51 protein-coding genes, 2 pseudogenes and 1 riboswitch (1 of these 54 cut by a window edge) are annotated in these 55549 nt (G+C 68.9%); of the genes and pseudogenes, 20 read left to right on the top strand and 33 right to left on the bottom strand.

Annotated features, from left to right (window positions below; translation table 11 throughout):
- Positions 1–887, top strand: partial view of a D-hexose-6-phosphate mutarotase gene (locus tag RMP09_RS11205; protein ID WP_310566060.1) — the 3' portion only. Its footprint begins 31 nt before the window's first position; 887 of the gene's 918 nt are visible here — the last part of the coding sequence; its start codon lies beyond the left edge, outside the window; the stop codon is at positions 885–887.
- Here RMP09_RS11205 and RMP09_RS11200 read toward each other — a convergent pair.
- From RMP09_RS11200 to RMP09_RS11180, 5 genes are all read right to left on the bottom strand, one after another.
- On the bottom strand, positions 881–1093 hold the full coding sequence (locus RMP09_RS11200) for a hypothetical protein (RefSeq protein ID WP_310566059.1): 213 nt from the start codon (positions 1091–1093) through the stop codon (positions 881–883). The genes RMP09_RS11205 and RMP09_RS11200 overlap by 7 nt on opposite strands.
- A gap of 676 nt (positions 1094–1769) precedes the next feature.
- Complete coding sequence (locus tag RMP09_RS11195) at positions 1770–2267, bottom strand: glycine zipper 2TM domain-containing protein (protein WP_310566058.1); 498 nt, start codon at positions 2265–2267, stop codon at positions 1770–1772.
- Positions 2268–2430: 163 nt separating this feature from the next.
- Complete coding sequence (gene metH / locus RMP09_RS11190; RefSeq protein ID WP_310566057.1) at positions 2431–5169, bottom strand: methionine synthase; 2739 nt, start codon at positions 5167–5169, stop codon at positions 2431–2433.
- Between the two features lie 27 nt (positions 5170–5196).
- A riboswitch (S-adenosyl-L-homocysteine riboswitch) is annotated at positions 5197–5305 on the bottom strand.
- Positions 5306–5412: 107 nt separating this feature from the next.
- Complete coding sequence (locus tag RMP09_RS11185) at positions 5413–6453, bottom strand: RNA methyltransferase (RefSeq protein WP_310566056.1); 1041 nt, start codon at positions 6451–6453, stop codon at positions 5413–5415.
- A gap of 29 nt (positions 6454–6482) precedes the next feature.
- Complete coding sequence (locus RMP09_RS11180; protein WP_310566055.1) at positions 6483–7388, bottom strand: LysR family transcriptional regulator; 906 nt, start codon at positions 7386–7388, stop codon at positions 6483–6485.
- 86 nt (positions 7389–7474) lie between these two features.
- On the opposite strand from RMP09_RS11180, the gene RMP09_RS11175 reads away from it, so the two are divergent.
- From RMP09_RS11175 to RMP09_RS11165, 3 genes are all read left to right on the top strand, one after another.
- A complete protein-coding gene (locus RMP09_RS11175; protein WP_310566054.1) occupies positions 7475–8347 on the top strand; it encodes a pirin family protein in 873 nt (290 codons plus the stop codon).
- Between the two features lie 105 nt (positions 8348–8452).
- Positions 8453–9319 (top strand): pirin family protein, encoded by an 867-nt coding sequence (locus RMP09_RS11170; RefSeq protein WP_310566053.1) that lies wholly within the window; start codon positions 8453–8455, stop codon positions 9317–9319.
- Positions 9320–9489: 170 nt separating this feature from the next.
- A complete protein-coding gene (locus RMP09_RS11165; RefSeq protein ID WP_310566052.1) occupies positions 9490–10116 on the top strand; it encodes a cyclic nucleotide-binding domain-containing protein in 627 nt (208 codons plus the stop codon).
- Positions 10117–10282: 166 nt separating this feature from the next.
- Here RMP09_RS11165 and RMP09_RS11160 read toward each other — a convergent pair whose 3' ends face one another.
- A complete protein-coding gene (locus RMP09_RS11160; protein WP_310566051.1) occupies positions 10283–11233 on the bottom strand; it encodes a TerC family protein in 951 nt (316 codons plus the stop codon).
- 351 nt (positions 11234–11584) lie between these two features.
- On the opposite strand from RMP09_RS11160, the gene RMP09_RS11155 reads away from it, so the two are divergent.
- Positions 11585–12334, top strand: a complete 750-nt coding sequence (locus RMP09_RS11155; RefSeq protein ID WP_310566050.1) for a hypothetical protein — start codon at positions 11585–11587, stop codon at positions 12332–12334.
- Positions 12335–12355: 21 nt separating this feature from the next.
- Here RMP09_RS11155 and RMP09_RS11150 read toward each other — a convergent pair whose 3' ends face one another.
- Together RMP09_RS11150 and RMP09_RS11145 are read right to left on the bottom strand one after the other, a co-directional pair.
- Positions 12356–12646, bottom strand: coding sequence for a hypothetical protein (locus tag RMP09_RS11150; RefSeq protein ID WP_310566049.1), 291 nt, complete (start codon positions 12644–12646; stop codon positions 12356–12358).
- A gap of 176 nt (positions 12647–12822) precedes the next feature.
- Positions 12823–13869, bottom strand: a complete 1047-nt coding sequence (locus RMP09_RS11145; RefSeq protein WP_310566048.1) for a homocysteine S-methyltransferase family protein — start codon at positions 13867–13869, stop codon at positions 12823–12825.
- An 81-nt stretch (positions 13870–13950) separates the two neighbouring features.
- On the opposite strand from RMP09_RS11145, the gene RMP09_RS11140 reads away from it, so the two are divergent.
- From RMP09_RS11140 to RMP09_RS11125, 4 genes are all read left to right on the top strand, one after another.
- A complete protein-coding gene (locus RMP09_RS11140) occupies positions 13951–14370 on the top strand; it encodes a rhodanese-like domain-containing protein (protein WP_310566047.1) in 420 nt (139 codons plus the stop codon).
- A complete protein-coding gene (gene recQ / locus RMP09_RS11135; RefSeq protein ID WP_310566046.1) occupies positions 14367–16268 on the top strand; it encodes a DNA helicase RecQ in 1902 nt (633 codons plus the stop codon). The genes RMP09_RS11140 and recQ overlap by 4 nt, the downstream gene beginning before the upstream one ends.
- 191 nt (positions 16269–16459) lie before the next feature.
- Positions 16460–16804, top strand: a complete 345-nt coding sequence (locus RMP09_RS11130; protein ID WP_310566045.1) for a hypothetical protein — start codon at positions 16460–16462, stop codon at positions 16802–16804.
- 198 nt (positions 16805–17002) lie between these two features.
- On the top strand, positions 17003–17737 hold the full coding sequence (locus RMP09_RS11125) for a glutamine amidotransferase (protein WP_310566044.1): 735 nt from the start codon (positions 17003–17005) through the stop codon (positions 17735–17737).
- Here RMP09_RS11125 and RMP09_RS11120 read toward each other — a convergent pair.
- Positions 17721–20111 carry an ATP-binding protein gene (locus RMP09_RS11120; RefSeq protein ID WP_310566043.1) on the bottom strand — a complete coding sequence of 797 codons (2391 nt, stop codon included), beginning with the start codon at positions 20109–20111 and terminating at the stop codon, positions 17721–17723. The two genes, RMP09_RS11125 and RMP09_RS11120, sit on opposite strands and share 17 nt — an antisense overlap.
- A 161-nt stretch (positions 20112–20272) precedes the next feature.
- Between RMP09_RS11120 and RMP09_RS11115 the strand changes: the two genes are divergently transcribed.
- The 4 genes from RMP09_RS11115 to RMP09_RS11100 all read left to right on the top strand — a co-directional run bounded on the left by RMP09_RS11115 (position 20273) and on the right by RMP09_RS11100 (position 24384).
- Positions 20273–21472 (top strand): threonine ammonia-lyase, encoded by a 1200-nt coding sequence (locus RMP09_RS11115; protein WP_310566042.1) that lies wholly within the window; start codon positions 20273–20275, stop codon positions 21470–21472.
- A gap of 4 nt (positions 21473–21476) precedes the next feature.
- Positions 21477–21908 (top strand): PaaI family thioesterase, encoded by a 432-nt coding sequence (locus RMP09_RS11110; RefSeq protein ID WP_310566041.1) that lies wholly within the window; start codon positions 21477–21479, stop codon positions 21906–21908.
- Between the two features lie 91 nt (positions 21909–21999).
- On the top strand, positions 22000–22143 hold the full coding sequence (locus tag RMP09_RS11105; RefSeq protein WP_310566040.1) for a hypothetical protein: 144 nt from the start codon (positions 22000–22002) through the stop codon (positions 22141–22143).
- A 366-nt stretch (positions 22144–22509) separates the two neighbouring features.
- Entirely contained in the window at positions 22510–24384 is a 1875-nt protein-coding gene (locus tag RMP09_RS11100; RefSeq protein ID WP_310566039.1) for a phosphoenolpyruvate carboxykinase (GTP), read from the top strand.
- A 127-nt stretch (positions 24385–24511) separates the two neighbouring features.
- On the opposite strand, the gene RMP09_RS11095 is transcribed toward RMP09_RS11100, so the two are convergent.
- Both RMP09_RS11095 and RMP09_RS11090 read right to left on the bottom strand, forming a co-directional pair.
- Positions 24512–25006 carry a hypothetical protein gene (locus RMP09_RS11095; RefSeq protein ID WP_310566038.1) on the bottom strand — a complete coding sequence of 165 codons (495 nt, stop codon included), beginning with the start codon at positions 25004–25006 and terminating at the stop codon, positions 24512–24514.
- Positions 25007–25042: 36 nt separating this feature from the next.
- Positions 25043–25594 (bottom strand): hypothetical protein, encoded by a 552-nt coding sequence (locus RMP09_RS11090; RefSeq protein WP_310566037.1) that lies wholly within the window; start codon positions 25592–25594, stop codon positions 25043–25045.
- 106 nt (positions 25595–25700) lie between these two features.
- On the opposite strand from RMP09_RS11090, the gene RMP09_RS11085 reads away from it, so the two are divergent.
- The 3 genes from RMP09_RS11085 to RMP09_RS11075 are packed head-to-tail and all read left to right on the top strand — an operon-like array spanning position 25701 to position 28002.
- Positions 25701–26693, top strand: a complete 993-nt coding sequence (locus RMP09_RS11085) for a LysR family transcriptional regulator (RefSeq protein ID WP_310566036.1) — start codon at positions 25701–25703, stop codon at positions 26691–26693.
- Positions 26690–27523: a metallophosphoesterase gene (locus tag RMP09_RS11080; protein ID WP_310566035.1), complete on the top strand. Its 834-nt coding sequence runs from the start codon at positions 26690–26692 to the stop codon at positions 27521–27523. Before RMP09_RS11085 ends, RMP09_RS11080 begins: the two co-directional genes overlap by 4 nt.
- A gap of 56 nt (positions 27524–27579) precedes the next feature.
- The gene (locus tag RMP09_RS11075; RefSeq protein WP_310566034.1) at positions 27580–28002 is read left to right on the top strand and encodes a universal stress protein; all 423 of its coding nucleotides are present in this window, start codon (positions 27580–27582) and stop codon (positions 28000–28002) included.
- 36 nt (positions 28003–28038) lie between these two features.
- Here RMP09_RS11075 and RMP09_RS11070 read toward each other — a convergent pair whose 3' ends face one another.
- A complete protein-coding gene (locus tag RMP09_RS11070) occupies positions 28039–28953 on the bottom strand; it encodes a LysR family transcriptional regulator ArgP (protein ID WP_310566033.1) in 915 nt (304 codons plus the stop codon).
- A gap of 114 nt (positions 28954–29067) precedes the next feature.
- On the opposite strand from RMP09_RS11070, the gene RMP09_RS11065 reads away from it, so the two are divergent.
- Positions 29068–30396 carry a D-amino acid dehydrogenase gene (locus RMP09_RS11065; RefSeq protein WP_310566032.1) on the top strand — a complete coding sequence of 443 codons (1329 nt, stop codon included), beginning with the start codon at positions 29068–29070 and terminating at the stop codon, positions 30394–30396.
- A 33-nt stretch (positions 30397–30429) separates the two neighbouring features.
- On the opposite strand, the gene RMP09_RS11060 is transcribed toward RMP09_RS11065, so the two are convergent.
- From RMP09_RS11060 to RMP09_RS11045, 4 genes are all read right to left on the bottom strand, one after another.
- Positions 30430–31374 (bottom strand): M14 family zinc carboxypeptidase, encoded by a 945-nt coding sequence (locus RMP09_RS11060; protein WP_310566031.1) that lies wholly within the window; start codon positions 31372–31374, stop codon positions 30430–30432.
- A 147-nt stretch (positions 31375–31521) separates the two neighbouring features.
- Positions 31522–32805 (bottom strand): acyl-CoA dehydrogenase family protein, encoded by a 1284-nt coding sequence (locus RMP09_RS11055; RefSeq protein WP_310566030.1) that lies wholly within the window; start codon positions 32803–32805, stop codon positions 31522–31524.
- Between the two features lie 30 nt (positions 32806–32835).
- Entirely contained in the window at positions 32836–33651 is an 816-nt protein-coding gene (locus RMP09_RS11050; RefSeq protein WP_310566029.1) for an alpha/beta hydrolase, read from the bottom strand.
- A gap of 85 nt (positions 33652–33736) precedes the next feature.
- Positions 33737–34789, bottom strand: a complete 1053-nt coding sequence (locus RMP09_RS11045) for a peptidase M29 (RefSeq protein WP_310566028.1) — start codon at positions 34787–34789, stop codon at positions 33737–33739.
- Positions 34790–34876: 87 nt separating this feature from the next.
- Between RMP09_RS11045 and RMP09_RS11040 the strand changes: the two are divergent.
- Positions 34877–35395: pseudogene (locus RMP09_RS11040) on the top strand (flavin reductase family protein); the annotation flags it as partial.
- A 581-nt stretch (positions 35396–35976) separates the two neighbouring features.
- A complete protein-coding gene (locus tag RMP09_RS11030) occupies positions 35977–36876 on the top strand; it encodes a DMT family transporter (RefSeq protein WP_310566027.1) in 900 nt (299 codons plus the stop codon).
- A 7-nt stretch (positions 36877–36883) separates the two neighbouring features.
- Here the strand turns inward: RMP09_RS11030 and RMP09_RS11025 are convergent, their stop codons facing one another.
- From RMP09_RS11025 to RMP09_RS10965, 13 genes and pseudogenes are all read right to left on the bottom strand, one after another.
- On the bottom strand, positions 36884–37414 hold the full coding sequence (locus tag RMP09_RS11025; protein ID WP_310566026.1) for a hypothetical protein: 531 nt from the start codon (positions 37412–37414) through the stop codon (positions 36884–36886).
- A gap of 95 nt (positions 37415–37509) precedes the next feature.
- Positions 37510–39306 (bottom strand): NAD(P)/FAD-dependent oxidoreductase, encoded by a 1797-nt coding sequence (locus tag RMP09_RS11020; protein ID WP_310566025.1) that lies wholly within the window; start codon positions 39304–39306, stop codon positions 37510–37512.
- A 266-nt stretch (positions 39307–39572) separates the two neighbouring features.
- Positions 39573–41501, bottom strand: coding sequence for a sigma-54-dependent Fis family transcriptional regulator (locus tag RMP09_RS11015; protein ID WP_409559718.1), 1929 nt, complete (start codon positions 41499–41501; stop codon positions 39573–39575).
- Between the two features lie 112 nt (positions 41502–41613).
- Positions 41614–41955 (bottom strand): transcription initiation protein, encoded by a 342-nt coding sequence (locus RMP09_RS11010; protein WP_310566024.1) that lies wholly within the window; start codon positions 41953–41955, stop codon positions 41614–41616.
- Between the two features lie 30 nt (positions 41956–41985).
- Positions 41986–42162, bottom strand: coding sequence for a lipocalin family protein (locus RMP09_RS11005; RefSeq protein WP_310566082.1), 177 nt, complete (start codon positions 42160–42162; stop codon positions 41986–41988).
- 23 nt (positions 42163–42185) lie between these two features.
- Positions 42186–42767, bottom strand: a complete 582-nt coding sequence (locus RMP09_RS11000; RefSeq protein WP_310566023.1) for a uracil-DNA glycosylase family protein — start codon at positions 42765–42767, stop codon at positions 42186–42188.
- 15 nt (positions 42768–42782) lie between these two features.
- Entirely contained in the window at positions 42783–43781 is a 999-nt protein-coding gene (locus RMP09_RS10995; protein ID WP_310566022.1) for a tripartite tricarboxylate transporter substrate binding protein, read from the bottom strand.
- A 122-nt stretch (positions 43782–43903) separates the two neighbouring features.
- A pseudogene (locus RMP09_RS10990) lies at positions 43904–45585 on the bottom strand (long-chain-fatty-acid--CoA ligase).
- A 94-nt stretch (positions 45586–45679) separates the two neighbouring features.
- Positions 45680–45832: a hypothetical protein gene (locus tag RMP09_RS10985; RefSeq protein WP_310566021.1), complete on the bottom strand. Its 153-nt coding sequence runs from the start codon at positions 45830–45832 to the stop codon at positions 45680–45682.
- Between the two features lie 99 nt (positions 45833–45931).
- Entirely contained in the window at positions 45932–48013 is a 2082-nt protein-coding gene (locus RMP09_RS10980) for an NADPH-dependent 2,4-dienoyl-CoA reductase (protein ID WP_310566020.1), read from the bottom strand.
- A gap of 20 nt (positions 48014–48033) precedes the next feature.
- Positions 48034–49242: an iron-containing alcohol dehydrogenase gene (locus RMP09_RS10975; protein WP_310566019.1), complete on the bottom strand. Its 1209-nt coding sequence runs from the start codon at positions 49240–49242 to the stop codon at positions 48034–48036.
- A gap of 134 nt (positions 49243–49376) precedes the next feature.
- On the bottom strand, positions 49377–50858 hold the full coding sequence (locus RMP09_RS10970) for a hypothetical protein (protein WP_310566018.1): 1482 nt from the start codon (positions 50856–50858) through the stop codon (positions 49377–49379).
- A 35-nt stretch (positions 50859–50893) separates the two neighbouring features.
- Positions 50894–52306 carry a coniferyl aldehyde dehydrogenase gene (locus tag RMP09_RS10965; RefSeq protein ID WP_310566017.1) on the bottom strand — a complete coding sequence of 471 codons (1413 nt, stop codon included), beginning with the start codon at positions 52304–52306 and terminating at the stop codon, positions 50894–50896.
- Between the two features lie 118 nt (positions 52307–52424).
- Here RMP09_RS10965 and RMP09_RS10960 point away from each other — a divergent pair, with 118 nt between their 5' ends.
- A complete protein-coding gene (locus RMP09_RS10960; RefSeq protein ID WP_310566016.1) occupies positions 52425–53177 on the top strand; it encodes a Crp/Fnr family transcriptional regulator in 753 nt (250 codons plus the stop codon).
- Between the two features lie 12 nt (positions 53178–53189).
- Here RMP09_RS10960 and RMP09_RS10955 read toward each other — a convergent pair whose 3' ends face one another.
- The 4 genes from RMP09_RS10955 to RMP09_RS10940 all read right to left on the bottom strand — a co-directional run.
- On the bottom strand, positions 53190–54185 hold the full coding sequence (locus RMP09_RS10955; RefSeq protein ID WP_310566015.1) for a tripartite tricarboxylate transporter substrate binding protein: 996 nt from the start codon (positions 54183–54185) through the stop codon (positions 53190–53192).
- Positions 54186–54219: 34 nt separating this feature from the next.
- A complete protein-coding gene (locus RMP09_RS10950) occupies positions 54220–54735 on the bottom strand; it encodes a DUF1993 domain-containing protein (RefSeq protein ID WP_310566014.1) in 516 nt (171 codons plus the stop codon).
- Positions 54736–54812: 77 nt separating this feature from the next.
- Positions 54813–54989, bottom strand: coding sequence for a hypothetical protein (locus RMP09_RS10945; RefSeq protein WP_310566013.1), 177 nt, complete (start codon positions 54987–54989; stop codon positions 54813–54815).
- A 150-nt stretch (positions 54990–55139) separates the two neighbouring features.
- The coding region (locus RMP09_RS10940) for an AMP-binding enzyme (RefSeq protein ID WP_409559717.1) at positions 55140–55549 on the bottom strand (410 nt) is incomplete at its 5' end.

Below are 55549 nucleotides of genomic sequence, written 5' to 3'. Positions count from 1 at the left end.
CCATGCCCGGGCGACTCGACCTGGTCGAGGGACCGGGAGGCCTGCCCTTCATCCGCGTGCGCAACGACCACGCCCAAGCGCTGGTGTCGGTGCACGGCGGGCAGGTGCTGTCATTCCAGCCCACAGGGGCGGGCGCCGACCTGCTGTTCGTGAGCGAGCAGGCGCTCTTCCAGCCCGGCAAGGCCATCCGGGGTGGTGTGCCGATTTGCTGGCCCTGGTTCGGGCCGGACCCGCAGGGCCAGGGGCGGCCGGCGCACGGCTTCGTGCGCACCCGCCGGTGGGACCTGCGCCAGACCAGCGCCCTGCCCAACGGCGAGACCCAGGTGGTGCTGGGCCTGAACGACACGGCCGACACGCGCGCGCTCTGGCCGCACGCCTTCGACCTGTCGCTGACCCTCACCATCGGCTCCACGCTGCGGCTGGCGCTGACCACGCGCAACACCGGCGACACGGCATTCGAAGTCACGCAGGCGCTGCACAGCTATTTCACGGTGGGTGACATCGCACAGGTGCGCGTGCAGGGGCTGGACGGTTGCGCCTACATCGACAAGGCCGCCGGTGCGGGCGGTGCGGTCCGGTTGCAAAACGGCGACCTGACCGTGACCGCCGAGGTGGACCGCGTCTACACCCACGCGCCGGCGCCGGCGCCGCTGAGCATCGTGGACGGTGCGCTGAAGCGCCGCGTGCGCATCGCCTGCGAAGGCAGCCGCACCGCCGTGGTGTGGAACCCCTGGGCCACCATCGCCGCCGGCATGGCCGACCTGAAGGACGACGCGTACCGGCGCTTCGTCTGCGTGGAAACCGCCAACGCGGCGGACGAGGTGATCACGCTCGCGCCGGGCGCCGCGCACACGCTGGTGGCGCAGATCGCCGCCGGCGCTCACTGATCCATCCGGCGGCGGCTGGCGGCCTCCATCTCGCGAAAGCGCACGCACACCGGATCCCCCGCCACGGCGGGGTTGCGGCAGGCGCGCACGCGACAGAAGTCGCGCGACAGGAAGTTGCTGCTGCCGGCGCAGGTCTGGTCCACCGTCAGTGCCGGCGATGGGGCGGGTGCGGCTGCGGCCGCCGGCACCGCAGCGGCCGCGTTCACGGCGGGTTGCGCCGGGCGCGCCGCTCCGCGCGACGGCGACGGGGCGGATGCCGAAGCCTTGTGCGGACGAGGGGGCTGCACCCGCACGGGCGGAGCCGGCGCCCGCGGCTCGCGTGCCAGAGCGGCCGTGGAGGTCACCGTGCTCGGGGACGCCGGCACCAGGTGCTGTGCAACCACCGCCTGCGGGGGTGACGATGCCGGAACGGGTGGGCGCGCCACCTCGGCCGTGGCGGCCTGTGACACCGGTGACGCCAACACCGTGGCCGCCGGGGTCGGCACGGGCGGGGCGGGCGACGGCGCCCCGGGCTGCACGGCCCACCAGACCGTGGCCAGACCCAAGGCGAGAACGACCAGACCGGCCAGCCCCCGTCGGGGCGACCGGCCGGCCACGGGCGCGACCGCAGGCGGATGCGCTTCCGGCGTCTCGCGCGGCACGCGGCGCTGGGGTCGGTGGGGTGTGGTCGTGCCCGCTGGCGCGCCGGGTTCCGGCGCCGGGCCCAGCCCAGACGGCAGCGGCCGCGCACAGCCGCGGCAATACCGGGCCTTGTCCCTGTTGTCCGTCCCGCAAGCCGCGCAAACCGTCATGCCCCGGGTTCTAGCACCGGGCGGGTGGACCGCGGTGCGGCAACGGATTCGGCGGAAGCGTGCCCTGGACAGGCGGCGCCCCGCCGCCCGCTCAGGGCAGTGCGGTCAGCTGGCCGTCCTGCACCTTGAGCACCTTGCCCGCCGCCCAGGCCGGCTGCGTCTCCTGCTCGAACTGCTGGCTGCTGCCGTCCTTGAGGCGCACCGAGGTGATCCACACCGTCTTGCGCGTCATCCGCTTCTGGATTTCGTTGCCCAGCACGGCGCCGCCCACGGCACCGCCCACGGTGGCGATGGTGTTGCCGGTGCCGCCGCCCACCTGGTTGCCCAGCAGGCCGCCGACCACGGCGCCGCCGACCATGCCGGCCGCACCGCCCTCGCCCTTGCGTTTGATCTTTTTGACGCTTTCGACAATGCCGCAGGTGGCGCAGATTTTCTTCAGCGCCTTGGCGCTGACGGTGGAGGTCGCACTCACCGCGGCGCTCTGGGTGGCGGTCGGCGTGGGCGCGGGTGTGGTGACGGCGGTGGTGGTGGCCGCGACGGCCAGCAGGGTGTGGCCGGCCAACAGGGTGCCGAGGAACAGTGTGCGCATGGAATCTCCTGGATGGTGTGAAACAGGGCGGCGCCCGAGGTCTTCAAACCAGGGCCGCCCTCCGGTCAGCTTAGCGCCGACGCCCCGCCCCCGCCCGACCCGCATGCAGCGCCGTGGCTTCTGTCACAGACCGTGCCCTGCGCGCCACAGCGCTGGCGACCCCTCAAAGGTTGGGGCCGAGCCAGCGCTTGAGCTCGCCGGCGGCCACACCGCTGCGCGCGGCCAGGTCGGCCACCTGGTCTTCGCCGATCTTGCCGACGTTGAAATAGGTGCTCTGCAGGTGCGCGAGGTAGAAGCCACTGACGCTGGCGGCCGGCGTCATGGCCAGGCTCTCGGTGAGCGCCATGCCAATCTCGCCGGCCTGCAGCAGCTCGAACATCTGGCGCTTGACGCTGTGGTCCGGGCAGGCGGGGTAGCCGGGCGCCGGGCGGATGCCCTGGTACTGCTCCTTGATCAGCTCGTCGTTGCCCAGGGCCTCGTCGGCCGCGTAGCCCCACAGGTCCTTGCGCACCCGCGCATGCATGCATTCGGCCAGCGCCTCGGCCAGCCGGTCGGCCAGGGACTTGAACAGGATGGCGTTGTAGTCGTCGTGCGCGGCCAGGAACTGCTGCTCCTTCTTCTCCACCCCCACACCGGCCGTGACGGCGAACAGGCCCACGTAGTCGGCCGTGCCCGCGGGCGCGACGAAATCGGCCAGGCAGCGGCTGGGGCGCATGACACCGTCGATTTCCTGCTTCTCGGTCTGCTGGCGCAGGCCGTGCCAGGTCAGCACCGGCTGCTGGCGGCTCTCGTCGGCGTAGAGCGCGATGTCGTCGTGGTTCACCCGATTCGCCGGGTAGAGGCCGATCACGGCGTTCGCCGTCAGCCAGCGGCCTTCGATGATCTTTTTGAGCATGGCCTGCGCGTCGGCGAACACCTTGGTCGCCTGCTCGCCCACCACCTCGTCACTCAGGATCGCCGGATAAGGCCCGGCCAGATCCCAGGTCTGGAAGAACGGGCCCCAGTCGATGAAGGGCTCCAGCTCGGCCAGGTCGAAGTTCTTGAACACGCGCCGGCCGATGAACTTGGGCGCCACCGGCGGCTGGGCCCCAAAGTCCACCGGCGTGGCGTTGGCGCGCGCCTGCGCCAGCGTCCACATGGGCAGCTGCTTCTTGTTGGCGTGCTGATGGCGCACGCGCTCGTAGTCGGCGTTGAGTTCGGCGATGGTCTGCAGCCGGCCGTCGCCAATGAGGCTCTGCGCCACGCTCACGCTGCGCGAAGCGTCGGGCACGTAGACCACCGGGCCTTCGTAGTGCGGCGCGATCTTCACCGCCGTGTGCACGCGGCTGGTGGTGGCGCCGCCGATCAGCAGCGGGATCTGCTGCTCGCGGAAATGCGGGTCCTTCTGCATCTCGCCGGCCACGTACTGCATCTCTTCCAGGCTGGGCGTGATCAGGCCCGACAGGCCGACGATGTCCGCGCCCTCTTCCTTGGCCTTGGCCAGGATCTCGTGGCAGGGCACCATCACGCCCATGTTCACGACCTCGAAGTTGTTGCACTGGAGCACCACGGTGACGATGTTCTTGCCGATGTCGTGCACGTCGCCCTTGACGGTGGCGATCACGATCTTGCCCTTGGGCTTGACGTCGCCGCCCGAGGCTTCGAGCTGGCGTTTTTCTTCTTCGATGTAGGGCAGCAGGTGGGCCACGGCCTGCTTCATCACGCGCGCGCTTTTCACCACCTGCGGCAGGAACATCTTGCCCTGGCCGAACAGGTCGCCGACCACGTTCATGCCGTCCATCAGCGGCCCTTCGATCACGTGCAGCGGGCGCCCGCCGGTGGCTTTGATCTCCTGCCACATCTCCTCGGTGTCTTCGGTGATGAACTCGTTCATGCCGCGCACCAGGGCGTGGGAGAGGCGCTCGCGGATCGGCAGCGCGCGCCACTCGTTCTTCTTGCTGTCGTCCTTGGCCGCGCCCTTGGCGCTCTCGGCCACTTCCACCAGGCGCTCGCCGGCGTCGGGCCGGCGGTTGAGCACCACGTCCTCCACCCGCTCGCGCAGCGTCGGCTCCAGCTCGTCGTAGACGCCGACCATGCCGGCGTTGACGATGCCCATGTCCATGCCGGCCTGGATCGCGTGGTACAGGAACACGGTGTGGATCGCCTCGCGCACCGGGTCGTTGCCGCGGAAGCTGAACGACACGTTGGACACGCCGCCGCTGACCTTGGCGCCCGGCAGGTGCTGCTTGATCCAGCGGGTGGCGTTGATGAAATCGACCGCGTAGTTGTTGTGCTCTTCGATGCCGGTGGCGATGGCGAAGATGTTGGGGTCGAAGATGATGTCTTCGGGCGGGAAACCCACCTCGTCCACCAGCACGCGGTAGGCGCGTTCGCAGATTTCGATCTTGCGCTCGTAGGTGTCGGCCTGGCCCTTTTCGTCGAAGGCCATCACCACGGCGGCGGCGCCGTAGCGCTTGACCAGCCGCGCCTGGCGCTTGAACTCGTCCAAGCCCTCTTTCATGCTGATCGAGTTGACGACGCCCTTGCCCTGGATGCACTGCAGGCCGGCCTCGATCACGGCCCACTTGGAGCTGTCCACCATCACCGGCACGCGCGCGATGTCGGGCTCGCCAGCGATCAGGTTCAGGAACCGCACCATGGCGGCCTGGCTGTCGAGCATGGCCTCGTCCATGTTGATGTCGATCACCTGCGCGCCGTTCTCGACCTGCTGGCGGGCCACGGCCAGCGCGTCCTCGTAACGCCCCTCCAGGATCATGCGGGCGAAAGCCTTGGACCCCGTGACGTTGGTGCGTTCACCGACGTTGACGAACAGGCTGCCCTCGCCGATACGCAGCGGCTCCAGGCCGGACAACAGCATGGGGGGAGGAACGGACACGGAGGGGGTTTCGGCAACGGCAGACATGGGGCTCACCAGGGTTTTGTGTTCTGAAACTGGTGAGCGCCGTTGGGGCCGGCCGGGGCCGGTGGGGCGTTGACCGCCCGTTGTCTCAAGCCTGACGACCGTCCGGGGAACGGGCGCTGCAGCGCTCCTTGAGAGGCCGCGATTTTAGTCCGCACAGGCCCGGGGACGCACGCCCGGCAGGCTTGCCCACCCTCCCCACGGCTGTTCAAGGCCCGGATGGGCCGGCTCAACGACGCGGCCGCCTCAGGCGGCGACCACCGGAATCACCTTGCGCGCCGGCTTCTCGGCCCGCGCGCGCAGCTGGCCACAGCCGCCGTCCACGTCCTGCCCGGCGGACATGCGCAGCTTGGTCAGGATGTGGCGGCGGTGCAGGCGGCGCGCGATGTCGGCGGCCTTCTCCCAGCTCGGCCGCACATAGGGCATGCCTTCGGTGGTGTTGTACGGAATCAGGTTGAGGATGGCGTACTTGCCGGTGAGCAGGCGCACGATGCCCTCGATCTCGTCGTCGCCGTCGTTGACGCCGTCCAGCAGCGTCCACTGGTACTGGATCGGGTAGCCGGTGGCGCGGGCGTAGGCCTCGCCGGCCTCGACCAGTTCTTCGGGCGAGAGCAGCGGCGCGCGCGGCAGCAGCTCGCGGCGCAGATCGGCTTTGGTGGTGTGCAGCGACAGGGCCAGCGCGGGCTTGACGGCGCCGCGCGGCAGTTCCTCGAACACGCGCGCATCGCCCACGGTGGAGAACACCAGGTTCTTGTGCCCGATGTTGCCGGCCGTGCCCAGCAGCTCGATGGCTTCCATCACGTTGTCCAGGTTGTGCGCGGGCTCGCCCATGCCCATGAAGACCACCTTGCGCACCGGTCGGCGCGTGCGCGCCAGCGCCACCTGCGCCACGATCTCGGCGCTGCCGAGCTGGCGGATCAGCCCCGTGGTGCCGGTCATGCAGAAGCGGCAGCCCACCGCGCAGCCCACCTGGGTGGACACGCACAGGCCGGGCGTGCGGTCGGGCAGCAGCAGCACGCTTTCCACCAGCTGCCCGTCGCCCAGCCGCACCAGCAGGCGTTCAGAACCGTCATCGCCGGGGTGGGCCGAGGCGAGCTGCGCCAGACCGGCCAGCTCGGCTTCGAGCGCCGGCAGCGCGTCGCGCAGCGTGGCCGGCAGGAAGTGCTGAATCTGCCGCTTGCCCGCCGTCTGCGGCAGGGCGTTGCTCCACAGGCGGAGCACGCGGTGTTCGTGTTGGGGCAGGGCGCCGAGCGCGCGCAGGCGCTCGCGCAGGGTCTGGATGCGCATGGGGTCCTGACTGTACCGGGAACCAGCGTTCAGGCGTCGAACAGCGCGCACAGCGCCGGCACCGCCTCGTCGATGAAGTGGCGCAACTTGGGCGGCACGAAGCGCTGCTGCGGGTAGACCAGGTGGACCGGGTCGGTGCGGGCCTGCCAGCCGGGCAGCAGCGGCACCAGCTGCCCCTGGTCGATCTCGCGCTGGCAGACGAAGTCCGGCAGAAGGGCCACGCCCTGGGCCTGCAGCGCCAGCCGCCGCACCAGCCGCATGTCGTTGGCGGCGAAGGCGCTGTTCACCGGCACCGTGACGCTGGTGTGGCCGCGGCTGAGGGTCCATCGCTCGCGCCCCAGGGCGCTGAAGCTCAGGCAGGCGTGGCGCGCCAGGTCGCGCGGGTGGCGCAGGGCCGGCGCTCCGCTCAGGTAGTCGGGGTGGGCAAAGGGCCGCCAGCGCACCTGCCCCACCTGGCGCGCGAAAAGGCTCGAATCGGCCAGCGGGCCCATGCGCAGGGCCAGGTCCAGACCGTGCGCCAGCAGGTCCAGCCGCTCGTCCGAAAACACCAGGTCCAGTGCCACGCCCGGGTGGCGCGCGCGGTAGCCGGTCAGGATGTCAAGCACCGCCGTGTCGCCCATGTCGATCGGGAGCGTCAGGCGCAGCACCCCGCCCGGCTCCTGGCGCCCGGCTTCGAGGTGCGCCTGCGCCTGCAGGATGTCTTCGATGCCGCGCCCGGCCTGGTCGAGGAAGGCCTGCCCGGCCTCGGTCAGGCGCAGGCGCCGCGTGGTGCGCTGCAGCAGGGTCACGCCGAGCCGGATCTCCAGCCGCGCGACCCGCACGCTCAGGGTCGAGGTCGGCATGCCCAGCAGGCGGGCGGCGGCGCTGAAGCCACCGGCCTGCGCCACCCGCACGAACACCAGGGTGTCGTTGAGATCGGGGATCTGATTGTTCATTGGGATGAAAGATGATTTCTCATTTTGCCGTCTTATCAGACAACGGCGGGCTCGGTACAGTGCATGACATTCACAAGGAGATGTCCATGAAATCCGTGTCTTTCATCCAGCGCAACGCCCAGGGCCACTGGGTCGGCGACGGCTTCCCGGTGCGCACCCTGTTCTCGTACAACGACGACCCCAGCGCCTTCTCGCCCTTCCTCATGCTCGACTACGGCGGCCCGGTCACATTCGAGCCGACGACCAAGCGCCGCGGCGTCGGCGCCCACCCGCACCGCGGCTTCGAGACCGTGACCATCGTCTACGACGGCGAGGTGACGCACCGCGACTCCACCGGCGGCGGCGGCACCATCGGCCCCGGCGAAGTGCAGTGGATGACCGCTGCCTCGGGCATCGTGCACGAGGAGTTCCACAGCGAGGCCTACGCCCGCAGCGGGGGCCCCTTCCGCATGGTGCAGCTGTGGGTGAATCTGCCGGCGCGCGACAAGATGGCGCCGGCCGGTTACCAGGGCATCGCGGCGGCGCAGATCCCGACCCAGGCGCTGCGCGACATCCACGGCGAGGCCGCCGGCACGGTGCGACCAATCGCAGGCAGCTTCGACGGCGCCGAGGGACCGGCCCGGACCTTCACGCCGATGCAGGTGTGGGACGTGCAGCTCAAGGCCGGTCACACCGTGACACTGCCGGCCGCCGAGGGCCACACCACGGTGCCGCTGGTCTATCAGGGCCGGGTGAAGACCGCCGACGGCCAGGAAGCCGGCGACGCGGAAATGATCGTCTACGAACGCGCGGGCGAAGGCGTGCAGCTGACCGCGCTGGCCGACACCACGCTGCTGTGGCTCAGCGGCGAACCGATCGACGAGCCGGTGGTCGGCTACGGCCCGTTCGTGATGAACACGCAGCAGGAGATCCAGCAGGCCTTCGTCGACTACCAGGGCGGCAGGATGGGCGCACTGTGAATCCCCCCGCGCCGCCGGTGGCGTCACCCCCCAGGGGGCGCACCTGGCGGCCCGGCAAAGCCGGTTCCGCGGGTGCCTGGCCCGATTCACCTCAAGGAGATGCCCATGTTTGAAATGACGATCAACCCCCGCGCGGCCGACCTGGGCCACGGTCTGATGGTGCGGCGGGTGCTGCCGTTCGCGAAGCGCCGCCATGTCGGCCCCTTCGTGTTTTTCGACCACGCCGGCCCGGTGCCACTGCCACCGCAGTACGACCGCGCCGCCGACGTGCGGCCGCACCCGCACATCGGCCTGTCCACGGTGAGCTACCTGCTCAGCGGCCAGATCACCCACCGCGACAGCCTGGGCACGCTGCAGCAGATCCGGCCCGGCGAGGTCAACTGGATGACCGCCGGGCGCGGCATCTCGCACAGCGAGCGCTTCAGCCACCCCGACTCCTACGCCGATGGTGGGCTGGAGCTGATGCAGTTCTGGGTCGCGCTGCCGGCGGCCGACGAAGAGTGTGAACCGGCCTTCACCCATTACCCGAAAACCCAGCTGCCCGAGCGCACGCAGGACGGCAGCTGGCTGCGGCTGATCGCGGGCAGCGCCTACGGCCTCACCAGCCCGGTGCGCACCCACTCGCCGCTGTTCGCGCTGCACGCCACACTGCAGCCCGGCGCCACGCTGGCCCTGCCCGGCGGCCACGCCGAGCAGGCGGTGTACGTGGCGCGCGGCGCCGTGACGCACGGCGACACCACGGCCGAACCCGGTCAGCTGCTGGTGTTCACCGGCGAGGGGGACGCCATCACAGCGGGCGCCGACGGCGCCACGCTCATGCTCTTCGGCGGCCAGCCGCTGGGCGAGCGCCACATGTTCTGGAACTTCGTGTCCTCGCGCAAAGAACGCGTCGAACAGGCCAAGGCCGACTGGCGCGCAGGCCGCTTTGCGCTGCCACCGGACGACCACGACGAGTGGATCCCGCTGCCCTGAGCCCGCCACCCCGCCGGTGAGCAGCCCGGCGCGAGCGAACAGGGGCTGCCCCAGTGCCACGAACAGCGCGCCGGCCAGCCTGGTGTGCGAGAGGCGGGCCGTGCGCGGTGGCGATGGCGATGGCGGTGCATTCGGTCACACCGCGGGTCCAGGCACGGCACAATGCCGGCATGTCTCTGTTCGACAAGCTCTTCGGCGCCTCTGCAGCGGCCGACACCCCCGAATCACGCTTGCCGGCCGAGCGCCAGGCCGAGGTCGATGCGTCTTCCAGCGCCCACGAAGCCGCGCACCTGCTGCGCGCGCCCACCGCGCTGATGCAACTGAGCGAAGCCGAAGCCTTGACGGTGGTCGGTTTCATGCGGCCGCACCGCTACAAGGCGGGCGCCACCGTCATCCGCCAGGGCGAGGCCGACGACACCGGCTTCATGGCGCTGGTGCTCAGCGGCGAGATCACGGTGGAGCGGCTGCAGCCCAGCCGCACCGCCCCGGTCACGCTCAGCGTGCTGGGCCCGGGCAGCCTGATCGGCGAGATGTCGCTGGTCGATGGCGAGGCGCGCTCGGCCAGCTGCACCGCCAGCACCGACGTGGCCTGTGCCGTGCTCACGCGCGAAGCGCTGGAGGCCCTGATCGCCGAACAGCCGGCCACCGCCGCCAAGCTGATGACCGCCGTGGCCAGCCGCCTGGCCGAACGCTTGCGGGAAAACGGGCAGAAGCTGCAGGTGTACGCGCGCCTGGTGCAGACGCTGCAGCAGGAGATCGACGTGCTGCTGCCCACGCCGGACAGGCGGCGAAGCTAGCCCCCACGCTCCGCCGCTGCGCGGGTCGCTGCCCCCCGCGGGGGCTGGGCCTGCCTTGGGGCGGCCCGGCGGCTGACCCGTGAGCCCCCACGCTCCGCCGCTGCGCAAAACAAAGGCCCGGTCACCCGTGCGGGGCCGGGCCGAGCCACAGACAAGGCCTCCCGGCTCAGGTGTTGGGCGCGGTCTTGGCGCTCCAGAGCATGGTGATGGCCAGGATGCCCAGCACCACGCCCAGCGACACGGCGACCGGGATCTTGAAGATGTCGATCAGCACCATCTTGGAGCCGATGAAGACCAGGATCACGGCCAGGCCGTAGTTCAGCAGGTGGAAGCGGCTGGCCGCGGCCTGCAGCAGGAAGAACATGGCGCGCAGGCCCAGGATGGCGAACACGTTGCTGGTGAGCACGATGAACGGGTCGCTGGTGATGGCGAAGATGGCCGGGATCGAGTCCACCGCAAAGATCACATCCGTCAGCGCCACCATGGCGATCACCATCATCAGCGGCGTGGCGATGCGCTTGCCGTTCTCCAGCGTCCAGAACTTCTCGCCGTCGTAGTCCTTGCTCACCGGCAGCAGCTTGCGCAGCAGCTTGAGCGCCGGGTTGTCGTTCAGGTCGGGCTCCTGGCCGGCGGCCCACCACATCTTCACGCCGGTCAGGATCAGGAACGCACCGAAGACGTACAAGATCCAGTGGAATTCCGCCAGCAGCCAGCCGCCCACCAGGATCATGCCGGTGCGCAGCACGATGGCGCCCAGGATGCCGATCATCAGCACCCGTTTCTGGAACGCCGGCGGCACCGCGAAGTAGGTGAAGATCAGCAGGAAGACAAAGATGTTGTCCACCGCCAGGCTCTTCTCGATCAGGTAGCCGGTCAGGAACTCCAGCGACTTTTCATTCGCCAGCGCCACGGACCCGGTCGAGTCTTTCACCGCCCACCACAGCAGGCCGTTGAAGAGAAAGCTCACGCCGATCCAGGCCAGCGACCAGTTCAGCGCCTCCTTGACGCCCACGGCGTGGGCGCCCTGCTTCTTGAGCACGACAAAATCGACAAACAGGGCCGCGAGCACGAAGGCGACGAAGACGCCCCAGAGCCACAGGGGTGCGATGGTTTCCATGGATGACAGGACCTTTTCTTGAGGACGGTGTTGACGAACAAACACCCTCCAAGGTCTGGCCGGAACCGGGCGGGGCGCCCGGTTCGGGACATCCGGCGGCCCTTCGCTGAAGGCCGCGTACTGACGGATGCCCCACCCGCGACAGGCCGGGCTTTGCGTCCGGTGGCGGGCTGGTTACTCCCCTTGATGGGAGCCGCGATTGTGCGGGCCGCACCGCCAGCCCCACAGCGGGAAAGATCTTCCGTTTTTTTCTGAACATTGACAAACAATCTTCAGACTGGCATACCGGCAACCCGGGCGCCCCGCCACCGCCGCGGCCGGGTGCGCCCCGTTCAGGGCAAGATCACCCCCATGTCCTCGCCCCTGCGCCCCCTGGTCACCCTGTGCGCCGCCCTCTGCTGGTGCCTGAACGCCGGCGCGGCCGGTCGTGACGAGGGTGCGCCCGGCGCCGGCCCCGACAGCGCCGAGGGCTTCTGGGTCGCCACCCAGCCCAGCGGCATCCACGTCAAATGGGCCATCCTGGACGGCGGCGAAACCTGGGGCATCTACGAAGCCCAGGGCACGATCCTGGGCGCATTCCACGGCAGCACCTCGTCGGGCAACGGCGCGCTGCATGGCAGCGGCCGGGCGTTTGACATTCCGTCGAACACTGTGGGTGCCAGCCACCACACCGGCAGCTACATCGCCCGCCAGGCGATCACCCTCACCACCGCTTTCGGCGCCCAGGTCAGCGGCCGCTATGCGCCCGGCTACGACCGGCCCGCCCGCCTGACCGACCTGCAGGGCCGCTACGCCGGCGACGCTCTGGGCAGCCGCGGCCCGGTGATCGGCATGGCGCTGCACGTGGCCGGCGACGGCACCTTCGTCATGACCTCGCCCGAGGGCTGCGCCGCCAGCGGCACCGCCCTCCCGCGCCCGGGCGGCAAGGCGGTGTTCAACGTGCGCCTGCGCTTTGCCGGCCGCGCCTGCGCCCTGGGCGACGGCGCCACCGCCAGCGGCATCGCCCACGTCAGCACCGCCAGTGGCGAGCTGTTCGTGCTGGCGATGAACGAGGCGAAGACGGACGGGTGGCTGTACCTGGGCAGTCGGGCCGCCGACTGAGCACACGCCGCCGGTGGCGCGTCAGCGGACGATCTTGCGTTCGACGGCCGACACCACCCCGGCGCGCAGGGTGACGACGGTGAGCGTCTGCGGGTCCCGCGGATGGGGGAAATAGGCCCAGGTCTTTTCTTCTGGCTGTCCACGCACAGTCCGGACGAAGGCTTCGTGGTCGGGCTTGCCCACGCGCAGCAGCACCTCGCCCTCGTGCATGCCCTGGCGGATGAAACCACGCTCGCGCGCGTCCGCCGCCGCCGCGACCGTGCACACCACCGCGCACATACCCGCCACCCACAGCGCCTGTTTGAATCGCATGTCCGTCCCCTGTTCGTGCCGCACCCCGATCGCCGGATGCCCGCCACATTCTGCGGCGCGGGCCGGGGTGGGACAAGTGCCGTCCGTGCGCCCAAAAGGGGCTCCGGGCAGCGGCACCGATGGCCATGGCCGTCCGCGTCCGCCAGGTCACCGGCGGGGCCGGCCCCCGTCCTGCCTCAGGCCGGTTCTGCGTAGAACACCTGGCGCCCCACCGCCCGCGGCGCCTGCCTCGCCACCGCGTCGTGGATGGCCCCGATGTGCTGCGGCGTAGTCCCGCAGCAGCCGCCCACGATATTGACCAGCCCCTCAGCCGCGAACTCGCGCAGCAGGCGGCTGGTCACGTCCGGCGTCTCGTCGAAGCCGGTGTCGCTCATGGGGTTGGGCAGGCCGGCGTTGGGGTAGCAGCTGATGAAGGTGTCGCCCGCGACCTTGGCCAGTTCCTGGATGTAGGGGCGCATCAGCGTGGCGCCCAGCGCGCAGTTCAGGCCCACGGCCAGCGGCTGGATGTGGCGCACGCTGGCCCAGAAGGCGGTGACGGTCTGGCCGCTGAGGATGCGGCCGGACGCGTCGGTCACGGTGCCGCTGATGATGACGGGCAGGCGCTCGCCGCTTTTCTCGAAATACTCGTCGATGGCGAACAGCGCGGCCTTGGCGTTGAGCGTGTCGAAGATGGTCTCGACCAGCAGCACGTCGGCCCCGCCTTCGACCAGCGCTTCGGTCTGTTCGTAGTAGGCCGCGCGCAGCTGCTCGAAGGAGACGTTGCGGGCGCCGGCGTCGTTCACATCGGGGCTGATGCTGGCGGTCTTGGGCGTCGGGCCCAGGGCGCCGGCCACGAAGCGCGGCTTGTCGGGCGTGCTGTACTTGTCGCAGGCTTCGCGTGCCAGCCGGGCCGAGGCCAGGTTCATCTCGCGCGCCAGGGAGGCCATGTCGTAGTCTTCCTGCGCGATGGTCGTGGCGCCGAAGGTGTTGGTCTCGATCAGGTCGGCGCCGGCGGCGAGGTAGCCCTCGTGGATGTCGCGGATCACGTCGGGGCGGGTCAGGCTCAGCAGCTCGTTGTTGCCTTTGACGTCCTTGTGGAAGTCTTTGAAGCGTTCGCCGCGGTACTGCGCTTCGCCCAGCTTGAAGCGCTGGATCATGGTGCCCATGGCGCCGTCGAGGATGGCGATGCGGTGCTTCAGGATCTCGGGCAGCGCCTGGGCGCGGGTGTAGACGGGCGTGTTCATCCCGCGATTGTAGAAAGGCCCCCGCCGGCCCGTGGCGGCGGCCACCGAACGCCCCGGACGCATCCCCGACAATACGGCCCCATGAAACACCTGCTCCCGACCGAAGCCTGGGCCTGGCTGCAAGACCAGACCGCGCAACGCGCCGCCCAGGGCCTGGAGCCCCCGCTGTTCGTGGACGTGCGCATGGAGATCGAGTCGCTCTACGTCGGCCGTCCACCGGGCGTGGTGCACATCGCCTGGTACGAATACCCGGACCTGACGGCCAACCCGCAGGCCTTCGCCAGCGCGGTGGCGGCCGAAGCCGGCGACAAGGCCCGCCCGGTGCTGCTGATCTGCCGCAGCGGCAAGCGCACGCTGGACGCGGGCACCGCGTTGCGCGCCGCCGGCTTTGCCGAGGTGGCGCACGTGGTGCACGGCTTCGAGGGCGACCTGAACGACGACTTCAAGCGCAGCAGCCTCAACGGCTGGCGCCACGACGGCCTGCCCTGGGAACAGATGTGATCGACATTTCGTCCGAAGGCGAAACGCTGGAAGCCTGCGCCGCCGTCTTGCAGGAGGTGTTCGGCTACGAGGCCTTCCGCGGCCCGCAGGCCGGCATCGTCACGCATGTGAGCGAGGGCGGCGACGCCCTGGTGCTCATGCCCACCGGCGGCGGCAAATCGCTGTGTTACCAGATCCCGGCCATCGTGCGCCAGCGCGCGGGGCATGGCGTGGGCATCGTGGTCTCGCCGCTGATCGCGCTGATGCACGACCAGGTAGGCGCCCTGCTCGAAGCCGGCGTGGACGCCGCGTTCCTGAACTCCAGCCTCACGCCCGACGAGGCGCAGCAGATCGAGCGCCGCCTGCTCAAGGGCGAGATCACCATGCTCTACGCGGCGCCGGAGCGGCTGACCACGCCGCGCTTCCTGGCCCTGCTCGATTCGCTGCACGAACGCGGCCTGCTGTCGCTCTTTGCGATCGACGAGGCGCACTGCGTGAGCCAGTGGGGCCACGACTTCCGGCCCGAGTACCGCGCCCTGGTGGTGCTGCACCAGCGCTACGCCAGCGTGCCGCGCATCGCGCTGACGGCCACCGCCGACGACCTGACGCGCGAAGACATCGTGACGCACCTGCAGCTGCAGGACGCGCAGCGCTTCGTCAGCAGCTTCGACCGGCCCAACATCCGTTACACCATCGTCGAGAAGAAGGACGGCACGCAGCAGCTGCTGCGCTTCATCCGCGACGAGCACATGAGCGCCCAGGGCCACGACGCCGGCATCGTCTACTGCCAGTCGCGCAAGCGGGTGGAAGAAGTCGCCGCCCTGCTGGTGGACCACGGCCTGAACGCCCTGCCGTACCACGCGGGGCTGGATTCGGCGCTGCGGCAGAAACACCAGGACCGCTTCCTGCGCGAAGAGGGCCTGATCATGGTCGCCACCATCGCCTTCGGCATGGGCATCGACAAACCGGACGTGCGCTTTGTCGCCCACCTGGACATGCCCAAGAACATCGAGGGCTACTACCAGGAGACCGGCCGCGCCGGCCGCGACGGCGAAGCGGCCGACGCCTGGATGGTCTACGGCCTGCAGGACGTGGTGAACCAGCGCCGCATGATCGACGAGAGCCCGGCGGCCGATGAGTTCAAGCAGGTGCTGCGCGGCAAGCTGGACGCGTTGCTGGGCCTGGCCGAGGCCAGCGACTGCCGGCGCGTGCGCCTGCTCAGCTACTTCGGCGAGGCCAGCCAGCCCTGCGGGAATTGCGACAACTGCCTGCACCCGCCGGAACTGCACGACGGCACAGAAGCCGCGCGCAAGATGCTCTCGTGCATCTACCGCGTGCAGCAGGCCAGCGGCACCGCCTTCGGCGCCGGCCACCTGATGGACATCCTGCGCGGCAAGGCGACCGACAAGGTCACGCAGTACGGCCACGACAAGCTCAGCACCTTCGGCATCGGCTCGGACCTGTCGGAAACGCAGTGGCGCGCGCTGCTGCGCCAGCTGATCGCGCGCGAGGCGGTGCGGGTGGACGACGCGCCCTACAACACCCTGCACCTGACCGACGGCGCCCGCCCCATCCTCAAGGGCGAGACCCAGGTCTGGCTGCGCCAGGTGAGCGAGGGCAAGGCCGGCCGCGGCACCCGCAGCGGCCGCAAGTCCACGCGCGACGCGGTGGCGCCCGACGGCCAGCCGCTGCCGCTGGCCGGGCGCGAATGCCTGGAGGCGCTCAAGGCCTGGCGCGCCGAGGTGGCGCGCGAGCACAACCTGCCGGCCTTCGTGATCTTCCACGACGCGACGCTGCGCGCCATCGCGGCCCAATTGCCGCAGTCGATGGCCGATCTGGACGGGATTTCCGGCATCGGCCAGAAGAAGCGCGAGGCCTACGGCGCCGAGGTGCTGCGGGTCGTGAGTGCTTTCGTTTGATCGACCCACCGCCCGCACCGCCGGCGGCGAACACCTCCGTCTGATCCCCGAAAATCTTGATAACCGCTCGTCGGGGCGGGTGCATTTTTTCCCGAATTCCTACTTTAGGCCCCTGGGGGAGCGCCGAAGTGATGGGGGAAGCTGGCAAAGGCCGTGCCCGCGCCCCCATTGAACACCCCGGGAGATCCCACATGTTCTTCAAACTGCCCTGGTTCAAAAAAGCCAAAGACGCCCACTACAGCGACACCCAGGTGCTGGAGCTGGACTTCCTCGTGGACGAATTCCACGAGGCGATGGCCGACATCCAGGACCCGCAGCGCACCCGCCTGCACGCCGCGCTGATTTCCTGCCAGAGCCCCAAGGACCTGTGGTTCCTGCGCGGCAAGCTGTTCAACCTGATTTCCAAGCACCACTGCGAATACGTGGCCAACGAACGCGTGGGCCGGCTGGACCAGAAGCTGCGCTTCTTCGTCGGCCACCACCCGGACCATTCGCCCGAAGATTTGCCGTCGGGGCCGATGGCGTTGCTTCATTGACCCCCCCGCGCCGCCTGCGGCGTCACCCCCCCCAGGGGGCGGCGCTGGCGGCCCGGCGGAGCCGGTTCCGCGGCGCCCTGGAAAAGACACTGCGCCCCGAACGCGTTGGCTTTTCACCTGACTCCTCCCTGCCCGTCCTTGTGACGGGCTTTTTTTTGTCGGTCGGCAGCCCCCTCACCGGCTTCCTAGAATCCCGTCATGTCCTCTGCCCTGCCCATCCTCATCCTCAAGACCGGTTCCACCCACGCGCCCATCCGCGCACAGCTGGGAGACTTTGAGGACTGGATCGCGGCCGGCCTGCGCGCCGGTGGGGCCGAGGTGGTGGTGCACGACGCCACCGATGCCCAGGCACCGCCGCCCGGCCACCGCGCGGTGGCCGGCGTGGTCATCACCGGCTCGCACGCCATGGTGAGCGAGCGCGAAGCCTGGAGCGAAGCCCTGGTGCCCTGGCTGCAGACGGGCGTGAGCACGGGCCTGCCCATGCTGGGCATCTGCTACGGCCACCAGCTGCTGGCGCACGCGCTGGGCGGCGAGGTCGGCCACCACCCCGAGGGGGTCGAGATCGGCACCGTGACGGTGGAACGGCACGCTGCGGCGGACAGCGACCCGCTGCTGGGCGGGCTGCCCGAGACCTTCCCCGCGCAGGCGGTGCACTGGCAGTCGGTGCGGCGCCTGCCGCCCGGCGCGGTGCTGCTGGCCGGCAGCGCGCACGAGTCGCACCACGCCTTCCGCGTCGGTGAACGCGCCTGGGGCGTGCAGTTCCATCCGGAGTTTTCCGATGCCGCCCTGCGCGCCTACCTCGACGGGCTGGGCGATCTGCTGGCCGACGAAGGCCTGGACGCGGCGGGCATCGCCGCCCGCCTGCAACCCACGCCCGAAGCGGCGTCGGTGCTGCCCCGGTTTGCGCGCATCGCGCTCAGTGAAAGCCGATAGGCCGCGCTTCACGCACCTCGGGCTTGATGCGGTGCTCGGCCTCCAGCTGGGCCAGGAACTCGTCCGGCGCCAGCGTCTCGGCCAGGATCTCGACCTGGCGCTTGACCGCCGCGAAATCGCCCGGGCACAGCTGCTCCAGTTTCGCCAGCCGTGACCGCAGGTCGTCGCTCAGCGCCGCCGCGTCGCCGCCCAGCGCCTCCACCACGAACATGCGCTCGCGCTGCTCGCGGGTGAGCGGCTTGAAGCGGATCTTGAAGGTGAAGCGCCGCAGGGCCGCCTGGTCGATGCGGTCCATCAGGTTGGTGGTGCAGATAAAGATGCCGTTGTAGCGCTCCATGCCCTGCAGCATCTCGTTGACCTCGGTCACCTCGTAGGTGCGCTGGGCGTTGCGCCGGTCCTGCAAAAAGCTGTCGGCCTCGTCCAGCAGCAGCACCGCTTTTTCGGCCTCGGCCTCGCGGAACATGGCCGCCATCTGCTGCTCGGTCTCGCCCACGAACTTGCTCACCAGATCGCTGGCGCGGCGGATCATCAGCGGCCGGTCCAGCGCGCGCGCGATGTGTTCGGCCAGCGCCGTCTTGCCGGTGCCGGGGGCGCCGTGGAAGCACAGCGTGCCGTGGCCCCGCGCCGTGAGCGCGCTGACGATGCGCGGCACCTCGTAGCGCGATTCGACGTTGAGCATCTCCAGGCTGTACTGCGTGGGCGAGGGCCGGATGGCCGCGTCGGGCTGGCGGCCCAGGGCCTGGTCGGCGTTGCGCAGCTGGCGTTCGATCAGGGCGTCGAGCATCAGCGGCTCGGCCGAGGCCTTGCGCCGGCCGGCGCCTTTGGCGGGCGCGGCGGCCAGGCCGGCGAAGCGCACCGCGGTGCGGATCTGCGCCGGCGTCAGGCCCTTGCGCGCGGTCAGGCGCGCCACCAGCGCGTCGCTCACCGCCACACCGTCCAGGGTCTTGCGCACCAGCTGTTCGCGCGCGCCGGGTGGCGGGCTCTTGAGTTCCAGGTGGTAGGCAAAGCGGCGGCGGAAAGCGGGGTCGATCTGCTCGATGCGGTTGGTCACCCACAGCGTGGGCACGGCGTTGGATTCGAGGATCTGGTTGACCCAGGCCTTGCCGCTGACGCTGTGGCTGTGCGGCGCGCTGATCTGCTCGGCGCGCGCCATCAGCTGCGCGGCTTCGCTGCTGATGGGCGGGAACACGTCTTCCACCTCGTCGAACAGCAGGGCCGAATGCGCCGTGCCTTTGAGAAAGACCTGCGCGATCTGCAGCGAACGGTAACGGTCGCGGCCACTCAAGGCATTGCCGTCGCGGTCGGCGTATTCCACCTCGAACAGCTCCAGCCCGGCGGCGGCGGCGACCACGCGCGCCAGCTCGGTCTTGCCGGTGCCGGGCGGGCCGTAGAGCAGCACGTTCACGCCCGGTTCCTTGCGGGCCACGGCTTCGCGCAGCAGGCCCACGAGCAGGCGCACGTCCTCGGCCACGTAGTCGAAATCGGCCGGGGTCAGCGCCGAACGTGCGGCCGGGCGGGTGAACACCGCCATCAGCTCGCTCTCGCTGCGGTACTCGCGCATCAGCACCGGCGGCAGCTTCTCGCTGACCTTCATCAGGTCGGCCAGGTCGGTGATGTTGTGTTCGGAAATCAGGTTCTCCACCATGCCGATGCGTTCGAGCCGGGAGCCGGCGCGCAGCGCTTCACCCACCTCGCTGGCCTTGACGCCGGCCACGTCGGCGATCGCCGCGTAGGCCTCGGGCGCGTTGTTGACCTTGAACTCCACCAGGATGGAGCGCAGGTCGCGCTGGTAACGCGCCAGGGTGCCGTAGAGCAGCAGCGCACGTTCGGCGCGGTTGAGCTGCAGCAGGTTGGCCAGCGCGTCGATGTTCTTTTCCACCAGGGTGCTCTGCTTCTTGAGCGCCTGGCTCAGCCAGTCGCCGGTGACCGACAGCACCGAGAGCAGGTCCTTGGGCGATTCCTTGGCGTATTCGTCGAGGTAGAAGAACAGCGTGCCTTCTTCGTAGGGACCGCGCCAGATGCCGTAGCGCTCCATGAAGGCGGCGGTGGTGAGCTTTTCGTGGCCGCTCCAGAGTTCGTTGTCTTTGCAGCGGCGGCCCAGGAATTCGCGCACCCGCACCAGCACCGTGTGCGGCCACACCAGGTGGCGGCCGGCCAGGGCCAGCAGAGTGTTGAGGTCGCGCCGTACATTGAAACGCGGCCCCTGCCGCGCCGCGAGCGTGAGCACGAAATGCGAGCACATGAGGTCGAGCACCGGGGCCTGGCGCAGGCCGGGCGGCAGGAAGACGCGCGCGTCCGCCGCCGACGCGTGGCGCGGCTCGCCCGGCAGACGCGGAGCGCCCTCGGTCGGCTGCGGCAACAGGCGTTTGCTCATGCGGACATCTCCTCAGAGGGAAGACTCGGCGGGGGACCCCCCACCGTGAGCGGACCATACCCCAGCTTGATCGCGCGTGGAAGGGCCGGATGCGGCGGCTGTGACGGAATGCGGGGACTTTCCCCACAGACCACACGCCCGCGGGCGTTCACAATCGCGCCATGCTCCAGCTCGCCGACATCCAAGCCGCCGCCACCCGCCTGCAAGGCCAGGTGCTCGACACCCCCTGCGTGGAATCCCGCACGCTCTCGCAGATCGCGGGTTGCCAGGTGTTCCTGAAGTTCGAGAACCTGCAGTACACCGCCTCGTTCAAGGAACGCGGGGCCTGCAACAAGCTGGCCCAGCTGAGCGCCGACGAGCGGGCGCGCGGCGTCGTTGCCATGAGCGCCGGCAACCACGCCCAGGGCGTGGCCTACCACGCCCAGCGCCTGGGCCTGCGGGCGGTGATCGTCATGCCGCGCTTCACGCCGGGCGTGAAGGTGGAGCGCACGCGCGGCTTTGGCGCCGAGGTGGTGCTGCACGGCGACGCGCTGGACGAGGCCCGCGCCCATGCCCGCGCCCTGGCGCAGCAGCAGGGCCTGGTGTTCGTGCACCCCTACGACGACGAGGCCATCGTCGCCGGCCAGGGCACGGTGGCACTGGAGATGCTGCGCGAAGTGCCCGACCTGGACACGCTGGTCATCGCCGTGGGCGGCGGCGGCCTGATCGGTGGCATGGCCACGGTGGCCAAGGCGCTCAAGCCCGGCATCCGCGTCGTGGGCGTGCAGACCGAGCGCTTCCCCGGCATGTACAACGCCATCAAGGGCACGCACCTGCCGATGGGCAGCAGCACCATCGCCGAGGGCATCGCCGTGGGTTCTCCGGGCGAGATCACGCAGGCCATCGTGCGCGAGCGGGTGGACGACCTGCTGCTGGTCGACGAAGGCGACATCGAACAGGCCATCGTGATGCTGCTGGAGATCGAGAAAACGCTGGTCGAGGGCGCGGGCGCCGCCGGCCTGGCGGCGCTGCTCAAGCACCCCGCCCAGTTCGCGGGCCAGAAGGTGGGCCTGGTGCTGTGCGGCGGCAACATCGACCCGTTGCTGCTGGCCTCCATCATCGAACGCGGCATGGTGCGCGCCGGGCGGCTGGCGCGCATCCAGGTCAACGCGCGCGACGTGCCGGGCAACCTGGCGCGCATCACCAGCGTGGTGGCCGAGGCCGGCGCCAACATCGACGAGGTGCACCACCAGCGCGCCTTCACCCTGCTGGCGGCGCAGAACGTAGCGATCGAACTGGTGCTGCAGACGCGCGGGCGCGAGCACGTGCAACAGGTCATCGAGGCGCTGCGCGCCGCCGGTTTCGACACCCAGCTGATGTGATGCCATGACCGACGACGCCCTGCCCGACCCCGTCACACCCGAAACCCTGCAGGCCTGTCTGGCCGACTGGTTCGCGCCCTGGGTGCAGGACCTGGGCCTGGTGGTCGAGTCCATGGCCGACGGCGCGGTCACCCTGCGCCTGCCCTTTGACGAACGCCTGGCGCGCATCGGCGGCATGGTCTGCGGCCAGGCGCTGATGGCCGCCGCCGACACCGCTATGGTGCTGGCCATCGTCACCCAGCTGGGCACGCGCCGCCCCATGACCACGGTGCAGCTCAACACCAGCTTCCTCAAGCCCCTGGCCGGGCAGGACGCGCAGGTCACCGCACGCGTGGTGCGCGCGGGCAAGAGCCTGGTGTTCGGCGAGATCGACATCGTGGCCACGGGCGACGGCAAGAGCGTGTGCCGCGCCAGCACCACCTACGCCCTGCTCTGACCGGGCCCTGGCCGGGCAAACCCGCTGCCCGTGCGGGCGGCTTCTGACCTAAAATCGCGTTGATTTTTGTCAATCGAACCGGAGCGTCCCCATGTCCCACCCACACACCGACAGCCACAGCGACCAGCCCCAGGACGTGGTGGAGTCCATCGTGCCCCTCATGCCCATCGTGCTGCCCGTGGCTGGCGCCGTGCTGATCTTCCTGCTGGCCTTCATCGCCGTGTTCATGGCCTGATCGCCGCACAACGGTCTGCATCTGAGCCGAAGGCCCCGCTGGGGCCTTCGGCTTTTTTGTTGCGCAACAGGTCACGAACGCCCGAACCACAACATGAGGTTATGCGTCTTTTGCATGTAACTACATGGTAACTGACAGGGTGCTTTTTTAAAATCAAAGGATCAGGCCGACACACGGACCAGAACCCGGGATCATCCGCCCCCTTTCTGGCAGCTGCGTTGCAAGCGCCAACGCCTTGCAGCCCCGCGCGCCGACCGCCCTTGTTCGCCCAAGGGGCCCTCGACAGCCGCCCGCCCACCCGTTCGTGGCCCGCGGCTGTTGCTGTCTCTTGAGCCCGCCGGTTTACAAACCTCTGGAGTCTGATCCATGAACTCTCCCGTGATGCAGGGCCTCAATCTGAACGCCCCCGCCTTCGTGAAAAACGCCAAGCTGGTCGCCTGGGTGGCCGACATGGTGGCCCTGTGCAAGCCCGACAGCGTCCACTGGTGCGACGGCAGCCAGGCCGAATACGACCGCCTGTGCCAGCAGCTGGTCGACGCCGGCACGTTCAAGAAGCTCAACCCGGCCAAGCGCCCGGGCAGTTTCCTGGCCTGCTCCGACCCGTCGGACGTGGCCCGCGTGGAAGACCGCACCTTCATCTGCTCCGCGAAGAAGGAAGACGCCGGCCCGACCAACAACTGGATGGCCCCGGCCGAGATGCGCCAGACGCTGAACCCGCTGTTCGACGGCTGCATGAAGGGCCGCACCATGTATGTGGTGCCGTTCTCCATGGGCCCGCTGGGTTCGCACATCGCCCACATCGGCATCGAGCTGACCGACAGCGCTTACGTGGCCGTGAACCAGAAGCTGATGACCCGCATGGGCCAGGCGGTGTACGACGTGCTGGGCACCGACGGCGACTTCGTGCCCTGCATGCACACCGTGGGCGCGCCGCTGGCGGAAGGCCAGAAGGACAGCACCAGCTGGCCTTGCAACCCGACCGTCAAGTACATCGTGCATTTCCCCGAGACGCGCGAGATCTGGTCCTACGGCTCGGGCTACGGCGGCAACGCGCTGCTGGGCAAGAAGTGTTTCGCGCTGCGCATCGCCTCCAACATGGGCCGCGAGCAGGGCTGGCTGGCCGAGCACATGCTGATCCTGGGCGTGACGAATCCCGAGGGCAAGAAGTACCACGTCGCCGCCGCTTTCCCCAGCGCCTGCGGCAAGACCAACTTCTCCATGCTGGTGCCGCCCGAGGCCGGCTTCGCGGGCTGGAAGGTCACCACCATCGGTGACGACATCGCCTGGATCAAGCCGCACGCCGACGGCAAGCTCTACGCCATCAACCCCGAAGCGGGCTATTTCGGCGTCGCCCCCGGCACCAACATGCACACCAACCCGAACTGCATGCGCTCGCTGGACAAGAACGTGATCTTCACCAACGTCGCGCTGACCGACGACGGCGACGTGTGGTGGGAAGGCATGGAGAAGGACACCGGCACGCTGCCGGACCACCTGATCGACTGGCAGGGCAAGGACTGGACGCCGGCCATCGCCAAGGAAACCGGCGCCAAGGCCGCCCACCCGAACTCGCGCTTCACCGTCGCCGCCACCAACAACCCCGCGCTGGACCCGCAGTGGGACGACGCCGCTGGCGTGGCGATCGACGCCTTCCTGTTCGGCGGCCGCCGCAGCACCACCGTGCCGCTGGTGACCGAGGCCCGCAGCTGGACCGAAGGCGTCTACATGGCCGCCACCATGGGCTCGGAAACCACCGCCGCCGCCTTTGGCGCGCAGGGCGTGGTGCGCCGCGACCCGTTCGCCATGCTGCCGTTCTGCGGCTACAACATGAGCGACTACTTCCAGCACTGGCTCAACGTCGGCGCGTCCGTGGCCCAGTCCGGCGCCACGCTGCCCAAGATGTTCTGCGTCAACTGGTTCCGCAAGAACGCCGACGGCAAGTTCGTGTGGCCGGGCTACGGCGACAACATGCGCGTGCTCAAGTGGATGATCGACCGCATCGAAGGCAAGGCCCAGGGGCAGGCCACGATGTTCGGCACCGCACCGGCCTACGCCGAAATCAACTGGAGCGGCCTGGACTTCAGCGCCGAGCAGTTCGCAACGGTCACCAGCATCGACAAGACGGCCTGGGCCGACGAGTTCAAACTGCACGACGCGCACTTCGAACAGCTGGCCTACCACATGCCCCAGGCCCTGATCGACACCAAGAACGATCTGGAGCAGCGCCTGGCCGTGGCCTGATGACTCTGGCGGGCGGGCACGATCTGCCCACCCGCCGCAGCGCCCCCGGGATCCATCGGACCGGGCACAAAAAAGCCACCGAACCGGTGGCTTTTTTTCGTCTGACCCTGCGGTGGTCGCAGGGCGTTCAGCAGTGGCGCAGGTGGGTGGCGTTGCCGCGGCCGTCGTCCAGCCGCTCGGGGAACCGGCCCCAGGACGCGGCCAGGCCGGCCGAGTCGTCCAGGTCGCGCTGGCGGGCCTGCACGCATTCGGCCATCACGCGGTGGTCGGCGCGGGCGGCCTGCCACAGCCGCACTTCGGCACGGGCTTCGGCGACGGCGGCGGCGCTGTCCTGCACCGCGTGGCGCACACGGCGGGCCAGCCTGCGGGCCGGGGCGGACACGGCGGCCGAGCCGGCCAGGATCAGCAGCCACAGCGCCACCCAGGCCAGGAACTGGTGCTGTTCGGCCCAGCCGCCCATCAGGCGCTCGGCCAGCACCACCAGCGCGGCCACGGCGGCGGCCATCAGCAGGGTGGACAGGCCACGCGCGCCGTCCAGCCGGTGGCGCAGCGCCGGGCGCGCACCGGTCGAAGCGGTGGTCCGCCCCAGCGAGGCGGGGAAACGAGACAACACGGTGTTCATGGCGGTGGTCCTCGGGGGTGACGGGGCGGGCCCGGGTCAGAGGTAGGGCAGGTAACCGGCCAGGCGGCGCCGTTCCAGCTGGGCCATGCGGCGCGTGACCACCGGCGTCGCGATGTCGGACACCATGCCCAGCGGCGCCAGGGCTTGCGAATAGTCGGTGGGGGCTTCTGGCTCAGCGGCGTTGGCCAAGTCAGCGGCCCGTGCGCGGGCCTGCATCAGCTCGGCCTTCAGACGCGGGTCCTGCTTGGCCAGCTCCCAGAGGCGCGCTTCGGCGCGGGCTTCGGCCAGCGAACGCGACCAGCTGTCCAGCGCGACCAGGGTGCTGCGCGCCATGCGGCGGGCGGTGCCGGCCAGCAGCGCGCTGCCGGCGAAAATCACGACCCACAGGGCGACCCAGCCGAGGAACAGGTGGCCGTCGGCCCAGGTGTCGATGAGCTGGTCGGCCAGCACCACCAGCGCGGCCACGGCAGCGGCCAGCAACATGGCGGCCAGGCCACGGGCGCCGTCGAAGCGGCGGACGCGGGCTTTGCCCTCAGCGGCGGCCTTCAGGCCCAGCGAAGCGGGGGAAGCGGAAATAACAGTGCTCATGACGAACTCCTTCAAAAACAACAATGTCTTGTGGACAAGCGAATACTAGGGAAAACCCCCATGTCACGCCAATTTATTTTTGTGATGCATTACATTCACAAAACACATGAATGAGCTGAACTTCCGCACCCTGGACCTGAACCTGCTGCGCGTCTTCGACGAGGTGATGGCCGAGCGCAACCTCACGCGCGCGGCCCACAACCTGGCCATGACGCAGCCGGCGGTGAGCAACGCGCTCAAGCGCCTGCGCGAGTCGCTGGGCGACGAACTGGTGCGCCGCGCGGGCTACGGGGTGGAGCCGACGCCGACCGCGCTGGCCCTGTGGCCCACGGTGCGCGACGCGCTGGGGCAATTGCGCGAATCGCTGGCACCGGGCGGCTTCGACCCGGCGCAGGCGCACAACGCCTTCGTCATCGCCATGGCCGACGCGACCGCCGCCAAGGTGGTGCCGGGGCTGGTGGACATCCTGGAAAACGAGGCGCCGGGCGTGAACCTGCGCGTGCTGCCGCTGACCACGCGTGACCCGCGCGAGCTGATCGAATCGGGCTCGGCGGACCTGGCCATCGGCCACTTCCCGGGCGTGATCGCCGAGCTCACCGCTGTGCACCTGCAGGAGCACAGCCCGCGTTTTCTGTACCAGCGCCTGTACGACGGCGAGTACGTGGTGGTCATGCGCCGCGGCCACCCGCTGGCCGGCCGCCCCATCGACCTGGACGCCTACTGCGCCGCGCGCCACCTGCTGGTGAGCTTTTCCGGCCGGCCCTTCGGTTTTGTCGACGAAGCCCTGGCCGCGCGTTCGCGCCAACGCCGCGTGGTGCTGACGGTCAACCAGTTCTTCACCGCCGGCCGTGTGGTCGCCACCACCGACCTGCTGACCGTGCTGCCGCGCCACTTTGTGGGCGCCACCGGCATGGAACACGAACTGGCGCTGTGCGAATTGCCGCTGCCCGTGCCCGCCGTGCACGTGGACGCGCTGTGGCACCGCCAGGCCGCGCACAGCAGCGCGCACCGCTGGCTGCGCGAGGCGGTCACCCGCGCCTCGGCCAGCGGCTTTGCCACCGGCCACGGCCCCACCCCCATTCCCGTGCCCCCGCCATGAAGATCCAGCTGCTCAGCGACCTGCACCTCGAAGCCAACCCGGGCTTCAGCGCAACCCCCGCGCCCGACGCCGACCTGCTGGTGCTCGCCGGCGACGTCGGTTCGTACCAGCGCCGCAAAGACGGCAGCACCATGCCCGAGGCCGACTGGGGCCTGCAGCGCTTTTCACCCCTGCCGCAGTTCGGCGGCTGGCCAGTGCCGGTGCTGTTCGTGCCCGGCAACCACGAATACGACGCGCTGGACATCGACGAGGCCCACACCGGCCTGCGCGCGGCCTGCGAGCGCCTGGGCATCCGCTGGCTGGAACGCGAGACGGCCGTGATTCACGGCGTGCGCTTCGTCGGCACCACGCTGTGGAGCGACTACGACACCTTCGTGGCCCCCGCCGCCCCCCTGACCGAGCGCCTGCGCCAGCGCCACAAGGCGTTTCGCGCCGCCAACTTCTACCTCACCAAGATGGCCGGCCAGCGCGGCGGCGCGCTGTTCGACGCCGCCGCCATGCGCGAGCTGGCGCTGGACTGCCAGGCCTGGCTGCGCGAAGCGCTGGCGCAACCGCACGCGGCCGGCCCCACGGTGGTGGTGACACACTTTGCGCCCACCCTGCACAGCGCCGACCCGCGTTACGGCCACAGCCCGGGCACGGCCGGCTTCTGCAACGCGCTGGACGACCTGCTGCCGCAGGCCGACCTGTGGCTGCACGGCCACCTGCACTGCCCGACCGATGTGCGCGTGGGCCGCTGCCGCATCGTGGCCAACCCGCTGGGCTACGCCGACAAGGGCGAGCAGCTCACGTTCAGCCCCACGCTGACGGTGCATGTGGAAAACCGGTAGCGAGAGGCCCGAGCCAGCCCGTACACTGACCGGCTGGTTCAACTGGAGACGATTCCATGAAGATTTTGCTCGCCGTCGACGGCAGTGCGTTCACCAAAAAAATGCTGGGCTACCTGACCACGCACGAAGAGATGTTCGGCAGCCACAACGAGATCACCCTGTTCACCGTGCAGGCGCCGCTGCCCCCGCGGGCCCGCGCCGCCGTGGGTGCCGACGTGGCCAATGGCTACTACGCCGAAGAAGCCGCCAAGGTGACCGACCCGGTGGTCAAGTTCCTCAAGCGTCACAGCATCGAACCCAAGGTGCTGCACAAGGTCGGCCAGCCCGGCGAGCAGATCGCCAAGGCCGCCAGCGCCGGCAAGTTCGACCTGGTGCTGATGGGTTCGCACGGCCACAGCGCACTGGGCAACCTGGTCATGGGTTCCGTGGCCACGCAGGTGCTGGCGCACTGCGACGTGCCGGTGTTGCTGGTCAGGTAACGACCCGCTGCGCCGCTGACGCGGCGCGGCCACCGTTCAGGCCGGCCGCAGGCTCTGCGCCGCCGCGCCGCGCAGCGCGCCGCTGAGCGCGTCCAGCACGTCGGAACTGAGGTTCCAGCAATGCCAGTACAGCGCCACGCCCAGGCGGTGCCGTGGCGTGACGTTGACCAGCTCACCGCTGGCCAGCAGCTCGCGCACGCCCAGCTCGGGCACCACGCTCACGCCCCAGCCGGCGCGCACGGCGCGGATCTGCCCTTCGCTGGACGGCACGAACAGCTGCTTGAGCATCACGCGCGGCAGGCCAAAGGCCTGTTCGACAAAACTGTGCTGCAGGTGGTCCTTGCGGTTGAAGGCGATGAAGGGCAGCTTGTGGAAGTTGTGCGCGTTCACGCCCTTGGGGCAATGGCGCGCCGCGAAATTGGCCGCCGCCACGGCCACGTAGTCCATCGTGCCCAGTGGCTCCATCTTGCAGCCGCGCAGCGCCTGGCCGAGCGAGGTGACGCAGCCCAGCACCTGGCCTTCGCGCAGCCATTCGTGCGTGAATTCCTGGTCGTCGGTGATGATCTCGATCGGCAGCCCGCCCTGCGCCAGCGCGCTGAGCGCGGGCAGCGCCCAGGTGGCGATGCTGTCGGCGTTGATGGCCACCGAGATGCGCTCTTCCTCGCGTCCGCCGCCGGTGGAGCTGGGCGCCAGTTCCTTGAGGTCCTTTTCCAGGTCGGCGCGCAGCAGCCGCATCATCTTGGCGTGCTTGAGCATGAGCTGCCCGGCCTGCGTGGGCTTGAGCGGGCGGCTGCGCACGATCAGCACCGTGCCCACCTGCGCCTCCAGTGCGCGCAGGCGCTGCGACACCGCCGACTGCGTGATCGACAGGCGCTGCGCCGCGCGTTCAAAACCGCCTTCTTCGATGATGGCGGCCAGGCATTCCAGGGCATCGGGGTCAAAGGTGCTCATGTCTCTTTATTAGTTGTACTGATGTTTTTGATTTTAAGTTAATTTGTCTTCACGAAGACCGCGCTTTTTTTCATACTCGCGTCCAGTTTTTCCATTCATTGGCTGGAGCGGATCATGAAAGTCGTTGTTCTGGGCGCGGGCATCATCGGTGTGAGCACGGCGTGGCACCTGCTGCAGCGCGGGCATGAGGTGACGCTGGTCGACCGCCAGCCCGACGCGGCGCTGGAGACCAGCTTCGGCAACGCGGCGCAGATTTCGGTGAGCTACTGCGAGCCCTGGGCCAACCGCGAGGCGCCCCTGAAAGCGCTGAAGTGGCTGTTCGACCCGGAAGGCCCGCTCAAATTCCGCCCCCAGCTGGACCCGGCGCAATGGCTCTGGGGCCTGCAGTTCCTGGCCCAGTGCAACGACGCCGCGTTTGAACGCAACGTGGCCCAGCTGGTCGCCCTGGGCAGCTACAGCCATGCGGCCCTGAAAGACGTGGTGACCAGCACCGGTCTGCGTTACGACCGCCTGACCAAGGGCATCGCGCACTACTACACCAGCCAGAAGTCGTTCGACGAAGCCGGCAGCGCCGCCGAGCTGATGCGCCGCCACGGCGTCAACCGCAAGGTGGTGAGCAAGGACGAGCTGCTGCGCATCGAACCGGCGCTGCGCGGCTTTGCCGACCGCATCGTCGGCGGCACCTACACCGAGAGCGACGAGTCCGGCGACTGCCTGGCCTTCACCCAGCAGCTGGCGCAGCGGTGCCGCCACCAGGGCATGCAGTCGCTGATGGACCACGACATCCTGCGACTGCAGGCCAGTGGCGGCGAGATCAGCGCCGTCAGCGTGCGCGACCGCCACACCGGCCGGACGCGCCAGCTGCTGGCCGACGCCTACGTGGTGGCCGCCGGTTCGTACACCACAGCGCTGATGCGCCAGGTCGGCGTGCGCGTGCCCATCTACCCCGGCAAGGGCTACAGCGCGACGCTCCCGCTGCTCAAGCCCGATGCGGCCTCGCGGGTCAGCCTGCTGGACGACCAGCTCAAGATCGCCATCTCGCGCCTGGGCGACCGGTTGCGCGTGGCCGGCACCATCGAACTCGGCGGTTTCGACCTGTCGCTGGACACGCCGCTGGCGCAGACCCGCGCGCGCATGCTGGTCAAGCGCATCGAGGAGGTGTTCCCCGGCGTGGCCGACACCCGCACGCCCGAAGAAGGCGGCGACCCGCAGTTCTGGACCGGCCTGCGCCCGGCCACCCCGACCAACATCCCGCTGATCGGCCGCACGAAAGTGGGCAAACTGTGGATCAACGCCGGCCACGGCACGCTGGGCTGGACGCACGGCGCCGGTTCGGGCAAGGCGCTGGCCGAACTCATCAGCGGCGAGGTCCCGGCGATGGATTTCGGCTTCGTCGGCCTCCCGACGGGCGGCCACAGGGTACAGACGCCGGCCATGGCCTGAGCCTCCCGGCGCGCCGGGGCGGGGCAGCGCGGCTCAGCCGGCTTTCTTGACCTTCACCGGCAGCGGCCGCGCTGGCGGCTGCTCGGGTCGCAGGCGCTCGCTCATCCAGTGCAGCAGGTCCAGCCACATCTGGCGCGTCTCGGCGTCCAGCGGCGTGCGGATGGCGCTGTTGAGCTCGATGGTCACCACCGGCATGCCTTTGTGCACGCCGCCGTAGTTGCCCAGGCTGCCGGGGAAGATGCCGACCTGGTCCAGGTAGAGCCGGCCCAGGCGCGCCGGTGGCACGCTGGGGCCGTCGAAATCGAGCACGCCATAGGGCGCGTGGATGCTGACGATCAGGTCGGGCTGGAAGCGCTCCATCTCTTCGTGGAAAAACTTCGACTCGGGCTCCGACAGCGGGCCGGGGCCGGGCCAGCGGCGCGGGTCTTTCTTGGTGCGCTGTTCCCAGTAGATCTTGGCGTCGCGCGCCCAGTTGGGCGTTGGAAAGTTGCGGTTGAGGTCCACGCCATGCGCGTTGACGCGCTTGGCCGGCCGGGCCATCAGGCCGTCGGGGTTGAGGGCGGGAATGAAGCGCCAGTGCGCGTTGGACGGCGTCTGCAGCGCCAGCTGGATCCAGTGCAGCGCCACCGAGGCCGACGAGAGTTCGTCGCCATGCATCGCGCCCACCACCAGCACGCGGATGCGCGCCTCGGGTGCGACCACGTCGCGTGCGTACAACGTGCGCCCCTGCACCGAACGGCCCACGGTCGGTTTGAGCTGCGCGGCCTCGCACAGCGGCCGGCGCACATTGGGCAGGCGGGCGACAAACTCGCGGCAGGGATCGCTGCCCGGCACGTCGGCCACGGGGTGGCCGGGGCCGCGCTGCTTCGGCGGCGCAGCGGCCGGGGCCGCCTGCAGCGAAGGCTGCGACAAGACAAGGGCCACCGCCAGGGTGCTCGCGCGCCAGGCGGTGTTCAGGAAAGCTCGGTGACCACGCATGCGGGCATTCTAGAAGTCTGCGCGGCAGAGGGCCCCCGAAACGCAGCGCGCGAAAACCGCGGACCGGGTGGTGCCGCGGGAGACCAGCTGGCCGCGTGTTGCAGCCGATGCCCGTCTGCCGCGCCGGCGCCCAGGCACGCGCCCAGCTCAGTCGTCTTTTTCGCCCGGCTCGTACAGGGTCTCGCGGCCCATGCGGTCCAGGATGAGTTCGGCCGTCCACGGCAGCATCAGCGCACCGCAGCGGCTGTCGCGGTACAGGCGTTCCAGCGGCAGGTGCTTGAGCATGCTCTGGCCGCCGCAGGTGCGGATGCCCAGGCGCGCGAGGTCGTTGGCGCCCTCCATCACGGCGTAGTGCGCGGCGTACAGGCGCAGCTTCTCGTCCTTGCTGGGGTTGGGTTTCGCTTCAAAGATGGCGCGGGTGAACAGGCTCTTCATCGATTCGAGCTGCAGCCGCATCTGCGCCACCGTGATCTGCTTGGTCGGGAACTGGCGGCGCTTGATCGGCGGCTCGCCCGGCACCTCGCCGCGCAGGTACTGCACCGTGAAGTCGTAGACAGCGTTGGCCAGCCCCAGGTAGGTCGGTGCGAGCGTGTTGAACATCGCCGGCCAGGTCTGCGCGCCCTTGAAGTAGATGCCGCGCGGCATGAGCTGTTCGTCGTCGCTGACGAACACGTCCTTGAAGGTGAGGTTGCGGCTGACCGTGCCGCGCATGCCCAGCGGGTCCCACTCGCCACTGATGCTGAACCCTTCGGCCGTCGCCGGCACGCTGATGTAGAGCGTGTCGCGCGCGTCGGGGTGCTGGTCGCCCTTGTCTTCGGTGCAGAGCACGCCGTAGTAGTCGGCCGCGCCCGAGAGGCTGGCCCAGATCTTCTTGCCGTTGATCAGCCAGCCGCGCTGGCCATCGCGCACCACCTGCCTGGCCGTGGTGCCAAAGGGCGCGCGGCCGGCCGCCGCGGCCGTGCCTTCGCTGAAGGGCTGGGCGTAGAGCTTGCCCTCGTTCACGATGCGCGCGAAGTGGATCTGGCGCCGCGCCGCGTGTTCGGCACGCTGCTCGTCGCTCATGGCGATGCCGTCGGCCAGCACCCCGGTCCACATGGTCGAGCAGATGTGCATGTTCCAGGTCAGCGCGGTCGCGCCGCAGAAGCGCCCGATCTCGGCCGCAACCATCATGTAGGTCGGGAAGTCCGCCCCGGCGCCGCCGAATTCGGTGGGCACGCAGAGCTTGAGAAAACCCTGCTCGCGCAGGTCGTCGTAGTTGGCGAAGGGAAAGCTCGCCTCCTGGTCCCACTGGGCGGCGCGCGCGGCGAACTTGTCGCGGCCCAGCGCGTGGGCTTTGGCCAGCCACTCGCGCTGCAGCGGCGTGAAGGGCATGTCGCCGACGGCGGGCGTGAAGTCCAAGCCAGTGACCGGGTTGACGGGGCGGGTGCTCATGCGTGGGGTCTCCTCTTGTGGGCGGGGTGTTCAGTGCAGGTCGGGGCGCAGCTTGGGTGGCCGCTCGCGCAGGAAGTCCAGCAGGATGCGGTCGAACTCGTCGGGCGCTTCCAGGTTCATCAGGTGGCCCACGCCGGCCATCTCGACGTAGCGCGCGCTGGGGATCTGCTGCGCCATCTGTTTCATCACCGCGGGCGCGGCCACGCGGTCGAACTCGCCGCCCACCAGCAGCGTGGGCACGCCGATCTGTGCCAGCGCCGACTGCCGGTCGAAGGTGACCAGGCAATCGAGCACGCGGCGGTAGGTCGCGGCGGGCACATTTGCCATGCACTGCTCCGCCAGCCGCACGCCCTCGGGCAGCGAGCCGGGGCCGACCATCTGCGGCACCAGCTGGGCGGCCATGTCGGCCATGCTCCGGCCCGCGTCCAGCGGCGCGGTGCGCTGAGCGATGAACTGCCGCGCCCAGGCCTCGGCGCTATGGCCGTCGCTGCGTTTGCCGAAGGCCGCCGAGGTGCCGCAGAGCACCAGCTTGCTGACCTTGTCGGGCCGGCGCGCGATCACCTCCTGCGCGACCATGCCGCCCATGCTGTGTCCCACCAGAACGACGCTCTCGCACTGCAGCGCGTCGATGAGGTGGATGCAGCTCTGGGCCAGGCCTTTGAAGGTGTAAGGCTCGATGGGCGCGCTGTGGCCGTAACCGGGCATGTCCCAGGCGACTGCGCGGTAGCCGACGCTGGCCAGGGTTTCGACCTGCGGTGCGAAGGCGAGGTGTCCGCCGCCGATGCCGTGCAGCATGAGCACGGTGGTGGCGCCGTCGCCCAGGGTGGTGAAAGTCGGCAGCATCATGGTGCCCCCACGCTCCACCGCTGACGCGGGTCGCTGCCCCCCGAGGAGGCTGGCCTTGCTTGGGGCGGCCCTGCGCGGCGGCCGTTCATGCAACCACCTTCCCGGCGTCGACGACCACGGTGCCGTCCAGCGCCACGCTGCAGTCGCGCATCGGCCAGTCGAAGTGGCCGCGGGTGTAGCGGCCGGCGGTTTCGTTGGCGCCCGTGCTGTAGAGGAAATTGCCCGCGAAGGCGCGCAGCTCGGTGCCGTTGAAGTCGCGCTTGTCGTACAGCGCCATGCTGTCCCAGCGCGCGGCTTCGCACAGACCGTAGCCCACATGCGAGACCGCATAAGCCTCTTTCTCACCCCAGGCCGCGAAGTAGGAGCGCAGCAGCGCGGCGTCGATACCGCCGCCATCGATGTGGGTCACGTAGTCGTTCTCCACGGTCAGCGTGACCGGGCGCTCGATGTAGCGCTTGAAGGTCAGGTTCACATCGCCCTCGGCCAGCACCAGCCGGCCGTTGACGCTGCCGGCGGCCGGGAAGGCCAGCACCAGGCCGCCCGGCCAGTGCGTCAGCGTGCCGGGGCGCGTGGTGCTGCCCCAGTTGCCGCCGACCACCGCGCCTTGCAGCGAGATCGAAAGATCGGTGCCGGCCGCAGAGGTCACCCGCATGGCTTTCGCGCCGCGCAGGCGTTTGACGTGGTCTTTGACCCGCGCCTCGGTCGCGTCGTCGGGCAGCAGCCGCGCCAGCGCCTCGGGGTGTTCGTTGCTCACGTAGACGATGCGCGGCTGCGTGCTGCCGTTGCCCCGCAGGATGGCGGGCAGCTCGGGCGCGTGCATCAGGCCTTCGACCGTGATGTCGACCACCAGCGTGCAGGCCTGCAGCGCCGCGATCACCGGGGCCAGCTGCTGGATCGCGGGGCTGGCGCCGGTCGAGCGCGCCACCGGCTCGCCCACCGCGCCGAACACCGAGGGCAGCGTCAGCACAAAGGCCTGCGCACCCAGCCGCGCCGCCGCCAGCCGCGCCAGTTCCACCAGCACCGGCCGGCTCTGCGTTTCGCAGAGAATGGCCACCGTGTCCCGTGGCTGCAGCGCGCAGCGGCGCAGCACGGTTTCGAAGGCGTCGAGCCACACCGGCTCGGTCCGCTCCTGAAGCATGGGCTGTCTCCTGTCTTGTACCGATGGCCCTCAGGGATTTGGCACCGGCGGACACATTATTCATGAATTTTCATATAAATTGACGCCATGTCCCCCTCCCGAGCCGCCGGCCATTCGGCCCGCCCCCCCGACTTCTCACCGCGCGACTTCCGGGCGGCGTTGGGCATGTTCGCGACCGGCGTCACCATCGTCACCGCCTGCAACGACGACGGCGAACCAGTGGGCCTGACGGCCAGTTCCTTCAACTCGGTCTCGCTCGATCCGCCGCTGGTGCTCTGGAGCCTGGGCCAGGCGGCCGGCTCCATGGCCGTGTTCGCCACCGGTCGGCACTACGCGATCAACGTGCTGGCCGCCGACCAGCAGGCGCTGGCCGAGCGCTTCGCGGCGCGCGGCGTCGACCGCTGGGCCGACGTCGCCTACACGCCGGGCGTGAGCGGTGCGCCGCTGCTGCAGGGCTGCGTCGCCACCTTCGAGTGTTTCAACCGCAGCCAGTACACCGAGGGCGACCACGTCATCTTCGTGGGCGAGGTCGAGCGCTGCACGCGCAGCCCCAGCGCCTCGCCGCTGCTCTACCACGGCGGCCGCTTCTACACCGAACACCCCCTGCAAGGCGCCCAGGCCGACCCCAGCGCACCGCAGGCGCCCGACGACCGCTTCGTCGGCAGCTACCTGGGCTACCTGCTGGGCCAGGCCAGCCACGCGGTCTACCGCGACTTCGAAAACGCCATCGCCGCGCAGGGCCTGACCCACATCGCCTGGCGCGTGCTGGCGGTGCTGCACGACGCCGGGCTCGCGCCGGACAGCACGGGCATCCCCATTGGCCAGCTGGCGCACGACGTACTGGCCAAACAGCCCACCGTGACCAAGCTGGTGCAGCGCATGGCCGACGACGGCCTGGTGGCCCAGCTGGCCGACCCGGCCGACCAGCGCCGCACCCTGGTGGTCGCCACCAGCGAGGGCCGGCGCATCGCCGCCGCGCTGATCGCACAGGCCCGCGCGCAGGAAAGCACCCTGCTCTCGCGCTGGTCGGCCACCGAAGCCGAAGCGCTCAAACGCCAGCTGCAAAAGCTGGTGCACGAGCCCCCCCGCGCCGCCGCCGCGCGGGGCCCCGCACCCCGCGGGGACTGATCCCGCCCGGGGCGCCCCGCCGCCGGACCACCCTCTTCCCTCTGCGCTCCCTTGCCCTCATGACCGCTGTCCAACGCAAAGACCACCTCGACACCTTCGCCATCACCGTGCTGGTGGCCTGCTGCGCCTTCTGGGGTTTCCAGCAGATCCTGATCAAGTTCGCCGGCCGCGAGATCCCGCCGCTGTGGCAGGCCTCGGTGCGCATGGCCGGCGCCACCACCCTGCTCTGGCTCTGGTGCCAGTTCCGCGGCGTCAGGCTGTTCGGCCGCGACGGCTCGCTGCACGGCGGGCTGGTCGTGGGCCTGCTGTTCGCGGCCGAGTTCTGCCTGATCTACCTCGGCCTGCAGCACACCAGCGCCTCGCGCCTGACGGTGTTCCTCTACACCAGCCCGTTCTGGGTGGCGGTGCTGCTGCCGCGCTTCGTGCCGTCGGAACGGCTGCGCAAGCTCCAGTGGATCGGCCTGGTCATCGCTTTCAGCGCGGTGGGCATCGCCTTCAGCGAAGCCTTCCTGCACGGCTCGGCGCCGGGCCAGTGGAAGGGCGACGCCATGGGCCTGGCCGCGGGCATGTTCTGGGGCCTGACCACCATCGCCATCCGCACCACCAAGGTGGCCACCATCCAGGCCGAGAAGTCGCTGTTCTACCAGCTGGGCGTCACCGCCGTGGTCTGCCCGCTGCTGTCGCTGGCGCTGGGCGAAACCTGGTCGTTTCACTACTCGGCGCTGGCCTGGGGTTCGGTCTTTCTGCAGACCGCCGTCGGCGCCTTTGCCAGCTACCTGGCCTGGATGTGGATGCTGCGCCACTACCCCGCGACGCAGATGAGCACCTTCACCTTCCTCACCCCGCTGTTCGCGCTGGTGTTCGGCGTGGTGCTGCTGGGCGAACCGCTGACCACGCAGCTGGTGCTGGCGCTGCTGGGCGTGGCCGCGGGGATCGTGCTGGTGAGCCGCAAGGGCTGAGCCGCGTTCAGCCGTAGGCCAGGTTGATCACGAGAAACAGCAGGAAGGCCTGCAGCTCCGGCCGGATGTCGGGGGCCAGCTCGGCGCACAGCCGGCGCCGGGTGGTGAACGCGTCGGGCTCGTGAACCAGGCCCAGGGCCTGCCCGCCGCGCTGCAGCTCGAAGCGGGTCTTGAAGAAACCGCTGCGCCGGACCAGCTCGCCACGGAAGGGCTCGGTGATGCGGAGGGTGGCGCGCCGGAAGCCGCCCTTCGGGACCACCGCGTCCGCCGACGCGAGGCGCTCCCCGTCCAGCATCAGCTCGAAGCGGATGTCGTTGGTCCAGCCGCGGCGCGTGTACTCGAACTCGATGCGGTAGGCCGTGCCCGACAGGCGCAGGTCGATGCTGGAACGCAGCAGGCCCGGTGCCGGGTTCTTCAGCCGCGCGTTGCGGGCCTGCGCCCAGTCGGGAAAACACAGCTCGCCGATCACGGTGCCGTCGGCGGCCGCCAGATCGTAGGTGAAGCCGGACAGGGCCGAGCGCTGCTGCGCGATCAGCATGGATCGCTCCGGCGGTGGGACTTCTTGGGTCTGGGCATGGCGTGGGCTGGCGTCAGGGCCAGCCCACTATAGCCATGCGTCAGCGGCTCACACCCTCACCGCAGGTGGTGCACCGCCGCCTGCCCGTAGACCGGCGTGTCCAGGCCTTCGTAGCGCGCCTTGAGCTGCAGCGACAGGAACTGCGAGTAGTGGCGGCTCTGGTGCAGGTTGCCGCCGTGGATCCACAGCTGCTTCTGGTTGGTCGGCTTCCACATGTTGCGCAGCTCGCCTTCCCACGGCCCCGGGTCTTTCGTCGTGCTCGATCCCAGCCCCCAGACCTTGCCCACGCGGTCGGCCACCTCGGGTGACACGAGGTCGGCGAGCCAGTGGTTCATCGAGCCGTAGCCGGTGGCGTAGACGATCAGGTCGGCCGGCAGCTCGGTGCCGTCGCTCAGGGTCACGCTCTTGGGGTTGATGCGCTCGATATTCACGCCGCTCTTGAGCTTGATGCTCCCGTTGGCCACCAGCTCGCTCGCGCCCACGTCGATGTAGTAACCCGAGCCGCGGCGCAGGTATTTCATGAACAGGCCCGAACCGTCGTCGCCGAAGTCGAGCAGGAAGCCGGCCTTCTCCAGCCGGCCGTAGAGGTCGGCGTCGCGCTTCTTCATCTCGTCGTACACGGGGATGTGGAAGCTGTGCATGATCTTGTAGGGCACGCTGGCGAACACGAGGTCGGCCTTGTGGTGGTCGATGCCGTTCTTGATCGCCTCCTCGCTGTACAGCCCGCCCAGCGCCAGCTCCATCAGCGAATTCGAGGGCGCGATGTGCGTGCTGCTGCGCTGGATCATGGTGACGTCGGCACCGTTTTCCCACAGCGCGGCGCAGATGTCGTGCGCCGAGTTGTTGGAGCCGAGCACCACGCACTTCTTGCCCGCGTATTGCTCGGGGCCGGGGTGCTTGCTGGAGTGGTGCTGGTCGCCCTCGAAGGTGTCGGCGCCCGCGATCTTGGGCACGTTGGCGTAGCCCGACACACCGAGCGCGAACACCAGCTGCTTGGGCCGCAGCGTGACCTCTTCGCCGTGGCGGTCGACCACCACGGTCCACTCGCCTTTGGCCTCGTCGTAGCTGGCCTTCTTCGCAATGGTGGAGCCCCAGTAGTTGATCTCCATGACCTTGGTGTACATCTCCAGCCAGTCGCCCACCTTGTCCTTGGGCGCGAACACCGGCCAGTCGTCCGGGAAGGGCATGTAGGGCAGGTGGTCGTACCAGACCGGGTCGTGCAGGCACAGGGTCTTGTAGCGGTTGCGCCAGCTGTCGCCGGCCCGCGGGTTCTTCTCGATCACGATGGTGGGCACGCCCAGGCGGCGCAGCCGCGCGGCGAGGATGATGCCGCCCTGCCCGCCGCCGATGATCACCGTGTACGGCTGCTCGTCGTAGCCCAGGCGCGCCTCTTCTTCGTGGCGCCGCTCCAGCCAGCTCTTGCGGCCTTTCTGCGCGCCGTGCTCGGCGCCCTTGATGCGCTGCGTGCCCTTCTTCTCTTCAAAGCCCTTGAGCTCGACCATGGTGGTCAGCAGGGTCCAGGCTTTGTCACCTTTCAGGCGCAGGTGGCCGCGGCCGCGCGAGACCCGGGTCTCGAAGGTGAACCAGGCGTCGGTCACGCCGTCGGCCTCGGTGGCCTCGCCTTCGAGCTGGAAGTTCGATGCACCCGTTTCTGCCTGCCGCGCGGCGAGCATGTCGCGCACGGCGTCGTGGCCTTCCTGCGTGCGGATGTTCCAGGTGAAGGACACGAGGTCGCGCCAGTAGCAGTCGGCGTCGAACAAGGGCAGCACGTGGTCGGGCTGGCCGGAGGCCAGGGCGGCCCCGAAAGCGTCCAGCCAGCGTTGGGCCCGCTGGGAGGGCGTGTTTGCAGTCATGGTTTGTCTCCTGTGATGCCGACCTCGGTGCGGGCCGGTGCCTTCTGCATCACAAGACGCGTGCCATGCGGGTGACGCACGCAAGTGCTTGATCTGTCTGGGGTGACACGGTTGCGCCGGGTGTCACACCCCGTGCAGCTGTCACCCAGCGTGAGTGACAGGTGTCACTGCCCTCGCCGCCCCATCCTCCGTTCGGGCTGAGCCCGCCGAAGCCCTGCTCCATCCACGCAGGTCAAGCCCTTCGACAGGCTCAGGGCGAACGGACCTCAGTGCGCACAGCGGCCGTCGACGTCGTCCTGCCGATTCGGAGCAACGATGCCGGCGCGCTTCATCCGCCGGTACAGCGTCATGCGCGAGAGCCCCATCGCCCGAGCCACCGCGCTCACGTTCCAGCGCGCGGCGCGCAGGGCATCCAGCAAGGCTTGCGGCCCGTCGTCGCGCGCGCCCTCGCCCGCAGCGGCGCGCGCCGGCAGCCGCTCGACCTGCAGCTCCGGCAGATCGTCCAGGTCGATCGGCCCCTCGCCACACAGGCTGGCCGCGTAGTCGAGCACGTTGCGCAGCTCGCGCAGGTTGCCTGGCCAGCGGTGCGCCAGCAAGCGTTGCAGCGCCGCGGGCGTGATGGCGCGGCCGGCCAGCAGGCGCGTGATCATGGCGCCCAGGTCGCTGCGCTCGCGCAGCGGCGGCAGCTGGATGTGCGCGCCCTTGAGGCGGTAGTACAGGTCGTCGCGGAAGCGCCCCGCCAGCACCAGCTGCTCCAGCGGCGCGTGGGTCGCCGCGATCACACGGATGTTCACCGGCACCGGCCGGGTCGCGCCCACCGGCAGCACCTCGCGTTCGGACAGCACGCGCAGCAGCCGCGCCTGCAGCGCCAGCGGCATGTCGCCGATCTCGTCCAGGAACAGCGTGCCGCCGTCGGCCTCGGCGATCAGGCCGCGCTTGCCCTTGGGCGAGGCGCCCGAGAAGCTGCCCGGCAGGTGGCCGAACAGCTCGCTCTCGATCAGGTGCTCCGGGATCGCCGCGCAGTTCACCGCCACGAAGGGTCGGCCGCGCCGCTCGCTCGCGGTGTGCACCGCCTTGGCGAAATACTCCTTGCCCGAGCCGGTCTCGCCCGTGATCAGCAGGCCGATCGGCGTGTTCACCAGCCGCGCCACGCGCTCCACCTGCCGGTCCAGCGCGGCGTCGCCGGCCGAAAGCGCGGCCAGCGGCGCGGGCACGCGACGCTCCTCGCGCGGCGCGCTCGCCACCGGGCGCGCGGGCGGCGGCACGGCCGAGAGGAACAGCAGTTGCCGCCCCCCCGCCAGCATCACCGCGCGCTGGTCCGAGGGCTGGGTCATCACGAAGCGGCCGATCTGGCCGAAGGGCAGACCGAACAGTTGCTCGAAGCCCATGCCGATCAGCGGCTGCCCCTGTTCAAACGCCAGCTGCGCCCGCCGGTTGTGGCCCACCACGCGGCCGTTGGCGTCCAGCGCCAGCAGGTAGTCCGGCTGCACGTCCAGGAACTGCGGCGCCTGCGACAGGCGCAGCACCCAGTCGCGGCGGTGGCGGTGCAGGAAGGCCGCGTTCTCGATGTCGTGCGCGCACATCTTCACCAGCTGCAGCGCCAGGTGCTGGCTCTCCTTGGGCTGCTGCGAACTCAGCTGCGAAATGTCCAGCACGGCGCTCAATTGCCCCGCACTGTCGTACACCGGCGCGGTGGTGCAGGTCAGGGGAATGTGGGTCGCGTCGAAGTGGTCGTCCAGGTGCACCGTCAGCGCCTGGCCGGTGCTGATGCAGGTGCCCACGCCGCAGGTGCCCGCGTGCTGCTCGCTCCAGTCCGCACCGAGGTAGAGGCCCGCCTTGCGCAGGCTGGGCTCGAACACCAGGTCGCCCAGAAAGTCCACCGTCACGCCGCGCGCGTCGGTCAGCAGCACCACGTAACCCAGGCCCGCGACCTTGCTGTAGAGCGACTCCAGCCCATGGCGCGCGATCTGCAACAGCACCTCCATCTGGTCCTGGTGCTCGCGCAGCCGCGCCTGCGGCAGGATGACCGCCTCCTGCATGCGCGTCGGGTCCAGCCGGTGCTGCTGCACACAGCGCAGCCACGAATCGCGGATCACCTGCTCATGCCGCGCCGCCGCCTGCGCCCCGACGCCGTCCGCGGCCACCTGCATCACGGTGGCGATGTGCTGGTGCGGGCTGGTGGTGGCGTGGTGCATGGCGCGTCTCCGGAGGGCAGGCTGGCGGGCGTCGGAAAGCCTTGCACCTTGGGATCAGCGCGGGGTGGTGTCAATGGCGGGTTTACCCGCGGACGGTGCTGCCCACACGGGCTCAGGACGCCGGATCGAACCCGAACACGCGCAGCTCCTGGTCGCAGCGGCAGGCCTTGGCAAGGCGCGCCGCCCACACGATGGCGTCTTCCCGCGACGGCAGTTCGAGCACCGCGAAACCGCCATTGAGCGGCGGCGCCCACGGGTAACCGCCGGGGGCCACCGCGCCGTCGGCCGAGACCCGCACCGGCGGCACGCGCTCATCGATGCCGCCGCCAAAGACGTACACGCCAGCGGCCTTGGCCTGTTCGATCACGGCGTGCGAGTCGCGGCTCACCGCGGCCATCTCGCCGTCGGGAACCACCATCGCGGCGCTGGGGAAGGAGATCAGGTACTTGGGCAAGGTGGCCTCGCGATGGAACCCCGATGCGCCTCAGCGCTGCTGCGTCGACTTCTCCAGCGTCGACAGGTCAAACCCCTTGGCCTGCAAGCGCCCCAGCAACGCCTGGTCAGCCGCCGCGCCCACTGTCGGCGTGCGCGAGAGGATCCACAGGTATTCGCGACGGGGCTCACTCACCGCCACCAGCTGGTCGCCCGGGTCGAGGTCGATGACTCAATAGGACGCGCATGGGTTCAGGCCGAGAGCGCCAACGCCACCCGTTGGCGCAGCAGCGGGACACATTCGGCTTCGAACCACGGGTTCTTCTTGAGCCAGGGGTTGTTGCGCGGGCTGGGATGGGGCAGAACCGCCAGCACCGGCGGCAGACTGCGCCAGTCTTTCACCACGTCGGTAAGGGCGCGGGCCTCCCCTGGCAGGTGGTGCGCCATGGCGTACTGCCCGATGACGAGCGTGAGGCGGATCTGTGGCATGCCATCCAGAAGCGGTGCACGCCAGGCGGGCGCGCATTCCGGGCGTGGCGGCAGGTCGCCCGAGCGACCGGTGCCGGGGTAACAAAAGCCCATGGGCAGGATGGCGACCCGTCGCGGGTCGTAGAACGCCTCGCGCGAGACGCCCATCCAGTCGCGCAGGCGTTCGCCGCTGGCGTCGTCGAACGGCACGCCGCTCTCGTGCACCTTGCGCCCTGGCGCCTGCCCGGCGATCAGCAGCCGCGCCAGGGGGTGGGCCTGGAGCACCGGACGCGGCCCCAGCGGCAGGTGCGCGGCGCAGACCGTGCAAGCGCGCACGCGCCGCAGCAACTGGTCATAGGCCGACATGGGCATGCCCCTTGTTCAACCCTTCTTCGCCAGCCCCAGCCGCTCGATCGTCGCCTTCTCGGCCTTGAAGGTGCGTTCGCCGTACGCGGTGTAGTCGGCGGTGCTCATGTAAATGCTGGGCATGTAGAACTTGTCCAGCGCGGCGAGCACGGCCGGATCTTCCAGCGTCTTTTTGAAGGCGTCGTGCAGCGTCTTGACGATGGCCGGGTCCATGCCTTTGGGGCCGCCGATGCCGAAGGGCGATTCGGTGATGGTGTCCCAGCCGCTTTCCTTGACGGTGGGCACGTCGGGGAAGGCCTTGTTGCGCTGGCGGCCCAGCGTGGCCAGCAGGCGCAGCTTGCCGCTTTGCACGTGCGGCGCAAATTCGGTGGTGCCGCTCATGACGCGGATGTGCCCGCCCAGGATGGCCTGCATGATTTCGGCCGAGCCCTTGAACGGAATCGGGTTGAGCTGGATGCCGGCTTTCTCGCTGAATTCTTCGATGGCCAGGTGCGGCGTGGTGCCGGTGCCGGTGTGGCCGTATTCGAGCTTGCCGGGGTTGGCCTTGGCGTAGGCGACCATGTCCTTGAGCGTCTTGAAGGGCGCGTCGGCGGTGCAGGCGATACCGAAGGTGTAGCCGGTCAGGCAGACGATGTGGGTGAGGTCTTTCACCGGGTCGAAGTTCATGGCCTGCATGTGCGGCAGGCGGTAGATGCCCAGCGGCAGCTGCGTGAGGGTGTAGCCGTCGGGCGCGGCGGTGACCATGGCGGAGGCGCCCAGGGTACCGCCGGCGCCGGGCTTGTTCTCGATCACCACCGGCACGCCCAGCGCCTTGCTGGCGCTGTCGCCGAAGGCGCGCATGACCGCATCGCTGCTGCCTCCGGTGGGCCAGGGCGCGATCAGCTTGATGGGGCGGCTGGGGAACTTGTCCTGCGCAAACACGTGCGCGGGCAAGAGGGCCGGCGCGGCCAGGGCGGCGGCCGAGGCGATGACCTGGCGGCGGTTGAGGGCGGCGGGGCGGCGGGGAAGCGGCATGCGTGACTCCAGCGAGGTGGTAGGAAGACTCACACCATAGCCCGTGCCGCGATCCCTGGGAACCGTGCCATCCCCAACCCGACCCCGTTTCAGGTCACGCCTGCGACGGGGCCGGCCCCGGCTTACGCAGCGGCCTTCGCCCCGTCGCGCAGCTCGCGGCGAAGCACCTTGCCCACGGCGCTCTTGGGCAGCTCGGTGCGGAACTCGATCAGCTTGGGTTTCTTGTAGCCCGTGAGCATCTCGTGGGCGAAGGCGCGCACCTGGTCTTCGGTGAGGGCCGGGTCCTTGCGCACGACCACCAGCTTGACGGCTTCGCCAGACTTGTCGTCCGGCACGCCCACGGCCGCGCATTCCAGGATGCCAGGGTGCCGCGACATGACGTCGTCGATTTCCAGCGGATAGACGTTGAACCCCGACACCAGAATCATGTCCTTCTTGCGGTCGACGATCTTGAAGAAGCCCCGCTCGTCCACCACCCCCACGTCACCGCTGCGGAAGAAGCCGTCGGCCGTCATGACCTTGGCCGTCTCGTCGTCGCGCTGCCAGTAGCCGGCCATCACCTGCGGGCCCTTGATGGCGATTTCGCCGGGCTGGCCCATCGGCACCTCATTACCGTCGTCGTCCAGCAGCTTGAGCTCGGTGTTGCAAATGGGCAGACCGATGTTGCCGGTGAACACCTTGCCATCGCTGACGCCCACGGTGGCCGAGGGGCTGGTCTCGCTGAGCCCGTAGCCCTCCACGATGGCGCAGCCGGTCTTCTTCAGCCACAACGCGGCGGTGCCGCTTTGCACCGCCGAACCCCCGCCCACCGACAGCAACAGGTGCTTCCAGTCGACGGTGTCGAACTCGGGGTGGTTGGCCATGGCATTGAACAGGGTGTTCACGGCCGGGAAGCTGTGGAAGGTCTCGTCCCTGAGCTCCTTGAACACCGCCGGCAGGTCGCGCGGGTTGGCGATCAGGATGTTGAGCGCACCCATGCGCATGCCCAGCATCACGCAGGCGGTGAAGCCGAAGATGTGATAGATCGGCAGCGCGCAGACGATGGTGAACTGCTCACTCCTGGGCAGGCTCACCAGGGCCGGCGCATACCAGGCCTCGCACTGCAGGATGTTGGCCACCAGGTTGCGGTGCAACAGCATCGCGCCCTTGCTGACACCGGTGGTGCCGCCGGTGTACTGCAGCACGGCCAGGTCGTCGGGCCCGACCGGCACCGGTCTGCGCGCGGCGCGGCCACCCCGGCTCAAGGCCTCCTTGAAGCCCACGGCCGCAGGAAGCCGGTAAGCCGGCACCAGCTTCTTCTTGTGGCGCACCACGTAGTTGACGATCAGGCCCTTGAGGCCCAGCAAATCGCCCATCGACGCCACGATGTGGTGTTTGGTCGGCACCTCGGCGGCGACCTCTTCGAGCGTCCTGGCGAAGTTCTCCAGAATCAGGATCGCCTTGGCGCCCGAGTCCTTGAGCTGGTGCTGCAGCTCCCGCGGTGTGTACAGCGGATTGACGTTGACCAGCACCAGGCCGGCCCGCAGGATGGCGGCGACGGCCACCGGGTACTGCGGCACATTGGGCAGCATGACGGCGACGCGGTCGCCCTTGTTCAGGCCCAGGCTCTGCAAATAGGCGCCAAAGTCCGCCGACCATCGGTCCACCTGACCGAAGGTGATGGACTTGCCCAGGGAGCGGTAAGCCACCTTGTCGCGGTGCTTGACGAAGGCCTCCTCCAGCAGCTCCACCAGCGAGCCGTAGGCGGTCACGTCGATGGCGGGGGGGACGAGGGGGGATAGCTGGTGAGCCAGATTTTTTCCATGACGTGTTCCGAGGGTCGGGTTTCAAAGAAGAGACATCGAAGTCGATGACTGGCTCAGCGGCCGCGCGCCACATGGCGCCGTGCCACCGTGATCTCACGTCAGCCGCGGTTGGCCGAATTCCAGTGGTCCGAAGCTGAAGGTGGGCTTCATGAACGGGAACAGGAAGTTCGAGGTGAGCTCGGAGCTGGGGGCCATGTTGTAGAAATTCGGGTTGCGCTTCGACGGCCCGGCGATGGTGCGCTCCATGTCCATCGTGGCGAGGCCGCTCGGCAATCAGGTCAAGAATGGGCATGAGGAGGTCATGTGCATTTCCTCTTGGTTGCCGGGCTCCAGGCGCCACACCGCCTACAGCCTCGCCGCCAGTCGGGTGCCCATGTCGATCGCGCGCTTGGCGTCCAGTTCGCCGGCTTCAAAGGCCCCGCCAATCAGGTGCACTGACACACCGGCCTGTTGCAGGGGGTCTTGCAGTTCACGCAGGGGTTCCTGTCCGGTGCACAACACGATGGTGTCAAATTCCATCACCTCACCGTCTTTGCGGTCCTCACCGACGCTGATGGCCAGACCGACCCCGTCGCCGGAGGGCAGCGCTCCGATGCGCTCGTAGTTGACGCCGGTCACCATCTGCACGTTCTTCATTTTCAGGGTGGCGCGATGGATCCAGCCGGTGGTCTTGCCCAGGGTCTGACCGGTGCGCCCGGGTTTGCGCTGCATCAGGGTGACTTCGCGCGGACCGGACTGCACCTTGCGTGCGACCAGCCCGCCACGGTGCTCCTGCGGGTCACCCACACCCCACTCCTGCAACCAGGCAGGCAGGTCGACAGAGGTCGAGGGATGGCCCAGATCGGTGCCGTGCGACAGGAACTCGGCCACGTCAAAACCGATGCCGCCCGCACCCAGAATCGCGACCCGCTTGCCCACCGGTTTTTTGTGCAGCAGCACATCGATATAGGTCAGCACGTTCGGGTGGTCTTGTCCGGCGATCTTGGGGTTGCGAGGGGTAATGCCGGTCGCCAGCAGCACCGCGTCGAATTTTTGCGCCACCAACATCGCCGCGTCGACGCGTGTGCCCAAATGCAGCTGCACCCCGGTCTTGGTGATCTGGTTGGAAAAGTAGCGCAGAGTCTCATGAAACTCTTCCTTGCCCGGAATGGTCTTGGCCATGTTGAACTGACCGCCAATGCGCTCGGCGCTGTCATACAGGTGGACTTCATGGCCGCGCTGCGCCAGCGTGGTTGACGCCGCCAGACCCGCCGGACCTGCGCCGACCACGGCAAAGCGCTTGCGCGTGACGGCGGGTGCAATCACCAGTTCCGTTTCAAAGCAGGCGCGCGGATTGACCAGGCAGCTCGACATCCTGCGGCTGAAGGTGTGGTCAAGGCAGGCCTGGTTGCAGGCAATGCAGGTGTTGATTTCATCGCTGCGACCACTGGCAGCCTTGATCACGAAATCGGGGTCGGCCAGCAACGGGCGCGCCATGCTGATCATGTCGGCATCGCCGCGCGCCAGAATGTCTTCGCCCACATCCGGCATGTTGATGCGGTTGCTGGTGACCACTGGAATCAAATTGCCTTCGCTGCGCAGCGTCTCCCGCAGTTTGCGGGTGACCCAGGTGAAGGCGCCGCGTGGCACGCTGGTGGCAATGGTGGGGACGCGCGCTTCGTGCCAGCCAATGCCGGTGTTCAGAATGGTGGCGCCTGCGGCGCTGATGGCGCGGGCCAGCTGAAGCACCTCTTCCCAGGAGCTGCCGTCGGGAATCAGGTCGATCAGGCTGATGCGGTAGATGATGATGAAGTCCGGGCCGACCGCCTCGCGAATGCGGCGCACGATTTCCACGGCCAGACGCATGCGGTTGGCATAGGCACCGCCCCATTCGTCGTCGCGCTTGTTGGTGTGAGTCACCAGAAACTGGTTGATGAAGTAACCCTCACTGCCCATGACCTCGACACCGTCGTAGCCCGCGTCGCGCGCCAACTTGGCACAGCGCACGAAGGCGCGAATCTGGCGTTCGATGCCGCGCGCGGACAATTCCCGCGGTGTAAAGGGAGAAATGGGGCTCTGGATACGACTGGGAGCGACGCAGAGCGGCTGGTACCCGTAACGACCCGTGTGCAAAATCTGCAGGGCGATCTTGCCGCCCTCGGCATGCACAGCCTTGGTCACCACCTGATGGCGCTTGGCCGCACCCGATGTGGTCAGCATGCCGGCAAAGGGCTTGGGCCACCCTTCGATGTTCGGCGCAAAGCCCCCGGTCACCATCAGGCCCACGCCACCTCGGGCGCGCTCGGCAAAAAACTCGGCCATGCGGGGGAAGTGTTTGCGGCCATCTTCCAGGCCGGTGTGCATGCTGCCCATCAGGACGCGGTTTTTTAACTGGGTAAATCCCAGATCCAGAGGGCTCAACAGGTGGGGGTAGAGTGCGTTCGTCATGTGAGATTGGGGGTAAATGGTCAGGCGCCGGGCAGGAACTGCTCCAGCAGTGCCACAGCCTGCGCACGGCTGAGGTAACGGGGTACACCATAGGTACCGTGTGCCTCTGAAAACGCCCGGTCGATGATGGTCGGGAAGTCGCTGCGTTGCAGTTGCTGGATGGAGCCGGGGATGGACATGTCCCGGTTCATTTTTCGGATCAGGGCAATGAAGGCATCCGACAGTTCCATATCCGACGACTCCGCTTTGCCAAGGCCCGCGGCTCTCGCGAGCTTGGCCAGTTTGCGGGTGCAATGTGACTTGGAAAACTCCAGCACATAGGGCAGCACAATGGCGTTGATGAGCCCGTGGGGGATGTGGTAGATGCCGCCCAACTGGTGCGAGAAGGCGTGGACATAGCCCACTGCGGCTCGCGTAAACGCCAGTCCGGCCATGCAGGACGCAACCGCCAGGCGTTCTCTGGCCTCCAGGTCCTGGCCATTGCTATAGGCGATGGGCAGATTCTTGACAATGCTCGCCGCAGCTGCGAGCGCAAGCGCGTCGGTCTCGTCGGTGGCCAGGGTCGAGATACAGGCTTCCACCGCATGGGTGAGCGCATCCATGCCTGTGGGTGCCGTGATGAATCCCGGCAGTCCCACCATGAGCTGGGGGTCCAGCGCCATCATGGAAGGCACCATCTTCGGGTCAATGATGGGAATCTTGGTGTGGTTGGCGTTGTCGGAAACAATGGCAATGATGGTGACCTCGGACCCAGTACCCGCGGTCGTGGGAATCACATAAAAAGGCAGCGTGCGTTTGCGCGGCAGCGCATACAGCCACAGGCCTTTGAGCGTGCGGGGATGGCATGCGTTGGCATGGCACAGCAGGATGGCCTTGGCGCAATCAATGGGCGATCCACCGCCAATGGCAATGACCGCATCGGGCTGGTAGCGGCCGACGTGTGCCACGCCCGCCATCACCAGTTCAAACCCGGGATCAGGTTGCACCTCGCTGAAGACCTCCACGGTAACGCCCGCGGCCTGCAGCTCTGCGATCACCGGGTTGGCAAGTCCCAGTTTGAACAAGGCAGCATCGGTGATGACCAGGACACGCCGAGCACCCGTGCCGATGATTTCGCGCGTCATCGACAGTGAAGCGCCCGGCCCGACAAAAGAGAATGGCTTGGGAAGGTGGATCAGCGGTGTCACCACACCCAGCGCCTTGACCATCAACCGGCTAAGCAGGTACACAGCACGTCCTTTGTATAAAACACAATTTCCAACTCAGCAAAGGCTTCCTGGGCAGCAGTGTGGGTGATCAGGTGCCCAAATGCACATGGCCTGCAGCATCCATTGCCGAGGCCATGTGAACCTGGGCCAACGACTCACTTGGCCTTGGCAGCCGCCTGCTGGGCGGTGTCAGCCTCTTCGGCCTGCTTGGCCAAGCTGGCCTGCTCGGCCTTGGAGCGGCAGGTGAAGGCCGCCTCGAACATGTCCTTGTTCAAGTAGAAACCGGTGGGCAGGTAGCTGCCCATGACCTGGCGCTCTTCACCAGGCTTTGTGACCTTCTGGATCGAGTGTGCAAAGTCGGGCCGGGCCAGCATGTTGCGGATGATCAGGTTGCCCTGGTCGGGGTCGAACATGCCGTCGCCGTCGTCGGGCCATACCAGCCAGTTGATGCCGCACTCCGCGTAGGCCGAACGCGGGCGATCCGAAGCGCGGCTGAAGGCGATGATGTAGTTGCGCTCCGGGCCGAAGGTGACCATCTCTTCGTCGTGCAGGCACTGGACCACCGTGGTGTTCGCAAAGCCACGCTGCGAGCAGATCGACCAGTAGCGCAGATCAGCGTCCTTGGTGTTCATCACCTTGTCGCCGTTCACGGTCTTGGGCGTCGAGGGCATGGTGCCGCGCATCACATAGACCGGGCCGAACTTGCGGTTGGTGAAGGTGCGGATGTACTGGTTGTCCACCGTGGGGTAGAAGCCCTCGCTCTTGCGCCCGCCAGTGACGATCTCGCCGGTGAACAGGCCCTCGATTTCCTTGCGACCGAACACCGAGTACCAGGTGGACGGGAGGGTGGCCGGGTGGGTGTCGGGCTTGCCTGGCAGCGTCAACAGCTCGCGGTAGCGGGCAATGGGTATGCCGAACGAGTCGGGCGAAATCTTCAGCAACTGGCTGGTGTTCAGCGCCTTGCACGCCGCCGCACCGCGCAGCTCCGTGCCATCGGCCAGGGTCAGCACCGGCGCCGGCAGCGGCACGCCGCCGGTGATGCCCAGGCCCTTGTCGGACAGGTAATTGCGCAGCACGATCACCTGCTGGGTGCCACCGTTCTTGGGCGCGGCGATGGTCTTGGCGGTGGTGCTCTCGTGGAAGAAGCCTTCGGCCCGGGTGGTGTCGCGCATGCCACCGGCGGTCACGTCGATGCTGTACGAGCGCTTGGTGACCGTGCGGTCAGCGCCGTGTCGGGCCGGGTTGGTGTGGCCTGGCAGCGGGGTGATCAGGTAGTCGGCCAGGGTCTCGACCGGCAGGCCGCGGTCGTCATATGTTGTGTAGGACGTGTAGCGAGAATGGGCGAACTGACCGTCCAGCCTCAGCTTGGCGCCTTCGGGCGTGGTGAACTTGGCGCCCCAGTAGATGGTGTTGGTTTCGGGGTACGCGACGTTCTGGTACGGGTCGCCGCCAAAGGGGCCTACCGCCCAGAAGCAGGTGCGCTCGCCGGGCACGCCCATCTTGTTGGTGAGTTCGGTGGGGTATTTCGGACCGGACATCGGCACGGGATCGGCGGCCAGCGCGGCACTGCCCACGACCAGGCCGCCGGCACAGGCCAGCGCTGCCAGAAAGGGACTGAGGCGGTTCGGAATTCTCATGGTGTCTCTCCAGGGGTTGTGCGGCGTGCCGCGATTCATTTCGTCAGAAAGGCCAGCAACCGGTCGGCGAACCTGCCGTACGGGGGCATCAGGAACTTCAGCGTGCTGAAGCGCGCCTGGTAAAACACCGGGCGCAGCTTGGAAAAGGTCACGAACCCTTCATGGCCGTGGTAGTGGCCCATGCCGGACTCGCCAACGCCGCCGAAGGGCAGGTCGTGCTGACCGACGTGGAACAGCGCGTCGTTGACCGACACGCCGCCCGACATCACGCGGTCCAGCAGCATCTGCACGGTCTTGCCGTCGTGGCTGAAGGGGTAGATCGCCAGCGGCCGCGGGCCGGCGTTGATGTGCGCGATCACGGCGTCCGGGTCGGTGTAGCCGCGCAGCGGCAGGATGGGGCCGAAGATCTCGCGCTGCATCAGGATGCTGTGGTCCGGCGCGTTGAGCACGATGCAGGGCGCGATCTTGCGTGTGGCGGCGTCAAAGGCCGGGCCGGGCACCAGCTGCACCACGGTGGCGCCGCATTCGCGCGCGTCGTCCAGCGCGGCCAGCAGGCGCTCGAACGAGCGCTGGTCGATGATGGAGGTGTAGTCGGGCGAGGTCAGCGAGGGGTAGCGCGCGGCCACGATGGCCTTGGCGTGCTCCACGAACTCGGCGATGCGCGCCTGCGGCAGCCAGGCGTGGTCGACGGTGGTGCAGATCTGGCCGGCGTTGAGGCATTTGACGAACAGGATGCGCTCGGCCGCCTGTTTGAGCGGGTAGTCGTCGCAGACGATGGCCGGGGCCTTGCCACCCAGCTCCAGCGTGACCGGGCACAGGTTTTGTGAAGCGGCGGCCATGACGGCCCGGCCCGTGGTGCCGGAGCCGGTGAACAGCAGGTGGTCGAACGGCAGCTTCGAGAACTCAATGCCGACGCCGCCGGTCTCGTCGAAGAACTGCAGCTTCTCGGGCGGGAAGTAGGCCGGCATCTTCTCGATCAGCAGCCGGGCCAGGTGGCGCGAGTTCTCGCTCATCTTCACCATCGCGCGGTTGCCGGCAGCGAGGATGCAGGTCAGCGGCACCAGGCTGAGGTTGATCGGGAAGTTCCAGGGCACGATCACGCCCACCACGCCCAGTGGCTGCGGGATCACGCGGTTGCGTGCGCCCAGGAAGTTGCGCAGGTCGACCGCGCGGCGCTGCGGCTTCATCCAGCCGCGCAGGTGCCTGATGGCGTGGTCCACGCCGTCGATGGCCGGGAAGATCTCGGCCAGCATGGTTTCGTGTGGCGAGCGGTGCCCGTAGTCGGCGCTGATGGCGTCGCAGATCGCCTGCTTGTTCTCGCGGATGAAGCGCTGCAGGGTGCGTAGGTCGGCCTTGCGCTGCTGCAGGGTCGGCACGGGGTCGGCCAGATAGGCCTGGCGCTGGCGCGCCAGTGTGGCGAGCAACGGCTGACTGTTTGATTCGCTCATGTGGGTGAATCCGGTGAGGGGTGCGGCTGGCCTGTACAGGGCCCAACGCTGTGGCGATACTAGGTAGCCACCCGGCAAGCAAATGTCGTGATTCCGACAAAGCCCGCCCGCCTGTCTCATGACAAACCCTGATCCCCGCCCTGCCCAGCCCCACCGTCCCAGCAGCGCCCCCGGCCTGGACGTCGAAGCCTTCCTGCGCCGCGCCCCGGTGCTGGCCGACCTGCCGGATGAGGCGGTGCGTGAGCTGGCGGTGGCGGCCCGGGTGGAACACTTCGACGGCGCCGCCTTGCTCAACGCCGCAGGCCAGCCGCTGACCCGGCTGCGCCTGGTGGTGCAGGGCACGCTGGAAATCATTGCGCGCCGAGCCAACGGCACCGAGGTCGTGCTGGGCGACATCGGCCCCGGCGGCTGGGCGGCCTGGGTCGGGTGTTTTTCGCGGCACCAAACCGAGAACGATTTCTACAGCACGCCCGGCGCCACCTACATCGCCCTGCCCACCGATCTGGTGCGCGCGATCGCCAAGCGCCACCCGGCGCTGTACCTGGGCGTGATCGGCGACATGGGGATGCGCGTGCGCCAGCTCATGGAGTGGACCGGCGATTCGGTGTTGCTGGGTCCGGAGCAGCGCATGGCCAAGCTGATCCACCTGCTGGCGCGCACCCAGGGCAGCCAGGGCGACACCGGCAGCGCGACGGTGCAGGTCACGCAGGCGCGACTGGCGCAGCTGGCGCGCTGCTCGCGCCAGTCGGCCAACGGGCTGGTGGGGGCGCTGGAGCGGCGCGGCCTGATCAGTGCGGGCTATGGCCGCTTTGACATTCCGGACGTTGCGCGGCTGGTCGCCTTCATCGAAAGCGAGCTCGACCCGCCCTGATCCGCAGCCCGTTCAGTTGTTGCTCAATCCCAGCCGTTTGACGACGGACCGATCGACCTCGATCTGGCCACGCAGGGCCGCGCTGAACTCGGCCGGCGACGCGCTGACATCCAGCCGCCCGCCCTGATCGTGCAACAGGGCCACCACCCCAGGATCTTCCGCCGCCAGCCGCAACGCTGCCGCCAGCCGCGCCACCAGCGCAGCGGGCGTGCCCGCGGGCGCGGCGAACCCGCCCCAGGGCTCGGCGTGAAAGCCCGGCACCCCCGCCTCGGCCACCGTCGGCAGATCGGGGAACTGGGCCAGCCGGGTGGGCCCTGTGACGGAGAGCAGGCGCAGGCGTCCGGTTTTCACCTGCTCGGCCACCGCACCCGGCAGGGCAAAACAGACATCCACTTCGCCCGCCAGCAGGCCCCGCACGTACTCGACACCGCCCTTGTAGGGCACGTGGGTGAGGGGCAGCCCGCCCGGCACACGTTCGGCGAGCAGCGCCAGCAGCAGGTGCGCGGGCGATCCGTTGCCACCCGAGCCGAAGCTGAACCGACCCGGCTGGGCTTGCACGGCGGCAAACAGCTCGGCCTGGCTGCGGTACGGCAGGCCACCGCGCAGCGTCAGCACATAGGGTGAGCTGTGGATGCGGGCCACCGGCTGGAACATGTTCAACAGATCCAGCTGTCCCGTCATGGCCTGCACCGTGACCAGGCCCGAATGCAGGTACAGCAGCGTGCCGCCGTCGGCGGGCGCCTGCGCCACGATCCGCGCCGCCAGCACGCCGGAGGCGCCCGGTCGGTTGTCCACGATCACCGGCAGCTGCAGCGTCGCGGACAGCGGCTCGGCCAGTCGGCGCAGGAGCAGGTCCAGGGTCCCTCCCGCCGGAAAGGGCACCACGATGCGCAGCGGGCGCGGACCGTCGGCGGGCCAGGCGGGCAGCGCGATCAGCGCCAGCGCCGCCACCCCGGCGCTCAGGCCGCGCCGCCGCGCCGGTGAGTGGAAAGTGAGAGGGGCCAGCACCCGGCCATGGTTGAGGGCCATCGGTTCCCGACGCTCAGACCTGCGCCCCCACCAGGTAGTCGGCCTTGCCCAGGTCCACGCCGTTGTGGCGCAGCAGGGCGTAGGCGGTGGTGACGTGGAAGAACATGTTGGGGATGGCCCAGTGCTTCAGATACGCCTCGCCGGTCATGGTGCGGGTCTTGTCGCGACCGACGGGGAAGGTGATCTCGACCTCTTCCCGGCCGTCGATGGACGCCGCCGGCACGGTCGCGAGCCAGTCCAGGGTCTTCTGGATGCGGGCCTGCAGTTCGGCGAAGCTGGTTTCGTTGTCGTCGAATTTCGGCGCCTCGATGCCGGCCAGCCGCGCGGTGCCGTTCTTGGCCGCGTCACAGGCGATGCGGATCTGCGAAGCGAAGGGCAGCATGTCGGGCGCCAGGCGCGCCGCCACGAACACATTGGGGTCGAACTTGCGCGCGGCGGCGCTGGCCTCGGCTTTGCCCAGGCAATACAGCAGGTTGGACAGGGCGGTCTGGAAAACGGGCAGGCTGGCGGACGAGAGGGTGATGGACATGGTGTGGCGAGGAAGGAACGAAGACGGGGCATGCTACGCCGCCGTCGACGCGCCTGCTGGCCTCAGGTCTTGGCGCCTCACGCGGCCGGTCTGAGCCCTTGGGCCACCGCCGCCGCGTCCGTCGGCTCGCCATCGTCCAGGGTCTGCCAGTCGCTGGTCAGCAGGTCCATCAACGCATGGTCCAGGGTGTCCAGGTCGATGTCCATCGGCTCCACCAAGCCTTCTGGCTCCACGGGAGAAAGTCCGCGGTTCATCTGGGTCCTCCGATCTGATCGGCGGCTGCCTGCCGGGCGGGGCGAATGGCAGCGCGATCAGTCGCAAGTGTTTTGCAAAGCGGATGTTTTGACCAGTACCAAACTGTTTCAACATGTGCGGGGCCGGAACGGCCCATCGGCCCGGGGATTTCAGGCGTCGGTGGCACCGGCCCGCTGGCGGGCGAAGGCCACGTACCAGTCCAGGCAGCCCGGATTGGCCATGGCCTCTTTGTTGATGACCTTCTCCAGCGGCTGGCCGAGCAGCAGTTTCTTGATCGGCAGTTCCTGCTTTTTGCCCGAGAGGGTGCGCGGGATCTCGGCCACCTGGAAGACGTCGTTGGGCAGGAAGCGCGGCGAGAGCGCGGTGCGGATCGCGGCGCCGATCTTCGCGCGCAGGACGTCGTCGAGCGCGAGCCCGGGGCGCAGCACCACGAACAGCGGCATGTAGCTCTCGCGTCCCAGGTATTCGAGGTCGACCACCATGCTGTCCAGCACCTCGGGCAGGGCTTCGACCGCGCTGTAGAGCTCGCTGGTGCCCATGCGCAGGCCGTGGCGGTTGA

Origin of the sequence: Hydrogenophaga sp. (genome assembly GCF_031426985.1) — a bacterium.
In the GTDB taxonomy this organism is placed as follows: Bacteria; Pseudomonadota; Gammaproteobacteria; order Burkholderiales; family Burkholderiaceae_C; genus Hydrogenophaga.
The sequence above is the reverse complement of the archived record's forward strand: the minus strand, read 5'-3'. Positions and strand labels throughout refer to the sequence as shown.

What these genes read in the sequence shown, in the direction of transcription:
- RMP09_RS11195 (WP_310566058.1), bottom strand. Translation starts at nt 2,267, where the DNA reads ATGCGCACACTGTTCCTCGGCACCCTGTTGGCCGGCCACACCCTGCTG.
- metH (WP_310566057.1), bottom strand. Translation starts at nt 5,169, where the DNA reads ATGTCTGCCGTTGCCGAAACCCCCTCCGTGTCCGTTCCTCCCCCCATG.
- RMP09_RS11185 (WP_310566056.1), bottom strand. Translation starts at nt 6,453, where the DNA reads ATGCGCATCCAGACCCTGCGCGAGCGCCTGCGCGCGCTCGGCGCCCTG.
- RMP09_RS11180 (WP_310566055.1), bottom strand. Translation starts at nt 7,388, where the DNA reads ATGAACAATCAGATCCCCGATCTCAACGACACCCTGGTGTTCGTGCGG.
- RMP09_RS11175 (WP_310566054.1), top strand. Translation starts at nt 7,475, where the DNA reads ATGAAATCCGTGTCTTTCATCCAGCGCAACGCCCAGGGCCACTGGGTC.
- RMP09_RS11170 (WP_310566053.1), top strand. Translation starts at nt 8,453, where the DNA reads ATGTTTGAAATGACGATCAACCCCCGCGCGGCCGACCTGGGCCACGGT.
- RMP09_RS11165 (WP_310566052.1), top strand. Translation starts at nt 9,490, where the DNA reads ATGTCTCTGTTCGACAAGCTCTTCGGCGCCTCTGCAGCGGCCGACACC.
- RMP09_RS11160 (WP_310566051.1), bottom strand. Translation starts at nt 11,233, where the DNA reads ATGGAAACCATCGCACCCCTGTGGCTCTGGGGCGTCTTCGTCGCCTTC.
- RMP09_RS11155 (WP_310566050.1), top strand. Translation starts at nt 11,585, where the DNA reads ATGTCCTCGCCCCTGCGCCCCCTGGTCACCCTGTGCGCCGCCCTCTGC.
- RMP09_RS11150 (WP_310566049.1), bottom strand. Translation starts at nt 12,646, where the DNA reads ATGCGATTCAAACAGGCGCTGTGGGTGGCGGGTATGTGCGCGGTGGTG.
- RMP09_RS11145 (WP_310566048.1), bottom strand. Translation starts at nt 13,869, where the DNA reads ATGAACACGCCCGTCTACACCCGCGCCCAGGCGCTGCCCGAGATCCTG.
- RMP09_RS11140 (WP_310566047.1), top strand. Translation starts at nt 13,951, where the DNA reads ATGAAACACCTGCTCCCGACCGAAGCCTGGGCCTGGCTGCAAGACCAG.
- RMP09_RS11130 (WP_310566045.1), top strand. Translation starts at nt 16,460, where the DNA reads ATGTTCTTCAAACTGCCCTGGTTCAAAAAAGCCAAAGACGCCCACTAC.
- RMP09_RS11125 (WP_310566044.1), top strand. Translation starts at nt 17,003, where the DNA reads ATGTCCTCTGCCCTGCCCATCCTCATCCTCAAGACCGGTTCCACCCAC.
- RMP09_RS11120 (WP_310566043.1), bottom strand. Translation starts at nt 20,111, where the DNA reads ATGAGCAAACGCCTGTTGCCGCAGCCGACCGAGGGCGCTCCGCGTCTG.
- RMP09_RS11115 (WP_310566042.1), top strand. Translation starts at nt 20,273, where the DNA reads ATGCTCCAGCTCGCCGACATCCAAGCCGCCGCCACCCGCCTGCAAGGC.
- RMP09_RS11110 (WP_310566041.1), top strand. Translation starts at nt 21,477, where the DNA reads ATGACCGACGACGCCCTGCCCGACCCCGTCACACCCGAAACCCTGCAG.
- RMP09_RS11105 (WP_310566040.1), top strand. Translation starts at nt 22,000, where the DNA reads ATGTCCCACCCACACACCGACAGCCACAGCGACCAGCCCCAGGACGTG.
- RMP09_RS11100 (WP_310566039.1), top strand. Translation starts at nt 22,510, where the DNA reads ATGAACTCTCCCGTGATGCAGGGCCTCAATCTGAACGCCCCCGCCTTC.
- RMP09_RS11095 (WP_310566038.1), bottom strand. Translation starts at nt 25,006, where the DNA reads ATGAACACCGTGTTGTCTCGTTTCCCCGCCTCGCTGGGGCGGACCACC.
- RMP09_RS11090 (WP_310566037.1), bottom strand. Translation starts at nt 25,594, where the DNA reads ATGAGCACTGTTATTTCCGCTTCCCCCGCTTCGCTGGGCCTGAAGGCC.
- RMP09_RS11085 (WP_310566036.1), top strand. Translation starts at nt 25,701, where the DNA reads ATGAATGAGCTGAACTTCCGCACCCTGGACCTGAACCTGCTGCGCGTC.
- RMP09_RS11080 (WP_310566035.1), top strand. Translation starts at nt 26,690, where the DNA reads ATGAAGATCCAGCTGCTCAGCGACCTGCACCTCGAAGCCAACCCGGGC.
- RMP09_RS11075 (WP_310566034.1), top strand. Translation starts at nt 27,580, where the DNA reads ATGAAGATTTTGCTCGCCGTCGACGGCAGTGCGTTCACCAAAAAAATG.
- RMP09_RS11070 (WP_310566033.1), bottom strand. Translation starts at nt 28,953, where the DNA reads ATGAGCACCTTTGACCCCGATGCCCTGGAATGCCTGGCCGCCATCATC.
- RMP09_RS11065 (WP_310566032.1), top strand. Translation starts at nt 29,068, where the DNA reads ATGAAAGTCGTTGTTCTGGGCGCGGGCATCATCGGTGTGAGCACGGCG.
- RMP09_RS11060 (WP_310566031.1), bottom strand. Translation starts at nt 31,374, where the DNA reads ATGCGTGGTCACCGAGCTTTCCTGAACACCGCCTGGCGCGCGAGCACC.
- RMP09_RS11055 (WP_310566030.1), bottom strand. Translation starts at nt 32,805, where the DNA reads ATGAGCACCCGCCCCGTCAACCCGGTCACTGGCTTGGACTTCACGCCC.
- RMP09_RS11050 (WP_310566029.1), bottom strand. Translation starts at nt 33,651, where the DNA reads ATGATGCTGCCGACTTTCACCACCCTGGGCGACGGCGCCACCACCGTG.
- RMP09_RS11045 (WP_310566028.1), bottom strand. Translation starts at nt 34,789, where the DNA reads ATGCTTCAGGAGCGGACCGAGCCGGTGTGGCTCGACGCCTTCGAAACC.
- RMP09_RS11030 (WP_310566027.1), top strand. Translation starts at nt 35,977, where the DNA reads ATGACCGCTGTCCAACGCAAAGACCACCTCGACACCTTCGCCATCACC.
- RMP09_RS11025 (WP_310566026.1), bottom strand. Translation starts at nt 37,414, where the DNA reads ATGCTGATCGCGCAGCAGCGCTCGGCCCTGTCCGGCTTCACCTACGAT.
- RMP09_RS11020 (WP_310566025.1), bottom strand. Translation starts at nt 39,306, where the DNA reads ATGACTGCAAACACGCCCTCCCAGCGGGCCCAACGCTGGCTGGACGCT.
- RMP09_RS11015 (WP_409559718.1), bottom strand. Translation starts at nt 41,501, where the DNA reads ATGCACCACGCCACCACCAGCCCGCACCAGCACATCGCCACCGTGATG.
- RMP09_RS11000 (WP_310566023.1), bottom strand. Translation starts at nt 42,767, where the DNA reads ATGTCGGCCTATGACCAGTTGCTGCGGCGCGTGCGCGCTTGCACGGTC.
- RMP09_RS10995 (WP_310566022.1), bottom strand. Translation starts at nt 43,781, where the DNA reads ATGCCGCTTCCCCGCCGCCCCGCCGCCCTCAACCGCCGCCAGGTCATC.
- RMP09_RS10985 (WP_310566021.1), bottom strand. Translation starts at nt 45,832, where the DNA reads ATGGAGCGCACCATCGCCGGGCCGTCGAAGCGCAACCCGAATTTCTAC.
- RMP09_RS10980 (WP_310566020.1), bottom strand. Translation starts at nt 48,013, where the DNA reads ATGACGAACGCACTCTACCCCCACCTGTTGAGCCCTCTGGATCTGGGA.
- RMP09_RS10970 (WP_310566018.1), bottom strand. Translation starts at nt 50,858, where the DNA reads ATGAGAATTCCGAACCGCCTCAGTCCCTTTCTGGCAGCGCTGGCCTGT.
- RMP09_RS10965 (WP_310566017.1), bottom strand. Translation starts at nt 52,306, where the DNA reads ATGAGCGAATCAAACAGTCAGCCGTTGCTCGCCACACTGGCGCGCCAG.
- RMP09_RS10960 (WP_310566016.1), top strand. Translation starts at nt 52,425, where the DNA reads ATGACAAACCCTGATCCCCGCCCTGCCCAGCCCCACCGTCCCAGCAGC.
- RMP09_RS10950 (WP_310566014.1), bottom strand. Translation starts at nt 54,735, where the DNA reads ATGTCCATCACCCTCTCGTCCGCCAGCCTGCCCGTTTTCCAGACCGCC.
- RMP09_RS10945 (WP_310566013.1), bottom strand. Translation starts at nt 54,989, where the DNA reads ATGAACCGCGGACTTTCTCCCGTGGAGCCAGAAGGCTTGGTGGAGCCG.